Origin of the sequence: Fibrobacter sp. UWH1 (assembly GCF_002210365.1) — a bacterium.
Classification (GTDB): domain Bacteria; phylum Fibrobacterota; class Fibrobacteria; order Fibrobacterales; family Fibrobacteraceae; genus Fibrobacter.
Genome location: NZ_MWQG01000018.1, coordinates 1 through 56,453 on the forward strand (window position 1 = coordinate 1; position 56,453 = coordinate 56,453).

Annotated in this window: 62 protein-coding genes, 1 tRNA gene and 1 pseudogene (1 of these 64 running past the window's edge); 29 read left to right on the forward strand and 35 right to left on the reverse strand. The window is 50.9% G+C overall.

What is annotated here, in order from left to right; translation table 11 throughout:
* The 7 genes and pseudogenes from B7992_RS16660 to B7992_RS09425 all read left to right on the forward strand — a co-directional run.
* Positions 1-977, forward strand: a pseudogene (locus B7992_RS16660) (hypothetical protein); the annotation flags it as partial.
* Positions 977-1,597 (forward strand): DUF2612 domain-containing protein, encoded by a 621-nt coding sequence (locus B7992_RS09400; protein WP_088666127.1) that lies wholly within the window; start codon positions 977-979, stop codon positions 1,595-1,597. The pseudogene B7992_RS16660 and the gene B7992_RS09400, both read left to right, overlap by 1 nt.
* Positions 1,598-1,606: 9 nt before the next feature.
* Entirely contained in the window at positions 1,607-2,674 is a 1,068-nt protein-coding gene (locus tag B7992_RS09405; RefSeq protein ID WP_088666128.1) for a hypothetical protein, read from the forward strand.
* A 15-nt stretch (positions 2,675-2,689) separates the two neighbouring features.
* Positions 2,690-3,469, forward strand: coding sequence for a hypothetical protein (locus B7992_RS09410; protein WP_088666129.1), 780 nt, complete (start codon positions 2,690-2,692; stop codon positions 3,467-3,469).
* Positions 3,470-3,478: 9 nt separating this feature from the next.
* The gene (locus B7992_RS09415) at positions 3,479-3,739 is read left to right on the forward strand and encodes a hypothetical protein (protein WP_088666130.1); all 261 of its coding nucleotides are present in this window, start codon (positions 3,479-3,481) and stop codon (positions 3,737-3,739) included.
* Positions 3,736-4,191, forward strand: coding sequence for a DUF1353 domain-containing protein (locus B7992_RS09420; protein ID WP_176421900.1), 456 nt, complete (start codon positions 3,736-3,738; stop codon positions 4,189-4,191). Before B7992_RS09415 ends, B7992_RS09420 begins: the two co-directional genes overlap by 4 nt.
* Positions 4,188-4,586 (forward strand): D-Ala-D-Ala carboxypeptidase family metallohydrolase, encoded by a 399-nt coding sequence (locus tag B7992_RS09425; RefSeq protein ID WP_176421901.1) that lies wholly within the window; start codon positions 4,188-4,190, stop codon positions 4,584-4,586. The genes B7992_RS09420 and B7992_RS09425 overlap by 4 nt, the downstream gene beginning before the upstream one ends.
* 87 nt (positions 4,587-4,673) lie before the next feature.
* Here B7992_RS09425 and B7992_RS09430 read toward each other — a convergent pair whose 3' ends face one another.
* Both B7992_RS09430 and B7992_RS16665 read right to left on the reverse strand, forming a co-directional pair.
* Positions 4,674-5,651, reverse strand: a complete 978-nt coding sequence (locus tag B7992_RS09430) for a hypothetical protein (protein ID WP_141100425.1) — start codon at positions 5,649-5,651, stop codon at positions 4,674-4,676.
* Positions 5,652-5,910: 259 nt separating this feature from the next.
* Positions 5,911-6,075 (reverse strand): hypothetical protein, encoded by a 165-nt coding sequence (locus B7992_RS16665; RefSeq protein ID WP_176421902.1) that lies wholly within the window; start codon positions 6,073-6,075, stop codon positions 5,911-5,913.
* A gap of 211 nt (positions 6,076-6,286) precedes the next feature.
* Between B7992_RS16665 and B7992_RS09440 the strand changes: the two genes are divergently transcribed.
* The 6 genes from B7992_RS09440 to folE are packed head-to-tail and all read left to right on the forward strand — an operon-like array spanning position 6,287 to position 9,590.
* The gene (locus B7992_RS09440; RefSeq protein ID WP_073224970.1) at positions 6,287-6,757 is read left to right on the forward strand and encodes a ParB N-terminal domain-containing protein; all 471 of its coding nucleotides are present in this window, start codon (positions 6,287-6,289) and stop codon (positions 6,755-6,757) included.
* The gene (locus B7992_RS09445; RefSeq protein ID WP_073224980.1) at positions 6,757-7,497 is read left to right on the forward strand and encodes a hypothetical protein; all 741 of its coding nucleotides are present in this window, start codon (positions 6,757-6,759) and stop codon (positions 7,495-7,497) included. The genes B7992_RS09440 and B7992_RS09445 overlap by 1 nt, the downstream gene beginning before the upstream one ends.
* A complete protein-coding gene (gene queC, locus B7992_RS09450; RefSeq protein ID WP_088666135.1) occupies positions 7,478-8,146 on the forward strand; it encodes a 7-cyano-7-deazaguanine synthase QueC in 669 nt (222 codons plus the stop codon). Before B7992_RS09445 ends, queC begins: the two co-directional genes overlap by 20 nt.
* Entirely contained in the window at positions 8,139-8,708 is a 570-nt protein-coding gene (locus B7992_RS09455) for a 7-carboxy-7-deazaguanine synthase QueE (protein WP_088666136.1), read from the forward strand. Before queC ends, B7992_RS09455 begins: the two co-directional genes overlap by 8 nt.
* The gene (gene queD / locus B7992_RS09460) at positions 8,708-9,049 is read left to right on the forward strand and encodes a 6-carboxytetrahydropterin synthase QueD (RefSeq protein WP_073224988.1); all 342 of its coding nucleotides are present in this window, start codon (positions 8,708-8,710) and stop codon (positions 9,047-9,049) included. The genes B7992_RS09455 and queD overlap by 1 nt, the downstream gene beginning before the upstream one ends.
* Positions 9,030-9,590, forward strand: a complete 561-nt coding sequence (gene folE, locus B7992_RS09465) for a GTP cyclohydrolase I (RefSeq protein WP_088666173.1) — start codon at positions 9,030-9,032, stop codon at positions 9,588-9,590. The genes queD and folE overlap by 20 nt, the downstream gene beginning before the upstream one ends.
* Here the strand turns inward: folE and B7992_RS09470 are convergent.
* Positions 9,554-10,105, reverse strand: a complete 552-nt coding sequence (locus tag B7992_RS09470) for a hypothetical protein (RefSeq protein WP_073224989.1) — start codon at positions 10,103-10,105, stop codon at positions 9,554-9,556. The two genes, folE and B7992_RS09470, sit on opposite strands and share 37 nt — an antisense overlap.
* A gap of 39 nt (positions 10,106-10,144) precedes the next feature.
* Between B7992_RS09470 and B7992_RS09475 the strand changes: the two genes are divergently transcribed.
* The 5 genes from B7992_RS09475 to B7992_RS09495 are packed head-to-tail and all read left to right on the forward strand — an operon-like array spanning position 10,145 to position 16,095.
* Positions 10,145-10,348 carry a helix-turn-helix domain-containing protein gene (locus B7992_RS09475; RefSeq protein ID WP_073224990.1) on the forward strand — a complete coding sequence of 68 codons (204 nt, stop codon included), beginning with the start codon at positions 10,145-10,147 and terminating at the stop codon, positions 10,346-10,348.
* Between the two features lie 3 nt (positions 10,349-10,351).
* Positions 10,352-10,804, forward strand: a complete 453-nt coding sequence (locus B7992_RS09480; RefSeq protein WP_088666137.1) for a hypothetical protein — start codon at positions 10,352-10,354, stop codon at positions 10,802-10,804.
* A 43-nt stretch (positions 10,805-10,847) separates the two neighbouring features.
* Positions 10,848-12,182 (forward strand): phage terminase large subunit, encoded by a 1,335-nt coding sequence (gene terL, locus B7992_RS09485; protein ID WP_088666138.1) that lies wholly within the window; start codon positions 10,848-10,850, stop codon positions 12,180-12,182.
* A 15-nt stretch (positions 12,183-12,197) separates the two neighbouring features.
* Complete coding sequence (locus B7992_RS09490; protein ID WP_088666139.1) at positions 12,198-13,436, forward strand: phage portal protein; 1,239 nt, start codon at positions 12,198-12,200, stop codon at positions 13,434-13,436.
* 4 nt (positions 13,437-13,440) lie between these two features.
* Positions 13,441-16,095 (forward strand): phage minor head protein, encoded by a 2,655-nt coding sequence (locus tag B7992_RS09495; RefSeq protein WP_088666140.1) that lies wholly within the window; start codon positions 13,441-13,443, stop codon positions 16,093-16,095.
* Here B7992_RS09495 and B7992_RS09500 read toward each other — a convergent pair.
* The 19 genes from B7992_RS09500 to B7992_RS09575 form a co-directional block, all read right to left on the reverse strand.
* A complete protein-coding gene (locus tag B7992_RS09500) occupies positions 16,090-16,791 on the reverse strand; it encodes a hypothetical protein (protein ID WP_141100427.1) in 702 nt (233 codons plus the stop codon). The genes B7992_RS09495 and B7992_RS09500 overlap by 6 nt on opposite strands.
* 51 nt (positions 16,792-16,842) lie before the next feature.
* Positions 16,843-17,172, reverse strand: a complete 330-nt coding sequence (locus tag B7992_RS09505; RefSeq protein WP_088666142.1) for a hypothetical protein — start codon at positions 17,170-17,172, stop codon at positions 16,843-16,845.
* Between the two features lie 17 nt (positions 17,173-17,189).
* Entirely contained in the window at positions 17,190-17,450 is a 261-nt protein-coding gene (locus tag B7992_RS09510; protein WP_088666143.1) for a hypothetical protein, read from the reverse strand.
* Between the two features lie 10 nt (positions 17,451-17,460).
* Positions 17,461-17,616, reverse strand: coding sequence for a hypothetical protein (locus tag B7992_RS16670; protein ID WP_176421903.1), 156 nt, complete (start codon positions 17,614-17,616; stop codon positions 17,461-17,463).
* Between the two features lie 96 nt (positions 17,617-17,712).
* On the reverse strand, positions 17,713-17,868 hold the full coding sequence (locus B7992_RS16675; protein WP_159433303.1) for a hypothetical protein: 156 nt from the start codon (positions 17,866-17,868) through the stop codon (positions 17,713-17,715).
* A gap of 13 nt (positions 17,869-17,881) precedes the next feature.
* Complete coding sequence (locus tag B7992_RS09515; RefSeq protein ID WP_088666144.1) at positions 17,882-18,160, reverse strand: hypothetical protein; 279 nt, start codon at positions 18,158-18,160, stop codon at positions 17,882-17,884.
* Between the two features lie 30 nt (positions 18,161-18,190).
* The gene (locus B7992_RS09520; RefSeq protein WP_088666145.1) at positions 18,191-18,604 is read right to left on the reverse strand and encodes a hypothetical protein; all 414 of its coding nucleotides are present in this window, start codon (positions 18,602-18,604) and stop codon (positions 18,191-18,193) included.
* Positions 18,601-18,774, reverse strand: coding sequence for a DUF4314 domain-containing protein (locus tag B7992_RS16345; RefSeq protein WP_141100428.1), 174 nt, complete (start codon positions 18,772-18,774; stop codon positions 18,601-18,603). Before B7992_RS16345 ends, B7992_RS09520 begins: the two co-directional genes overlap by 4 nt.
* Positions 18,775-18,783: 9 nt before the next feature.
* Positions 18,784-19,161, reverse strand: coding sequence for a hypothetical protein (locus B7992_RS09525; protein WP_088666146.1), 378 nt, complete (start codon positions 19,159-19,161; stop codon positions 18,784-18,786).
* A 30-nt stretch (positions 19,162-19,191) separates the two neighbouring features.
* Positions 19,192-19,431, reverse strand: a complete 240-nt coding sequence (locus B7992_RS09530) for a hypothetical protein (protein ID WP_073225015.1) — start codon at positions 19,429-19,431, stop codon at positions 19,192-19,194.
* A gap of 73 nt (positions 19,432-19,504) precedes the next feature.
* On the reverse strand, positions 19,505-19,918 hold the full coding sequence (locus B7992_RS09535) for a hypothetical protein (protein WP_088666147.1): 414 nt from the start codon (positions 19,916-19,918) through the stop codon (positions 19,505-19,507).
* Between the two features lie 32 nt (positions 19,919-19,950).
* Positions 19,951-20,274: a SpoVG family protein gene (locus B7992_RS09540; protein WP_254917668.1), complete on the reverse strand. Its 324-nt coding sequence runs from the start codon at positions 20,272-20,274 to the stop codon at positions 19,951-19,953.
* 57 nt (positions 20,275-20,331) lie between these two features.
* Complete coding sequence (locus tag B7992_RS09545) at positions 20,332-20,517, reverse strand: hypothetical protein (protein WP_073225020.1); 186 nt, start codon at positions 20,515-20,517, stop codon at positions 20,332-20,334.
* Positions 20,518-20,700: 183 nt separating this feature from the next.
* A complete protein-coding gene (locus B7992_RS09550; protein ID WP_088666148.1) occupies positions 20,701-21,789 on the reverse strand; it encodes a site-specific integrase in 1,089 nt (362 codons plus the stop codon).
* Positions 21,790-21,947: 158 nt separating this feature from the next.
* A complete protein-coding gene (locus tag B7992_RS09555) occupies positions 21,948-22,265 on the reverse strand; it encodes a hypothetical protein (protein WP_254917669.1) in 318 nt (105 codons plus the stop codon).
* Positions 22,266-22,337: 72 nt separating this feature from the next.
* Positions 22,338-23,792, reverse strand: coding sequence for an Asp-tRNA(Asn)/Glu-tRNA(Gln) amidotransferase subunit GatB (gene gatB / locus B7992_RS09560; RefSeq protein WP_073161310.1), 1,455 nt, complete (start codon positions 23,790-23,792; stop codon positions 22,338-22,340).
* A gap of 72 nt (positions 23,793-23,864) precedes the next feature.
* Positions 23,865-24,422 carry a hypothetical protein gene (locus B7992_RS09565; protein ID WP_073161309.1) on the reverse strand — a complete coding sequence of 186 codons (558 nt, stop codon included), beginning with the start codon at positions 24,420-24,422 and terminating at the stop codon, positions 23,865-23,867.
* A gap of 33 nt (positions 24,423-24,455) precedes the next feature.
* Entirely contained in the window at positions 24,456-24,908 is a 453-nt protein-coding gene (locus tag B7992_RS09570; protein WP_073161308.1) for a PIN domain-containing protein, read from the reverse strand.
* Between the two features lie 27 nt (positions 24,909-24,935).
* Positions 24,936-26,012, reverse strand: coding sequence for a hypothetical protein (locus tag B7992_RS09575; RefSeq protein WP_073161307.1), 1,077 nt, complete (start codon positions 26,010-26,012; stop codon positions 24,936-24,938).
* Between the two features lie 141 nt (positions 26,013-26,153).
* Between B7992_RS09575 and B7992_RS09580 the strand changes: the two genes are divergently transcribed.
* Positions 26,154-27,737, forward strand: a complete 1,584-nt coding sequence (locus tag B7992_RS09580) for a hypothetical protein (RefSeq protein WP_088666149.1) — start codon at positions 26,154-26,156, stop codon at positions 27,735-27,737.
* Between the two features lie 150 nt (positions 27,738-27,887).
* On the opposite strand, the gene B7992_RS09585 is transcribed toward B7992_RS09580, so the two are convergent.
* On the reverse strand, positions 27,888-28,085 hold the full coding sequence (locus B7992_RS09585; RefSeq protein WP_073161305.1) for a hypothetical protein: 198 nt from the start codon (positions 28,083-28,085) through the stop codon (positions 27,888-27,890).
* Between the two features lie 137 nt (positions 28,086-28,222).
* Here B7992_RS09585 and B7992_RS09590 point away from each other — a divergent pair, with 137 nt between their 5' ends.
* The gene (locus tag B7992_RS09590; protein ID WP_088666150.1) at positions 28,223-29,044 is read left to right on the forward strand and encodes a TatD family hydrolase; all 822 of its coding nucleotides are present in this window, start codon (positions 28,223-28,225) and stop codon (positions 29,042-29,044) included.
* Positions 29,045-29,277: 233 nt separating this feature from the next.
* Here B7992_RS09590 and mfd read toward each other — a convergent pair whose 3' ends face one another.
* Positions 29,278-32,625 carry a transcription-repair coupling factor gene (gene mfd / locus B7992_RS09595; RefSeq protein WP_088666151.1) on the reverse strand — a complete coding sequence of 1,116 codons (3,348 nt, stop codon included), beginning with the start codon at positions 32,623-32,625 and terminating at the stop codon, positions 29,278-29,280.
* A 29-nt stretch (positions 32,626-32,654) separates the two neighbouring features.
* Positions 32,655-33,830 (reverse strand): MATE family efflux transporter, encoded by a 1,176-nt coding sequence (locus tag B7992_RS09600; protein WP_254917670.1) that lies wholly within the window; start codon positions 33,828-33,830, stop codon positions 32,655-32,657.
* A gap of 326 nt (positions 33,831-34,156) precedes the next feature.
* Here B7992_RS09600 and lexA point away from each other — a divergent pair, with 326 nt between their 5' ends.
* Complete coding sequence (gene lexA, locus B7992_RS09605; protein WP_199173986.1) at positions 34,157-34,831, forward strand: transcriptional repressor LexA; 675 nt, start codon at positions 34,157-34,159, stop codon at positions 34,829-34,831.
* Between the two features lie 126 nt (positions 34,832-34,957).
* Here lexA and B7992_RS16680 read toward each other — a convergent pair whose 3' ends face one another.
* Together B7992_RS16680 and B7992_RS09620 are read right to left on the reverse strand one after the other, a co-directional pair.
* Positions 34,958-35,974: a hypothetical protein gene (locus B7992_RS16680; protein WP_073236199.1), complete on the reverse strand. Its 1,017-nt coding sequence runs from the start codon at positions 35,972-35,974 to the stop codon at positions 34,958-34,960.
* Positions 35,975-35,977: 3 nt separating this feature from the next.
* Positions 35,978-36,412, reverse strand: coding sequence for a peptidylprolyl isomerase (locus tag B7992_RS09620; protein WP_249269370.1), 435 nt, complete (start codon positions 36,410-36,412; stop codon positions 35,978-35,980).
* 285 nt (positions 36,413-36,697) lie between these two features.
* Between B7992_RS09620 and lepA the strand changes: the two genes are divergently transcribed.
* A complete protein-coding gene (gene lepA / locus B7992_RS09625; protein WP_073161302.1) occupies positions 36,698-38,521 on the forward strand; it encodes a translation elongation factor 4 in 1,824 nt (607 codons plus the stop codon).
* Between the two features lie 48 nt (positions 38,522-38,569).
* Positions 38,570-39,793: a signal peptidase I gene (gene lepB / locus B7992_RS09630; RefSeq protein ID WP_158535504.1), complete on the forward strand. Its 1,224-nt coding sequence runs from the start codon at positions 38,570-38,572 to the stop codon at positions 39,791-39,793.
* Positions 39,794-39,936: 143 nt separating this feature from the next.
* Here lepB and B7992_RS09635 read toward each other — a convergent pair whose 3' ends face one another.
* Positions 39,937-41,790 carry a DUF1015 family protein gene (locus tag B7992_RS09635; protein ID WP_088666153.1) on the reverse strand — a complete coding sequence of 618 codons (1,854 nt, stop codon included), beginning with the start codon at positions 41,788-41,790 and terminating at the stop codon, positions 39,937-39,939.
* 39 nt (positions 41,791-41,829) lie between these two features.
* Between B7992_RS09635 and greA the strand changes: the two genes are divergently transcribed.
* Complete coding sequence (gene greA, locus B7992_RS09640; RefSeq protein ID WP_073161331.1) at positions 41,830-42,297, forward strand: transcription elongation factor GreA; 468 nt, start codon at positions 41,830-41,832, stop codon at positions 42,295-42,297.
* A gap of 121 nt (positions 42,298-42,418) precedes the next feature.
* Positions 42,419-43,309 (forward strand): TatD family hydrolase, encoded by an 891-nt coding sequence (locus B7992_RS09645; RefSeq protein ID WP_073161299.1) that lies wholly within the window; start codon positions 42,419-42,421, stop codon positions 43,307-43,309.
* 9 nt (positions 43,310-43,318) lie between these two features.
* On the opposite strand, the gene B7992_RS09650 is transcribed toward B7992_RS09645, so the two are convergent.
* The 3 genes from B7992_RS09650 to B7992_RS09660 form a co-directional block, all read right to left on the reverse strand.
* On the reverse strand, positions 43,319-45,286 hold the full coding sequence (locus B7992_RS09650; RefSeq protein ID WP_088666154.1) for a bifunctional diguanylate cyclase/phosphodiesterase: 1,968 nt from the start codon (positions 45,284-45,286) through the stop codon (positions 43,319-43,321).
* Between the two features lie 179 nt (positions 45,287-45,465).
* Positions 45,466-45,538: transfer RNA gene (locus B7992_RS09655), tRNA-Glu, on the reverse strand.
* A gap of 82 nt (positions 45,539-45,620) precedes the next feature.
* Positions 45,621-47,549, reverse strand: coding sequence for a peptidylprolyl isomerase (locus B7992_RS09660; protein ID WP_073285841.1), 1,929 nt, complete (start codon positions 47,547-47,549; stop codon positions 45,621-45,623).
* Between the two features lie 148 nt (positions 47,550-47,697).
* Between B7992_RS09660 and nadB the strand changes: the two genes are divergently transcribed.
* From nadB to B7992_RS09675, 3 genes are all read left to right on the forward strand, one after another.
* Positions 47,698-49,281, forward strand: a complete 1,584-nt coding sequence (nadB, locus tag B7992_RS09665; RefSeq protein WP_073236396.1) for an L-aspartate oxidase — start codon at positions 47,698-47,700, stop codon at positions 49,279-49,281.
* Positions 49,282-49,523: 242 nt separating this feature from the next.
* Positions 49,524-50,588 carry a serine/threonine-protein kinase gene (locus B7992_RS09670; protein ID WP_088666155.1) on the forward strand — a complete coding sequence of 355 codons (1,065 nt, stop codon included), beginning with the start codon at positions 49,524-49,526 and terminating at the stop codon, positions 50,586-50,588.
* Between the two features lie 23 nt (positions 50,589-50,611).
* A complete protein-coding gene (locus B7992_RS09675) occupies positions 50,612-51,280 on the forward strand; it encodes a CvpA family protein (protein ID WP_073236399.1) in 669 nt (222 codons plus the stop codon).
* A 27-nt stretch (positions 51,281-51,307) separates the two neighbouring features.
* Here B7992_RS09675 and B7992_RS09680 read toward each other — a convergent pair whose 3' ends face one another.
* Entirely contained in the window at positions 51,308-52,558 is a 1,251-nt protein-coding gene (locus B7992_RS09680; RefSeq protein WP_073236403.1) for an amidohydrolase, read from the reverse strand.
* A 123-nt stretch (positions 52,559-52,681) separates the two neighbouring features.
* Here B7992_RS09680 and B7992_RS09685 point away from each other — a divergent pair, with 123 nt between their 5' ends.
* On the forward strand, positions 52,682-53,677 hold the full coding sequence (locus B7992_RS09685; protein ID WP_073161292.1) for a GGDEF domain-containing protein: 996 nt from the start codon (positions 52,682-52,684) through the stop codon (positions 53,675-53,677).
* A gap of 9 nt (positions 53,678-53,686) precedes the next feature.
* Here B7992_RS09685 and B7992_RS09690 read toward each other — a convergent pair whose 3' ends face one another.
* The 3 genes from B7992_RS09690 to B7992_RS09700 all read right to left on the reverse strand — a co-directional run.
* On the reverse strand, positions 53,687-54,904 hold the full coding sequence (locus B7992_RS09690; RefSeq protein WP_073236406.1) for a VWA-like domain-containing protein: 1,218 nt from the start codon (positions 54,902-54,904) through the stop codon (positions 53,687-53,689).
* A gap of 8 nt (positions 54,905-54,912) precedes the next feature.
* Positions 54,913-56,211 carry a hypothetical protein gene (locus B7992_RS09695; RefSeq protein ID WP_088666156.1) on the reverse strand — a complete coding sequence of 433 codons (1,299 nt, stop codon included), beginning with the start codon at positions 56,209-56,211 and terminating at the stop codon, positions 54,913-54,915.
* Between the two features lie 124 nt (positions 56,212-56,335).
* Positions 56,336-56,453: the final stretch of a S8 family serine peptidase gene (locus B7992_RS09700; RefSeq protein WP_141100429.1), read on the reverse strand. 1,757 nt of this gene lie beyond the right edge of the window; only the last 118 of its 1,875 coding nucleotides appear in the window; its start codon lies beyond the right edge, outside the window; the stop codon is at positions 56,336-56,338.

A 56,453-nucleotide genomic window follows, 5' to 3' on the forward strand; every position in this document is an offset into this window, starting at 1 on the left:
CAATAGGCGCAGTCGCAATCGACAGCAATTCCGGAATTTCCATCAAGAGCTTTCGTGAAATCCGCCAGGCCATAGCCAAGGCGTTCATGGAAGTCTTTGGCGCAGGCATTAACCTTGACCCCAGCGCACCCGATGGGATGCTGGTGGACCTTCTCGCCTATATGTACACGGAACTCGCCCAGGCGATCCAGACTGTAGGTGCAAACATCGACGTTTCAACAGCCACAGGTGCATTCCTGGATATGCTTGCCTCCATCGCGGGACTTACGCGAAACGAAGGCGAAAGCGACGAATCGCTGCGTGAAAGAATTGAACAGGCGACCTTTGAGGGCTTGGCTACTCCAAACGGGATGCTGACCTACCTTCGCGAAAACATCACAGCCAGCGTCTCCCTCAAGGAAAACTGCGAGGACGTGGAAACCGAAGGTATTCCTCCCCACCATTTCGCCATCTATGTCCCTTCCAGCTTTTCAACCGACATGATTGATCAGACGGACAAGGACTGGATTTCCATTCTTGAGGATGCCACGCGCGAAAACAGCGTGGAAAGCTATATAGCCCAGAAGATTTGGAACTGTAAGCCTGCTGGAATCAAGGGAACAGGCGACCGCTTCGGCATTGCCAGGGATGCGGCAGGTTTCCTTCACAAGGTCTGTTTCCAGTTCATCAAGGGCATCGCCTACAAGGTCAAGGTTTCCATCACGCAATATGATGAGGAAGCCCTACCCACAGACTATGCTGAAAAAATCCAGCAGCTCATTTCAAACTGGGCTTCAAGTGAATTTACCAGCGGAAAGGATATCATCCCGCAGAGAATGTGCGTCCCGATCTACAGCGGAATCACAGGCGTGGATGCAATCACGGTCCAGGTCGCACAAGTCTATTCCGAGAACTGGTCCAGCAGCAGAATCCCCGTCAGCGACGACACGACGGTCACAATCGCTGCAGAGGACGTTTCCGTAACGCTGGAGGGATAATGGCTCTCCAACATATAGACAATCTCTGGAAAAAGCTGCAAAGCCTTGTAATCACCCAGTACAAGGAATCCACCAACCTTCTCTCCATGATAGAGAAGGTGACCGACTGTTTTCAGGACATCGAGGACAGCTCCTACAGACTTGCGAACTTCGCGAATATCGAAGAAGCGGACGGGAACTGGCTTGATATTATCGGAAAACTGCGAAACCTGCCGCGCGATGATGGCGAAAGTGACAAAAGCTACCGCGACAGGCTGAAAATCCTTTTCAAGCAGAGTACCGCGGGAACGCCCCAGAACATCATCCAGAATGCGGCAGACCTATCAAAGGACAGAAACCCGCAATACCTTGACGAGGTTGATGGCGTCTTTTTCGTCTATACACCCAAGGGAAAACAGTTAAGTCGCAAGACTGTCGCCTCGTTGGCGCCTGCAGGCGTCCTTGGCTTACCCGGAGCTTCATTCAGACTGACTTCCGGAAAGGCGCTCGCAACGGTGGAACAGCCCCACAAGCTCATTCTCGCTGTCGCACAGGACAAGAACATCATCGACAACGGATACCTCTCAAGCGAACAGGGATTGCCCCTGCTAACGGAAGATGGCAGGCACATCATCCTATAGGAACAGAAAATGACGGAAGAAAATGTCAAGATTTTAGAGCTGGAAGAAAGCACCCTCGCGGAGATCAAGGCGCAGGGCTACGTTCCCGTAAGCATTGACGGAAAGACTTTCAAGGTTCCGGTCGCACAGTTCGCCTCGCTGGCGACTTATTCCTCCAGCACCTACGCCCCCACCGTCCATGGGGACGTAAGCGTGAACACAGTCCGAACACCGACCGTTATCCAGCTGAATGTCGGCGGAGTTGTCGCTGGCTACCTAGTACCCAAAATTGACGTTCCCGGAATCCAGGACATGAAGGTTCTCAAGATTGGCGGTCCAAACGGCATCCATTGGGAAGATGATGTTTCTACTTCCGGCGACCATAAGGTTTCCATCGACGAGGATTCTGTCGCTGGCTTCCTGAAAGACATTCTCGTTTCCGACGCGGACGAAATCACGCTTACGCCCATGAACGGCACTTTACGCATCGGACTGAACTTGACGGGAGAAAGTGACCCGAAGCTCACCACAATGCCGGAAAGCGAGATTGACAGCAACACAAACAACTATGGCGCCTACGGGCTTCAAGATGGCTTCGAGGAACTGGAATGGGGCGATAACGAGTTCCGTTCCTACAGCTATTGCAACGCTAAAATTTACCAGTGCATGAGAATTTCGGACGCCCAGGGGTCAATCACCAAATGCACCATCGCTCTTGCTGGAAGCGTCCTTGACTGGGCCTGCCTCTGCATCGGGGTCTTTGACACAAGGGGTAATCTGCTAGGCCATACAGGTCTGCGCCACGTCGGCAAGGATTTTACCAGCGGGACGCAGCTCTGTTCTTTTGACATGAGAGAAACATCGCAGGGAACGCTCAAGATCAAGCGAAACACCCGCTACATAGTCCAAGTTTGGTCTATCGGCGTACAGCTCGCGGCAAAGGATCGCGAGAACGCGAACTACCTCTACGATTTTGACCTCCGTCAGAACCTGGAATCAACCCTCGGCAACAGCGTTGACTTCATGGACCCCATCAACGGTTCTTTCAACACAGCCGCAAAGATTCCATTCATTTCCTTTGGCGCTTCCGACGTGTAGCAAGGAGACTTCATAATGGCAGAAAATATTACAACCCTTTTGGAACTGTTGGACGCTGGCGAACTTTCCGAAAACGACCTCATCTACATCGTCCATGGAAGTGGAAGCGATCGCGACCGCAAGCTCAAACTTTCCAGACTGCAGCTGCATTGTGCCAAGGTAATCGTCAATTCCGAGGATGAATACCCAGCCCCCCTTGAACAGAAATTTTCCCTGTCGGACAGCCCGGAGCATCGTCATGGCGATATCTGGTTTTCTGTCATTGATACGCGAGGAGGCAAACAGCTTTCCACAACAATTCGCGACAATCGAATCACCACGGCAATGCTAAAGGACAACGCTGTCACGGGAGACAAGATTGCAAATAGCGCAATCACTTCTGACAAGATTTGGAACGTCAGCGGAGACAACATCGACTTTTCCGTAAACAAGGGAAGCAAGGGCGTCACCATCAGCGGTGGCGGAACCTCCGAAACCGTTCTTGCCGATATTACCACAATCAACCCAGTGACCTATCGAGGATTTTTTGATTTCACTGTTGGCTTCAAGAATATCTCCACCTACCCGCTTTCCCATGCGGTAATAAAACTGTTCGACAAGAACAACAATCTTGTGGATTCCTTCGACTTTTCGGGCTATACCGACCAGGAATGGCATTACGGAAGAATCGTCGGAAGGTATTCCTTTGGAAAGCCGGGTGAATACAGCAACCTCTATCTAAAGCTGGAGGGCGATACCAATTTCAGCGGTTCCAGAAGTCCACAGGTCAGCTGGCGTGGCTACGTCATTCCGTAGGGAGCAACCATGGAAATAACAGGACTTGACGTAGGCGCGGTAGCCACCGCCATAGGCGCTGTCGTGAAGGCGCTTCATTCCGACAGCAAGGTCGCCTCGGCAAAGAAAGGCATCGACGAAAGATTTGCTGTTCTCGAGGAACGCATGAAGCATAACGACAAACGCCTTGATGATGGGGATTCCAATTTCAAGAGTCTCGACAGCAAGATCGACAGGATGAACGAATCATTGAACCAGCTTATCGGAGAAATAAGGGCGGGTCACAAGTGAAACTGGAACTCCATGTAACGGCAATCGAGGCCCCTCCGACCTGCTGGCTAAAGAAACGTGATTGCTATTTGCTGCAAATCGCAACGAAAGTCTGCGTTTCGTACACGCTGGAAGGAAAGGAATACAAGGTCATATTCAAGTTCAAGCCAGACTATAAATGCGACGGTTTAAGTGTTCCCAAGATTTTCCAATGGTTCTTGCCTAGCTGGGACGATAACAACAGAATCTACAACTGGGCAGGCATCATTCACGATGCACTTTACGGAAACAAAGGCTTTGACGTTTTCACGCGGGAGCAATGCGACAGCATCTTCCGAGGCATCCTCCGTATTTCCGGAATAAGCCGATTCAAGGCTGGCTGTGCCGATAAGGCGCTGGAATGGTTCGCCTGTCTGCACTGGGGTGACGATAACCTCAAATGTTCAAAACTTGTCACGATGGAGAAAGTATGATCGCCAAGGAAATAAAGAACTTCACGCTGGCAGAAATGCTAGTCACAAATACAGGTCTCCCAAATTTTCCCTCAACCCTTGAGCAGCTGGAAAATGTTCTGGAAACAGCCAAGAGGCTTCAAACTGTAAGAAACCTGTTTGGACGTGCTATCCGCGTAAACAGCGTGTACCGTTCCAGGCTGGTAAATGAAGCTGTGGACGGATCAAAGACTTCGATGCACTTGCAGGCGCTTGCAGCGGATATTTGCGCCTATTCCGGAAACGAGGGCGACAATCGCGATCTTTATTCCCTTCTGGAAAGCAAGATAGAAGAAATGCAGATTGACCAGTTGATTATGTATAACAAAAAGGCCGGGGACAAATCCTCGACCATTAGGTTCATTCATGTCGGCTAGACTGTTGGAACACCCAGAGGACAGAAACTGTTCAAGTGATATAGAAAATCCACCAGAAATGGCGGATTTTTCATTTTTTTCAAAAAACTATAAACTACCCTTCATTGCAATTATATAAAGCAACTCTTTTAAGTCTTCACCCCATATGACTTTTACATTTTTAGACGCTGCATACTGCACAAATTCTAGGTTCAGATTTTTCTGACATTTGGTAAGGATTACCCACTTCTCCAACAATTTGTTTTGCTCGTTATGCCATTCTTGATAGTTATCTGCTTTTAAAACTTGATCAATAGGACCGAAACCTACAGAATTGCTGTAATCCTTGACTTGAATTGCTATGATATAATAAGATTCATCATAAGTGAGTGGTGATGGAATTTTAATAATTATGTCAGCGCCATGCTCTTTTTCCGCCTTACCACCAACACGAAGTACCTTGTAATGAGGGTATAACTTCTGCAATCCACGAACCAATGCAAATTCCCATTCTGATTCAGAAAACTGGGAGTTCATATTAACATACAGTTTATCCTTTATTTCATCAGAAAAAGCGTCAAAAACAGATTCTTCAACATCATCATAACGGTCGTAATAATCTTTTACGCTCAATAAAGATTCTTTGGGCGCTTCGATCATTCTTTCTATGACGTCCGCAAAATCATTGAGTCCCCAAAAACGCATGGGAGTTCGTAAAGAAGCCTTGAGTGAACCTACAAGAGGATTATGACGTCGAAATTCTGTGACAAACTCCGCAGGAAAAATATGACCATAGTCCCCCTCTTTAGGGTCAATTTCAAAACGATATCCCTTAGCAAAATCCTCAGTCGCCCGAACAATCGCCACAGTATCTGGAGAGCAAAGGCCTGGAACCAACAGAACATCGCCTTGTTTAACCTTAAACATGCTTTTATTACGAGCTGCCCCCTCGTTTACAGTCATACTTCTTAAATCTTGGCCAGGATCATAACCCCAACCTTGACGAAGGCGTTTATGCTCAATTAACTCTTTCTTAAAAAAGTCACGTCTTGAAGTATTGATTCTATATCCATAGTAATTTGTCATAAAAAACTCAAACTAAACAGGCTCGTGATAATCACCCCTGGCGCAGGGAGTATCCAGCAGGCTTCTAAGAGTGGGATATCCGCCCTGTCCACATTTCTTACAAATAAAACTCATATTTACTCCTCTTGCATTGAAGATAACTATATCTAACTAGGAGTAATATAAACAAAAAAAAACAAAGTCAAGTTTTTTTTGAATTTTTTAAGGAAAAACTAAAAATTGACAAAAAAATCCTCGCTCCACCTGGAACGAGGCTTTTTTATGCATTTCCCTTGGGCTTGTTCTTTGACCCCTTCGGTCTGCCGCCCTTCTTTCCGTTTTCTGCGGAGGATGGCTTTGGGCGGCTCCCTATCATCTGGGAATGAATGGATCGCACCTGTGCATCCGTCAAGATCGCTCCACAGCAGGGACATTTAGCAGGCATCTGTTTCTCCGATATTTTTCGATAGTCAAAGGATAGTCAATAGTCATTTGATTTATAAATGAGTTCTGCCCCATTCAAAAACCTAACTAAAGTTAGGTTTTCTTTTTTTGAGTGTAAACCCACAAAAATTTGACTTCTATGCAAATAATTTTATTTACAAACAATTATTATTGCATTATATTTAATTCAAATTGCATAGGATTCAATTTTTATGGATATAAAAGAAGTTCCAATTTCGGACATAAAGCCATACGAGAATAACCCCCGCAACAATGAGATGGCGATTGAAAAGGTTGTCGCCAGCATCAAGAATTTCGGCTTCAAGGTTCCCATCATCATCGACCGCGAAAATGTAATCGTCTGCGGTCATACCCGCTACCTCGCGGCCCAGCAGCTAGAAATGGAGAAAATCCCCTGCATCATGGCGGACGATCTCACCCCAAACCAGGTCAAGGCCTTCCGACTTGCCGACAATAAGGTGGCGGAAGCAAGCGGATGGGATTTCACGAAGCTCAACGAGGAACTTTCCTTTCTCAACGAGATCGCCTTTGACGTGGAACAGTTTGGCTTCAACCCCAGCGAGGACGTGGACTTTGACAGTTTCCTCACCAACGAGGAAAATCCGGAAAAGAAGCCAAAGACCATCACCTGCCCCCACTGCGGAAAGAGCTTCGAGAAATAATGCTTCTCCACATGGCAACAGATGGACTCGTAGGCGATTTCTACACAAAGTTCCCCAAGAAGGAACTCAATATCCTTACGTCCTTTGAATACAAGTCGTCGCTCATGGGCAACGACGTTCGTGAATTTAACCACTTCATCGCGGATAGTGGCGCCTTCACAGCCATGGCGAGTGGAAAGAAGATTGACGACAAGTACATCGACGCCTATATCGACTGGATCAAGTGCGAGCATATCGACAACTATATCGAAATGGATATCGACGAAATCGTGGGCTACGAGAAGGTCAAGGAAATCCGAAACCGCATAGAACGGGCCACAGGCAAGCAGAGCATCCCCGTCTGGCATCTTGGACGCAAGAAGGAAGGCTGGCTTGATATGGTCCAGAACTTTTCCTACGTCGCGCTCTCGCTCTCTGGATTCACGGATTCTAGCAAATGGCTAAAGGCCAATGACTGGAAGCCCCTCCACTTCTTCCTGGAAACTGCGGCGAAGTACAACACGAAGGTTCACGCGCTGGGCTGTACGAACTGGCCCCTTTTGCGCAAGTTCCACTTTTTCAGCAGCGATTCAAGCACCTGGAGCCTCGGCGAAAGGTACGGAAACTGCTTCCTCTTTCAGGATGGAGTCATGAAGAACATCCATCTGCCAAAGAAATTCAAGAAGGACAAGAAAACTCTTGGATTCCACAACAAACAACAATGGTTCAAGGCAATGCAATATGCAAAAATCAAAATGTGATGCGGTGCTGCTGCTATCCGGCGGGATTGACAGCACGACTGTTCTGGAACAGCTTACGAAACAGGGCAAGAAGGTTTTCTGCCTCATTTTCGACTACAAGCAGACATTATCCAAGGAAATCGCCTATGCCGCGCAGAACGCGAAGCGACTGAAACAGCCCTACAAGATTATCTCCATCGACCTGGGGTTTGCCGGAAGCAAGTGTTCTCTGATTTCCAAGACGAAGATCAGCGTAAACAGGGACTTCAAGCAGATAGATTCCTCCATACCCACAAGCTATGTGGAGTTCAGGAACGGAATCCTGCTCTCTTACGCGGTCATGTTCGCGGAAGTGAACGGCATAGGCGAAATCTACGGAGGCTTCAACGGGCTTGCAAGCGGTCAATACTATGACGACACCCTTCCCTTCATCAAGGCATTCGAGAAGGCTGCAAACCTTGGCACAAGCCCAGCCTTCAACGTCCGAATCCGCGCCCCCTTCTCCATGATGGAAAAGGCTGAAATCGTCAAGGCAGGGCGCAAGATCGGAATCGACTATGAAAAGAACACCTGGAGCTGCTACAACAATGGAGACCGCCATTGTGGAAAGTGCGACAGCTGCAAACAGCGCGAACGCGCTTTGAATCTGGGAGGCTGCGAAAATGGCTAGGACCTACAGGATAAACACAATCTTTTTCAGCATCCAGGGCGAAGGCAAGCGCGTAGGAACGCCACAGGTCTTTGTGCGTTTCAGCGGATGCAACATGAAATGTCCCTTCTGCGATACGGATCATGAAACGTTCACGGAAATGACCGCGGAACAGATTATCGCAAAGGCGAAGGAAGTTGGCGGAAATTGCCGAAGCGTCTCCTTCTGCGGAGGCGAGCCGACGCTCCAGCTTGACGCGGAACTTATCAAGGCCTTCGAAGGCTGGTACAAGTCCATCGAGACGAACGGCACAAAGCCCGTTCCCGCAGGGATTGACTACATCGTTTGCAGCCCCAAGACAAGCAGGATCGTGCCGGACAATATCGACGAGCTTCGTTTCGTCATAAAGGCTGGCGAACCGTTACCTACCCCATGCAAGACAGCGAGAAGAATGTGCCTTTCCCCCTGTTTTGAAGGCGACAATCTTGTTCGCGAGAATCTTGACCACTGTATTGAGCTGGTCAAGCAGAATCCGGGCTGGATTCTTTCACTTCAATGGCACAAGTTCATAGGAATCGAATAATGTTCAAGGTAAGCAAGCGTTTTGAAATCGCAGGCGCGCACCGTCTGGAATTACCCTACGAAAGCAAGTGCAACGGCCTCCACGGACACAACTGGATTATTACGGTCTGTTGCAAGAGCAAGACCCTGAACGCCCAGGGAATGGTCGTGGATTTCAAGCAGATCAAGCAGAGCATTTCCGAGAAGCTGGACCACGCCTACATCAATGATGTAGTCCCGTTCAATCCTACTGCGGAAAACATCGCAAGATGGATTTGCGAACAGGTGCCGTTCTGCTATCGCGTCGTCGTACAGGAAAGCGAAGGAAACATCGCGGAATATGATCGAGAAGAAGAAAATTGAGAGCCTGGTAAGACAGCTTCTCCAGGCGCTCAATGACAATCCTAATCGCGAGGGGCTTCGGGAGACGCCCCGCCGCGTTGCGGACTATTATGCGGAAATGTTCGAAGGCCAGAACTATACCAACGAACAGATTGCAAGGAAGTTCGGCAAGTGCTTCAAGCAAAAGACGGACGGGCAGATTGTCAAGGTTGACGATATAACGATTTTCAGCCACTGTGAGCATCATCTGGCGCTCATGTATGACATGAAGGTTTCCATCCGCTACATTCCCCATGGCAAGGTTCTCGGACTTTCCAAGTTCGCCCGTATCGCGGAAATGGTGGGAAAGCGTCTCCAGCTCCAGGAAAAGATAGGAAGCGACATTGCCGAGGTCATTCACCTCGCGACTGGTTCAGAGGACGTCGAAGTGAGCATCGAAGGAAAGCACGCCTGTGTCACAGCAAGAGGCGCAAAGAACGTCTCCATGGTGACTCGGACTGTTCATTCCAGCGGAGTTTTCCGCAATCACTTGACCTCGAACGTCACCGAATCAATCAGCTGATGAGTGTCGATGAGGGGCGTCGGACTGTCGTTCTTCTCCCTGCGTCGCGCGATAAGCGTAGCCTCATGCAACGCCTCGTATCTTGCGCTGTCGCGCATGGCGAGCGTGATGCAGTCCTTCAATCTTACGCCCAGCTCAAGGCATAGGGCATCAACATCGAACTTTCCAGCTATCACAAGGGGGATATACTTCTGTTCGATCTTTGGCATCAAGGCCCTGTACCTCTCCATGGCGAAGCGCAGGAACGGACGCGCGGGAATGGCGCTGTAATGGACGCCCTCAAGGGTCGTCCCGGCCTTTCTTCCGTAGTTGAGCGTTCTTGCTATAAGCGCATTGGAGGGAGGCTCGCGAAGCGCAGCAGTCCTCTTGCCCGTTTTCTTGCGGTAGTCCAGGTTCTGCTTCGCCTTTCTTGCCGTTCCATTGGAATCCAGCCATCCGGCGACAACCTTCCTCTCGTTCAGCGCCTTGAGTGTGTCGAACCTTTTCTTCAAATCTTCAAATGTGGTAATAGCCATGGAAACCGTATATAAAAAATCATTTCTTCCGGGGAGCCGATGGCTAACATAGACCAAACAAAACAAAAAAACGACTACCTCACAGTCAAGGAGGTCGCAAAGAAGATCGGCTTCAACCCTTTCACCGTCTATGACTGGATAAAGACGCGCGGGATGCCCGTACGCCGCAGCTGCAAGCGTGGACGCATTACAATCTACTGGCCCGATTTTCTGCGCTGGTGGAAGGACTTGAGAAACGACTAATGTATGAACGAGCCAGTAGATATGAGACAGCTCGGCAAGCTGGGAGGCCTTGCCGCGTCCAGGAGCAAGCAGAAGGCCAAGGAGGCTCGCGACGTCGCGAGAAATGTACTTGGCACAAAGTTTACGCTGGGTGAAGGGAAGCTCAAGGAATCGCTGCGGAACATCGGAATCCAGGTTGACAAGCCGATCCAGATACGTGCAGCAATTCTTTCAGTCATGAGCGGCATGGCCCTTTCCGGAAACATCAAGGCGGCTCGTTTTGTCTTTGACATAGCCGAGGAGACGGAGGCAACCAAGCTCACCCGCGCAAAGCGAAAAATGCTCGACAGGATGGTTGACTGTCCCGATGCGATAACGATAGACTCCAACGGGGAAATCCCCACGCCGGAGGAACTGGGAGAAATCAGAAGGCAGGCCAGGGAACTGGGCATCTACGAAAACGACTCCACAGATTGAAAGACTTGCAAGGAGCAATCTTCTCGCCTTCGTGAAGGCGACCATGCCGACGTACAGCATCGGCTGGGTACATAGGGAAATCTGCGCCCGTCTCATGGGGTTCTTCGTGGACGTCATGGAACGCAAGAGCCCTCGACTCATTCTAACCATGCCTCCGCGACATGGCAAGAGCCAGCTTGTCTCCAAGCACTTTCCAGCCTGGTGCTTTGGCGTAAATCCGAACATTTCCTTCATCGCCTGCAGCTATAGCGACAGCCTTTCAAAGCGAGTCAATAAGGACGTCCAGAGGATCATGGACTCAAGCGAGTTCCATAGAATCTTCCCAAACGTTTCCCTCCCCCCGCGCGGAAGCAGGTTCACCCGTTCCGCAAACCTGCTGGAAATACCGAACCACATCGGAAGTTTCCGAAGCACTGGTATCGGGGGCGGCATCACGGGCATGGGCTGTGACATTCTCGGCATTGACGACCCGTTGAAGGACAGACAGGAAGCGAACAGCATCACGATCCGCGACAGGGTCTGGGACTGGTACACATCTACAGCCTACACACGTCTTTCCCCGGGCGGTGGCGTTCTGGTGACGCTTACCAGATGGCATGAGGACGACTTGGCTGGACGCCTGCTCAACGCCATGAAGCGGGGCGATGGAGACCAGTGGACCATCATAAACTATCCCGCAATCGCTGAAATTGACGAGCCTCACCGTAGAATCGGAGAAGCCCTCCATCCGGAAAGATACCCCGTCGAAATGCTTGAGAAGATCAAGGCGAACGTGGGAAGCTATGACTGGAACGCCCTTTACCAGCAGCACCCCGCACCCGTCGGCGGAAGCATCATCAAGCGCGAATGGCTGCAGGAATACGAGATTCTGCCGAAGGTATTCGACAAGATTATCCAAAGCTGGGATTTCACGTTCACGGACAGCGCCTCAAGCGACAATGTAGCAGGAACCGTCTGGGGAAAGGTCGGCTCGCGCTTCTACCTCATCGACTGCGTCTGCGAGAAGATGGATTTCGTCTCCAGCATCCGCGCCCTGCAAAGAATCACGGTCAAGCATCCCAAGGCATTGAAAAAAATCATAGAGGACAAGGCCAACGGCCCCGCAATCATAAGCGCATTGAAAAACCAGATCAGCGGGATCGTCCCCTACACGCCGCAGGGGTCAAAGGAGGCGCGAGCCTTCGCTGTCAGCCCCCTTTTCGAGGCTGGGAACGTATTCATCCCCAAACAGGATGCGGAACACCCCTGGGTTCGCGACTACGTCGAGGAACTGGTCTCCTTCCCCACAGCCCCGCATGACGACCGCGTGGACTCTACCACGCAAGCCCTCAACTACCTATCGACCGGGACAGGCTCCGGCATGGTCAGCTTCATCTAAAAAGGAAATCAACTCATGGAAAAAAGCAAGATTCAGGACGGTGCCTACGGCAATTTCGTCACAGGAATGGGTCACGCCCAGATGGATAAGGGCGAAAACACCTTCGCAAAGCCCTACGGAGGAAGCGACCTCTACGAACTGGCGAAAATGAAGGTGCAGGACGGAATTGCAGCCCGGATCGTGGAATGTGTTCCGGAAACAGCCTTCAAGCATGACATTTCCATCATCGGAGACGAAGATGGAACAGTCCTCAAGGAATGTTTCTCCCTTGGCCTCATCGAAGCCCTGCAGGTCGCTGGCGAATATCAGCGTTTGACTGGAGGCGCAATCATCGTCACGGAATACGAGAATGACGATTTGCAGTCCCTGGCTGCACCCCCAACGTCCAGCGCCAAGGTGAGACAGTACCGCGTCTATAGCGCAGGGACAGTCGATCTTCAATCCAGCGACTTCGAGGGTGATTCCCCGAAAGTTTTCCGAGTCACCCTTCTGGACGGTGAAAGGCGCGAAATCCACCCCCAAAGATGTACTGTCATTTATGGCAAGAAGGCCCCGGACGTCCTTCGTGGAGTCTCCCTGCGGGAACGGTTCTTCGGAACACCCGCCTTGAAGGCCAGCGAACAGAGCCTAAAGAACCTCGCCAACGTCATGGCAAGCATCGTCAACATGGCGACGGAGACGGGCGTCATGCTTTTCAGCCTGGAGAACTTCAACGAAATGCTCTCCAAGCCGGACTGCGGCATCCGCGACGCACAGGAGCTTATTAGCCTCGTCAAGCTATCCATGAGTTCGTTCCGGGGCGTTTTCAGCGGCGCAAATGACAAGTTCGAGATTTTAAGCCACAACTTCACAGGTTTGCCCGAAGTCCTGCAGAAGGCGATGAACATGGTCAGCGCGGATTCAAGAATCCCCATGAGCATCCTTTTCGGACAGAGCGCCACTGGCCTCGCCCAGACCAACGAGGGCGACACAAAGGCCTATGGCGAACTGGTGGAAAGCTGGCGTTCCCGCTATATCTACCGTCCGTCAGCAAGGCTCATTTCTGAACTTGCCCACAGGAACTGCAACGCAAGCTGTAGCGAGTTCGAATGGGGACCAGTTTCTGTCATGAGCCTAAAGGAACAGCTGGAGGCAAAGAAGCTCCAGGCGGAAACCCTCAATATCTATTACCAGATGGGAGCCATAGACGCAGACAGCATCCGCGAGAGCATCTTTCACAACGGTCACTCCTGGGAAGTAACCGTAGAGGACTAGCAGAATGGCAAGCAGCTTTCTCAATTTCGTAAGGAACGTGGAACGCATCGGACAGAAGAAGCGTGGACGCAGGCCCGTCTTTAGCGCCCACCAGTTCTATCCCAGCGCCATCGAGGCCGACCTTCAAAAGGCTACCCGCGAGGAATTTGCAAGGGCGCTGGAACAGAATATCCAGCTCGCCCTCATGGGCTTCGTTGACGACCTTGACGATCTTGCGAAAGCGAAAGCTGAACTGTCCCCGGAATTTGTAAAGAAGGTGTCAAGCCTAGCCGATGCCGTCGGAGTAAAGACGGGCTGGAATTTCAGCGAATATTCCAAAATGCTTGTGGGCCAGCCCTACTTCCCCCCGGAAGCGGAAAAGTCCATCTTTGACGCATGGAAGGCAAATTTCCAACAGCTCTGCATAAGTGCCGAAACCGACGCCAAGGCAAAGATATCCAGGCTCGCCACCGACGCGAGGATGAAGGGCTGGAGCAAATCGCAACTTGAATCTGCAATTCGCAGGGAATTGCCGATGGAGACAAAGCATCGCGCGGAGCTGATCGCCAGAACGGAAATGGGAAAGCTCAATTCAGCAGCCAACCTTTCCACCTACAAGAAACTGGGCATCCGCTACTATATGTGGATGACAACGCTGGACGGGCGCGAGCGTGATTCCCACGCCCTCATGAACGGCTTGATCTGCAGCGTCGAAAATCCGGACGTCTATTATGAGGAAACTCCCGAAGGACTTGTGGAGCATCCAAGAACCTCGGAAATGTACCATGGAACCCCCGGAGAGGACTTCCAATGCCGTTGCAGCATGGTCGCCTGGGAGCCGGAAATCGACGGAAAATACCAGGTCAGACAGGCGGAACAGCCAGAGACTCCGCAGCAGGGCGCAAACGAGGCTACGAGCGCCCAGCTGGAAAAGATGGAACAGACTATCGCCCAGCAGGAAAAACAGCTGCAGGCGCTTAAAATGGAGCAGGAATCGCTGTTATCCAGGCAAAGGCTCATCCAGGCCGCAGAAAAACGCCACGAAAGGACACCACAGCAGATCGCGGATATCCAAAACCGCTGGGAGGAAAGACTCCGCAGGCGCAGAATTGCCGAAATTGCCCAGAAAAGGCATGAAAAAAGGACTATTTCACAGGAAAACGCCATCCGGAAGGAGCTGGAACGCAGAACATCCATCCGTACAGAGGCGCACAAGCTGTTACAGGAAGCAAACGGGCTTCATGGATTGTCCGGTAAGGACGAACTGGAAAAAGCCCTGCAGAAGGGCGGCAAAAGCGCCTACAGCGAAATGGAGGCCCAGAGCGCCAAACTGGAGGAATCCCTCAAGAAGCTCAAGGCCTGTACCTACCTTGAGGACCCGATCCAGGTCGCCAGGGATTTCGACTATGACACAGCCATTCTAGTCAATGATTCCGTCAAGAAGAAACTCGACGGGATGCCCCGTTCCCTTTCCAGCCGAAAGCATGACCTTGAATTTGAAATCAAGTGGGTGGAGGACCATAAGAAGTATTCCAGCTGGAAGGTCGCACAGGACGCCTATAAGAAGGCGCTTCGCGAGGTGGAACAGAAAATCCTATGGGAATCCGACATTCAACGCGTGGACGAAATCAAGGACTTTCTTGCCAAGCATCCGAAATCCGGGATCATCAAGAAGCTGGCGGAGGATATGGACGCCGCGATTGCAAAGGGTGACGCCGCAGCAAGAACGGAGCTTCAACAGCTGTTGAAGAAGGCCGAAACCAGAAAGGCGGAAATCGAAGCCAAGGAACTTCGCGAACGCTTGAAGAAGATCAAGAGTGGAACAGCTGGGGGCGTCCCGTTCGGGAATGTAACCCTGCCGGAACTCAAGGCAACCATGGGAGCAAACCTCCCCAAGACGCTTGAACATCTGGACGACGCCATCGCCAAGTATGAAAAATCCAGAAAGTACGGTTCGGACACAAAGAAGTACGCCAAGGAAATCGAAGCCAACATGAAGATGCTTTTCCAGCAGCATGACCTGGGAATGCATATCGACGACGACATCCTGGAAAAGGTTCTTACCAGCCATTTCAAGAACACTTTCGAAACAGGAAGCTCCGGCGGTTATTGTGGTCCAAGTCTAAACGCAGACGGTTCAATCAAACAGTCTCACGCGCGTTTGGGCGCCGCCCATAACCTTTTTGGCCTTGGTTCCACCGACAGGGCAAATCAGCTCAAGATCGGCCAGTACGAAAAATACGGAAACCTGCTGGACCACGACAAACTTCGCGAGTTCAAGTCCCACAATCCGGCCACGCAGTACGGAAATGTCACAGTTCGTTTCAAGAAGGATAAGGTCGTCTGCACCTGGACTGCTGGCGACAGCCTCGGCGAAACTTACCAGCCCAGCCTCGTCACCGATCCGAAGGCTGTATCCTATGACGATATGTACGAGAAAAAGTTACCCAAACTGGGAACTGACACCTCCAACATGGCAAAGTTCCGCAGCAACAACATTTCAAGCTACCTGGAACTCCAGTTCCATGGCGACGTCACCATTGACTGCGTGGAATCGCTTACCTATCCCTATGACTTGACTGATAAAAGTAGAGCCACCCATTTACAGGTGGCTAAGAAATGGCAGAGCATAGGTGCCGAGGTTTATTACGTCAAAAACGGAAAACTGGAAAAATTATAGTTTTTTCTTCCTAACGATTTTTCTTTTTGGAACATCATAACTATCGCCATTATTCACAATTTTTTCCTTTTTCAACAATCCTTCGATAATTGAATCATAATCTGGAGAATTTCCAAAATTTATAACAAACGCGGAATACAACACATCTTTCAATATACCAGTTTTCCCTTTTGCTAAATCAGGTTGATTCAGCTGTTTGCAAAAGTCCTTTATATAATTTTTAACTTGGAAAACAATCCACTTCTGCATTTCACCTTTACTGGCACTTTTTTGATTCCATGGTGCTTGCTTAACATCGGTCTTTCTCCTGATAAGTTCGTCTTCCAACGCAAGCCTAAAAGGTTCTGGTTCCACATGAATGAACGAAATGCTTATTTCATGACCATTTTGAGAAGCGTCCTTAACCAGTTCTAATTTAGACTGAGTTTTTTCATGACACTTTACTAAATGTTGTTTCAACCGACCTGTTAGCTTAAGGGTTTTCCCGGCTTCACCAATATACATTAGCTCATCATCCACCCAAATGGAATAAATTCCGCTTGTAGAAGGAACTTCCTTCGGAAGCTCACCTTTTTCATTGCCTATTACGCTTTTTTTCACTTTAATGCGCATAGTTGGATTGCATAATTTTTCTAAAGCATCATTAACAATATCGTTAAAAGTATTTTTGGGTAGTTCAACAGTTTCAAGAGTCATATTTATCCTTTTCTCAACAATAAACATATTCGCTATTTTGAATATATAAAATTATCGAATATTCTTATCTACAGTTTCCTTGCACTGTTTCAGCATTGCTTCCGCAGCCTTGTGGGCATCACCATGAATCTTTTCCAGGAAGGCTTTCGTCTTGTTGCGAAAGTTATCATTGAACTCACCCTGCAAGACATTAGGCCATTTCCCAATTTTCAAATCTTTGACAAAGGTTTTTGCCAAAACACGAATTTCACTTTTTCCAGGATATTTCTTTTCCCGGTAATAGTCGCGCGTCAAGTTCGAAAGGCGCGCCATCGCTGTTTCCAAATCAATGTCGGCGCCCGTTTTGGCAAAGATTTTTAGGGAATTTTCAAGGCATTGCATAAAAAGTCCAACAGCTTCTAAAGAATTATATCCAATGAAGCGGGTTTCACAGGTTCCAGAAAGCCAATCAAAGGATCGAGAGAACTGTTTCCCCTAACCTCCTGAACAACCTTGAAAATCTTTGCTGCGGTGGCGCCTGCCTTGGGCGTAAACTCCGATCCATCGGAATACCTGGTAAAGATGATGTTATCCAACCAGCGACACCATGTAATCGAATAATCATGGGTCATGCAGTATTCAGTCAATTCAACAGAGGCAGCAAGGTCTTTATAGTTCATAATTCGTCAATTAGTCATTATCCCAGATAGGAAAACCTGACGGATCAACGTAATCACAGTCCACGGGCTTCTTTCGTTGCGGATTCAAATCGACTTCCTTCTTTTCAGTCTTAACAACCTTGCAAGGAACTTCGTACTTTTCCATCAGTTTTTTCAAGTCATTCATAATCAGCTTCCCTATAGGATTCTATTTCAAGATAACAAAAACTCCAAGATTTGTGCAATCTTGGAGCCTTGAAGAACTGTCTATGGATTTAAATCTCTATTCCCTGTCGCCAGCGACAATCAGCAGATCGTCATAATTGTCGTCCTTTTCCAGTTTTTCGACCTGGCGATAATCGCCATTTCCATTCTGTGAAAGAACAACCCAGTCCGACGGAAACTTCTGCAGTTCCTTGATAAGTTCTCCAGCTGTCATTTGGGCCTCACCGTTAGAAATAGAGCTTGCTGACGTTCGAGCGAATTTCCTCGCTTGCCTTGGAGTTCTTGAGGTACTCACGAATCAGTTCTACAAACTGATAGGGCGCCCACTTCGCGATATAGGCGCAGACCATCCTAAAGAAGTCCAGCTCCGTCTGCTTTTCAACAGTCCGGGCATATTCCTTGCAGACGAAATTTTCAGCCACCCAGAACTTGCCTGCATGACCCTTCCCCGCCTCGAAGGGACAGTTTTCCTCGCCCTTGTAATAGGTACAGAAATCTTCAAACATTGATTTTTCCTTTTGTGTCAAGATAGCATTTTAAGACTGTTGCTGAATGTCCTTCAACATATCGGCAACCACAGACTTTATCCAGCCAGGTTTCAGCTCATAGCCGGAGGAACATTTCTCCAGATAGTCCGTCACCTTGGCCTCTATCTGATCCAGATTGTCGAACACCGTAAAGCAGCATTCCGGGTCCTGGGTCAAGGGAGAGCCACGTCCAGCCGTGCGGTTCTGCAAGCTGCAGGCGTAATAGACATAGGGATAGAGAAGCGCGCATTTAAGCTCCAAATAGGCCATGTAGCCCTCGCCCTTCGTATAGGTGTGAACATTCGTCACATAGACGCCCACATCGTTCGTAAGGGCGCAAAGCCACGATTTACACCATGGCTTTGCACTGTTGGGGATTTCTACGCGGTCAAGTATCGAAAAGAAATCCAGCTGGTCTGTCATTTGTGGCCTATAACCTCGAAGCGATCGTTCTCGGGCTGAACAGCCAGCCCACCCCAGCTTCCATGCAGCTGGCCCAGGCTGTCGATGTGTTCCACGACGCCTGTCTTTCCCGTATAACGCGGTTCGCCAAGCATTTCAATGATCTTGATAATGTCTCCAACTTTTACCATGGTCGCCTCCTAGCAGTATTCCACCTGGGTCAGCATTTCATAGCCTTCCGGAAAGTTACGGGTACAGAGCTTCTGGACTCGCTCGCGAACGTATTCGATTTCATCATCCTCAAGTCCGGTTTCTACGCCATCCTTGCAGTTCACCACAAGAAGGTTGCCCACAAACATAGGCGCGCCCAGGTTGTCGATGGCGCTGATCTTGTTATCTTCCTTCATCAGCCCCTCATCATCACAGATAATGTCGAATACCCTCTTGCCGACCTTGCGCGACTGGATGTCAATCAGTTCACAGTGAAGCTCGCGATAATAGTCCTCCAGCTTGTTCTCGATTTCAACGACGCGGCTGTTTCCGCCAATCACGTCAATAAGAAATGCCTTGATTTTCATAATTCGGTGTCCCTTAAATTTTGGTGGTGATTATTTGATGGTCCAGCAGGATTCTCGCGCCTGCCATTCAGCCTTGAGTCCAAATGCGGCCGCGATCTCGATTACAGTCTGTTTCTGGACCGCTACGGCACTCAAAAGCTCACGCTGGTACTTGCGATACTCCGCGCTGGAGCTGTTTTCGGCGGTCTTGCGAAGTTCCACCGATTTTTGCTCATAACCCCAGAGCGCCTTGAGCAGCACCTTCTTGACTTCTTCAATTTCCATTTTCATTCCCTGTTTAAAAATACCTAACTTGATTAGGTTTTTCAAGTAATAAAAAAGGAGGAATCTGAACAGCCTTGAACTAGGCCTCGGATTCCTCCGGTTCTTCTTCGGATTCCTCAATCGCGCTGTCGATCAGTTCCTCCAGTTCCTCCATGGCCTTTTCAATTCCCTCGTCCAGCAAATAGCAACGGATCGTCACGTCAGCCCATTCGGCGCCCTTCGCGATGGCGTCACACTCGCAACAGAACTCGCTCATGGCTTCGCCAAGCAGGTCCCAGTTACCAGCAAGATTCTGTTCCGCTTCATAGGAGGAAAAGGTATAGGAACCGGAAGCATTGCCTGTGACGGAATCGTCAATCCAGAACGCGTCATGGAACTTTTCAGTCAGCGTTTCCTTAGACATTCCCTTCACTTCATCCTTATGGTATTCCAGGTATTCCTTGATAGCGGTTTCACAATCTTCTTTGATGGCGTCGCGGTAATTGTAGCTCATGGTTCGGTGTCCTTTATATTCAATGGTGATTTTTAAGCGATTGCGGCCTGGTATTTTTCCAGTACACAGTTTTCGATGTGTTCGCGGAGCTGGCGGGTAACGGGCTGGGCAATATAACGGAAATCCTCACCCTTATAGAACGGGTCGTTCGGATAGCCGACAAACAAGCCGTTTTCGCCATCCATGATGCGCAAGCCGCGAAGCATGAGCTGGTCATTGAAAACAACAGTTGCAAGGCCCTTCATGTGGCCCATGCTGGGGCCTTCCTTGAAGGGGAAAACCTGCACGTTCGTGATTGCCAAACAGTCAAAGACGTTTGCGATCTGGGTTTCGGTGTTTTTGGTTTCGTTATTCATGATTTTTTCCTTTTTTAGGGTTTGTGGTTAAAAGAAAGGCCTGCCGATCAGCAGGTCCTAAATGATGTAGGCCGGGTGAGCCTTGTGGTCGGTTCCGCCAAGGTAGCGTTTGACCCATTCAATAGCAGCCTTCTTGCTGCTGGCTACGTCAACAGTCACGCTCCAGGTTCTGGGTTCCCCGTTAAACTTGTAGGCGACGTTATAGTACCTAAACTCGCCCTTATTTGTCTTTCTTGTATTCATTTGAACCAGCCTTGTTTGCTCATTTGTACACCACAAATCTACATAACCGCACAGCTGTGTCAAGACGTAAATCAAGAAAAATTCAAATATTTTTCATTTTCTTTCAATTTTTATTGTTCAATAGACAAAAAAAAAGAGCCATAGACGGATAGTCTATAGCCCTTTCACGATTTCCGCAAGGTTCTAAATCTTGGGAACCAGTTCGACAGCCTTGCGCTTGCCCTCATCCAGCACCTTTGTGTAAATTTGGGTCGTCTTGACGTTGGTATGGCCCAAAATCTTGCTGACGGTATAAAGGTCCGCCCCGTATGAAAGCATCAAGGTCGCACAGGTATGACGGGAACAGTGAAAGGTAATGTGTTTCTTTATGCCGGAAAGTTCTACCAGCTTTGCAAGTTTTATATCTGCATGGCACGATCTGCCAGGAATGGCATCAAATATTCGATCCTCGTCTCGAACGTTTTCGTTTCTTTGCGGAATAAATTGCAAAGCGTTTTGCGAAAGAGGAATACGAACTTCCTCCTTCGTTTTCATCTGTTCCGTAATCAAAATACCGTCTTGAATGTCGCCCCATTTTGCCTTATAAATATCGCTATAACGAAGCCCCGTAAAACAGCCAAACAGAAAAGCGTCCTTTATCATGAACCAGCGCCTTGCAGCAGATGCACCACATTTATCGACAGGAGGTTCAACAGCCATGAACTGCTTTATTTCATCCAAAGTCAAGAAAACCTTATTACCAGGTTTTGGCGATGGAACAACACCAGAAAAATCCGGGAGCTGAGGAACAAGACCTTCCTTGAAAGCTTGTCGCATGGCCAACTTAAGAAACGCACCGTTTGAGTTTTGTGCGTTTTGAGAACATTCTCCCCAAGCATCTCGAATGATCTTTGAAAGGCAGGCCCTATCAACAGAAGCGAGCATTATCTTATTCGGAATACGTTTCGCAGCCGACGTAAAAGAACGAACGGTATTTTTCACTTTATATCGACTTGCAACTTCCAAAGCATAATCTCTAAATGAGATGCTGGTTGCTTCAAATTTCTTGACAGCGATTCCTGCTTCTATGGCAATCAGCTCTTCCATTTTCTTGGCCTTGAGTTGTTGGGCCAAACGCATTGTAGTTGCATTTTGAACTTTATCTTTTCCAAGATAGAGTCCTAAAAATTCGCGTTCCCTTTTGCCATGAAAGAACCAATCCAGATATAGGGACTGGCCTCCATTTTTCATGGTACGCTTTCTCAAATTGACTGTTTCACGAACCTTACTCATAGACCTCCCCGGCGATCCTCGGGTGCCAGTCAAGTGACGCTCGAGTGACGGTTTCAGTCCAAAAGTAACACTACAAAAGCAAAATTGAAAGAGGTATTTTTACGAAAATTGCCGTTTTTAGCTCAATTTAGGCGTTTTTGAGTTTATGCAGGTTTCTGTCAGCGTGAAGGATTATAATTGTTCATCAGCACCATGGCTATAGCTACGCACAACATAACGACACTACCAACTATGACCTGCTGTTTATGGTCGTACTCGCGTTTGACATAGCTAGGGTTCTCTTCGTTCAGTTCCTGCAAGGTCGGACCTTCCGCCAGCTTTGTACTATCAATACCATAGAGTTCGGCAATTTCAGCATCCGTCATATTTAGGGTATTGACATAGGCGGAATCATACTGGTCCAGCTTGTCGGCGGCAGACGAAACCACCGGCGTCAGTGCGACGCAGGCGATTGCAAATGCGAATATTGCAAACACACGATTCAATGCCATAGCAACTTGCGAAGCAGAGCCTGCCCTGAGCATAGCGAAGGGTGGCGATTAGGCCGATTATTCCTGAGCCAGCTTGTCGAGAATTTCGTTCACCATACCCGGGTTAGCCTTGCCACCGGACTTACGCATGGTCATACCCACAAGGAAGCCCTTCAGAGCCACCTTACCGGCCTTGAATTCTGCGAACTGGGCAGCGTTGGCAGCGCAAACTTCGCGAACAATAGCTTCGATAGCGCCAGTGTCAGCCACCTGGACCAGGCCCTTTTCCTTAACGATATCTGCAGGATCCTTGCCAGTTTCGAACATGTCGGCGAAGACGGTCTTTGCAATCTTACCGTTGATGGTCTTGTCTTCGATCAGGTTCACCAGGGCGCAGAGCTGTTCCGGCTTGATCTTCAGGTCAGCGAGGCCACCTTCCAGATCCTTCATCTTTGCCAGGAGTTCGGTAATGACCCAGTTAGCGAGAACCTTGCCGTTCTTGCAGTTCTTGGAAGCGGTGTCGAACCAGTCGCTGATGTCGCGGTCGTCGGTCAAAACCTGTGCGTCGTATTCAGATACGCCAAGGTCATTCATGAAGCGGGCGCGACGTGCATCCGGCAGTTCCGGAAGGGTGCGACGGATTTCTTCCACGAAGGCAGGATCGGTCACGAGACGGACCATATCCGGTTCCGGGAAGTACTTATAGTCATGAGCGTCTTCCTTGGAGCGGATGACGATGGTCTTATCGGCGTTGGGATCGTAACGCTTGGTGCACTGTTCCACTTCCTTGCCTGCGTCGAGCGTTGCGGACTGCAAGTAGTATTCGGCGTTCAGAGCCTTTTCAAGGTTAGTGAAGCTGTTCAAGTTCTTGATTTCTGCACGGGTGCCGAAGGGAGCGTCTTCGGAAGCGCGGAGAGAGATGTTACCATCGCAGCGCATGTTGCCGTTTTCCATGTTAGCATTGGAAACGCGGGTGTATTCCAAAGTCTGCTTGATCTTCTTGAGGACCAGCACAGCTTCTTCCGGGCTACGGATGTCCGGTTCAGTCACGATTTCGCAAAGCGGAGTACCGCAGCGGTTTGCGTCGAAGTGAGAGTCGGTGGGGCTCATGTCGTGGATCAGCTTACCGGCATCTTCTTCCATATGGATACGGGTAATGCCCACGCGCTTCTTGGTACCGTCGGCCTTGATGATTTCCAGCCAGCCGTTCTTGCAAATCGGGTGGTCGTACACCGGAAGACCACCAGTCTGGGTAATCTGATAGCCCTTAGGAAGGTCCGGATAGAAGTAGTTCTTACGAGTCCACATGGCGTTCAGGTCGATTTCGCAGTTGAGAGCGAGACCCAGGCGGATAGCGTATTCCACAGCCTGCTTGTTGGGAACCGGCATGGCACCGGGCATACCCAGGCAAACCGGGCAAACGTGCTTATTAGGAGTAGTGTTCACTTCAATTTCGCAACCGCAGAACATCTTCGTCTTGGTAGCGAGCTGGCAATGGATTTCGAGACCGATAACGGTAGAGTAGTTAGGCATATTAACTCCAGTAAATTTACAAGAGAAAATGTAGAAAAAAGCCACACTAACAAAGTGCGGCTCAATTCAAAATTACTCAATGGTGAAGTATGTATCGTAGTAGATAAAGGGGCGCTTCTTCTTTTTCTTGAACTTGCCCTTTCCACCGCCTTCCAATTCAGAGACCAGATCCTGGAGGCCGCCCATTTCAACCTTGTTGGGATCGTCTTCTTCTTCGGCTTCCTTGACCTTGAAGTAAGGGATTACCAGATCGAAGTCATCCTTGTCTGCATCCTTTTCGAAGTTGAAGGAATATTCCGTTTCGGTGTTGCCATCCTTAACGCGCTTGGTAGAGATGTTGATGCTCATCAGGCGGGCATTGAGAGTCACTGCATCAAACTGAACAGTCATGTCCAGGGCGTATTCTTCCAGAGGCAAGGTGGTCTTAGAAAAGCAGAAGTCACCAACGCTGTTGAATGCACCATCAATTTCGACACCGTACTTGATCAGGTCGCGGAGCATGCCGTGGGTTGCGCCGTATTCCATAGCCTTGAGGGTGAACTTGGACTTCACCATGAGCTGCTGCAGCTTCAGGGAATACTTGTCCAGACGAGACGTCAGGTTCATTTGCATCTTATATTCATTTGCCATATCGAGTCCTTCTTTTGTCGGGCGCAAATATAATTATAAAACTTCTTCCAGCGTTACCACGGGTATATCCGTAGAGTTCGCAAAGTTCACATTCTCGGTAAGGATGCAATCCGCTCCGTTCACGAATGCCGTGGCCAGTCGCAGGGAATCTTCTTCGGAAAGCTTGTGGTTTGTACGATTGGCAGATGCAAAAAGTTCTGCAGCCTTCACCGCGATTTCGCCATTCACGTCACAGAGTTTAACGTTCTGGGAATGTTCAAAGAACTCACGGTACTGGCGGGCAAGAACGCCCTCCCCTGCCACACAGGCCTTGCGGGAAAGTTCAAACAGGGTGACGCTAGAAGTCAGAATCGTGATGTTCTTTTCGTAAGCATAGTCCAGCACCGACGAAACGACAGGATAGAAGTCCGGATGCATCTGGAGCAGGCGGACAACTGCGCTTGTATCCAGAAATAGAATGCGGGACTGTTCTATAACCTTGTTCATAAAGTTAGAGTGTCTGACCTGCTGTAATTACTCGTAGATTTCCATCTGGGCGATGTCTTCACGCATGCCGGCACGAACCATCCTGAATCGTTCAGCCTTGGGGTAGAAGTACCAGATCCACCATTCACCGCTAATATCGGTGCGCTTGGTCTTGATGGCCACGGGCTTTTCACCCTTGAAGTAGTCGCGCTTGTGGGGAATCACGTGTTCGAAGGGACGATAGGTATGGACTTCTTCGCCAGCCTTACGTTCGATAAAGCCGTTGCCGCCCTTACTCCAGGTGATGGTCACCTTTCCGTTTTCATCCTTTTCTTCCTTGCAGGAATCAAAGCCGCTGTCGCACCACTTGAAGTACTTGTAGGTGAAAGCCTGTTCGGGCATGTTGAAGGTTTCGACCACGCGACGGATGCCCCTGAAGTCGTTGTATTCGCCTTCGAGAGTGTAGTTGCCCACGTTGTATTCGGAGCAGCCACGCTGAGCCACCTTCACTCGACGGTTGGCGATTGCCAGGTCAACGGTGCAGCCTTCTTCGCTATAGGTCATGCGACCCTGGCCGCCGGCTTCGCGCATTTCCACATTGCTGGCTTCCAGTTCGGCACGACCAGATTCGGGGCCATTCTGGATGATAAAGGTAAACTGTCTGGGGTTCGTAGGAGACTTCTTGAGGACAACGCGACCGGTTGCGGAGGCGTACTCGCCACTCAGGTCCTGGGCTGCCTGCTGGAAACGGGCCAGGTCGGCGCGCTTGACCCAGAGGGCACCATACTTACAATCGATGGGTACGAAACGGGGCGGTTCAGAGGGAGTTACCTTTTCATAATAGACCACCTTCTTCTTGACGGTCTTCATCTTGGGGCGTCCCTTCTTGTCTTTCTTGACATTGCCCTTCTTGTCCTTGACTTCCACCTTTTCCTTGACAATCTTGGTCTTTTTTACGGAATCCTGGGGAATGGGCAGTTCCTTGATCCAGTCATTAAGCTGGAGGGTTGCTGCGGGGGTACTTTCGTCTACGGTACCGCCAACCTTTTTATAAACGGACAGAGTTTCTTGTGAAAAACCGAATGCAACGGCAAAAAACAATGCAAAAATGATAGATCTCTTCAAAATTCACCTCTTTTGAAGCGTAAAGTTAGCCATTTTAAATGATAAATGAAAGTAAAAACCCCTAAGGAAAGTTTTTTTTACCATACTGCCAAAATTTTTTACTAAAATTTGAACGTGGAATTAGTGAAAGGAGTTCCCTCTATGAAGAAAATGTTTTTAGCCTCTTGCATCATGGCTGCTGCTGTTTTTGCTGCACCTGAAGCATCTGCACCCGCTGCAGCACCTGCTGCCGCTCCCGCCGCCGCAGCTCCCGCCGCCGCAGCTCCCGCTGCCCAGCCTGCTGCCCCCGCTGCCGAAAAGGCCGCTCCTGCTGCTACCGAAGCAGCTGCTCCTGCCGCTGCTCCCGCTGCAGCTGAAGTAGCAGCCCCGGCCGCCGCTCCCGCTGCTCCCGCCGCCGAAAAGGCAGCACCTGCAGCCGAAGTCGCCGCCCCTGCCGAAGCAGCTCCTGCCGAAGCCGCTGCTGCCCCCGCTGAAGAAGTGAAGGCTGCCGAAGCTCCCGCCGAAGCCGCTGCCGAACAGGCACCCGCCGCCGAAGCCGCTGCCGCTGAAGCACCCGCAGCAGAAGCTGTTGCCGCAGAAGAAGCCAAGGCCGAAGAAGTAAAGGCCGCCGAAGCTCCTGCCGCAGAACCTGCCGTCGAAGCAGCACCTGCAGCCGAAGTTGCAGCCGCTCCCGCTGCTGAACAGGCTCAGCCCAAGAAGAAGAAGCGCAAAAAGAAAAAGATGATCGAAAACGCAGTGATGTCTGTTAACCAGATCAACTTCGACATCAACGCTGACTTCGAATTGGAAGCAGGCAAGGTATTCTGGTCTTCCGAAAACGACAAGTATAGCGACAACCTGGAAACCTGGAACGGAGAAGCTAACTTTGCAGTCCTCGCTGAAACCGAAGACTTCAAGGGCAAGATCGGCCTCGCATTCTACCCCGGCGACCTGAAGTCCTCCGACGACAACGTCGACAAGAAGGTCAAGAAGGAACAGATCCGTAACAGCTCCGCAGAAACTGCAGCAGCCGACTACTTCTCCCTGGACGAAGCATGGGCAATGCAGGGCACCGACTACTTCACCTTCAAGGTGGGTCGTTGGGACAACACTGACAAGAGCGGTGACTACTTCGGTGGCTACATCGATGGTTACGTAAACGGCTTCCTCTCCACTCAGGCTTCCGAAAACCAGTTGCAGTTCGGCTTCACCCCGAGCGACAACATGGACCTGTACCTGTCTCTCATCAGCAAGTCTGAAAATCTGGACAGAGGCGACATCCGTGCTGCATTCAACTTCCACGGCCTCGAAGGTCTTGAAAAGCTGAAGGTTCAGCTGGCTTACCGCAGCAACCTCTTCGACGCCATCTACGACGCCGATGCAGACATCAAGCACAACGTTTCCGCCAAGTTCAACCTGCCGGTTGTCTCCAACACCATGGACATCTTCGCTGAAGGCGCCCTCATGGACGTTTCCGACGACCTGGTTATCCCGGTTACCGGCGGTGTTACCTTCTACACCAAGGTTGTGGACCGCATCATCGTCGAAGCCGAATACGTTGCTGACCGTAACGAACACAAGGAATTCGGTGTTAGCGACAAGCAGAAGCATGTGAAGGACGTTCTCGGTGCAATCTACCTGGAAAAGGCATTCACCGACCGCTTCAGCCTCTCTGCTGGTTTCCACAGCTACGGTTCTACCAAGGACTACATGCTGTCTGGCAACCTGGTTGGCCGCATCAACTAATCACATTAGAGAATTTCTCTGAAAAAGTGTCTGGTTTAGCGCCAGGCACTTTTTTTATTCCCAAGGTTAAACGTTCCTTCCCACATATAAACCCAAACAAAAAAACGCCCGGCTTAAGCCGAGCGCTCGCAAAAAAAATTTGACTTTAAATTAGAGACCCTTGCGATCCAGATCCATCATGAGAGACTGGAGGGAATCTTCGACGCTGGTGCGGAAGTCTGCAACACCCAGGCTGCAGCTAGCAACAACTTCGCTACCCTTGGCAATGCGAATGATAGTGAAACCACCTTCATTAGAAAAAGAAACAGACAGACCCTTATTCAGTGCCTTTTCCAGCAAATCACGCATTAGAAACTCCTTTTTTGAGGATTGATAAAACTTATAGCCCTAAATTAGGCTTTTTCGTTTGGAAAAACAACCCTTTTTTACAGAATTTGAGCAAAAAAAAGGCATTTTTTAGACCAAGCAAGTCTATATTTTGACACATGTTCGATTTTCACCTCCATTTGTCACGACTCCCCCACTCCGCCGATGTGGCCAAAGCCCTCTTACAAGCCGATTGCGGATTCAACAACGTGGCTTGCGAGCCCTGGGAATGGGAAAAATCGATGGAACTGATGAAAATCACTGACGTTCAGCACGCCCGGTCCGCAACGAAATGGACACAAGCCTTCGGTGTACACCCCATGGCCGCCGCCCAAGTGAGCGAATCAGAAATGAACCGCCTAGAACAGATTCTCCGTAGCGGCGATTATGCCGTTGGCGAATGCGGGCTAGACAAGCGTTTTGAAGGATATGAGTCCGCAGGAGTTCAAGAGCTAATTTTTAAAAGACAGGTAATGTGGGCGCAGGAATTAAACCGCCCCATTCAGGTTCACTGCGTCGGAGATTACAGCAGGATATTGAAAATGATCGCAGACGTGGAATGCTGCCAACGGGAAACCGCCCCGGTCCCTCAGGTCATTTTCCACCGCTTCGGCGGGGACGCTGGCATTATCAAGGCGACACTGCAACAGCTGGGTACACGGGCCCTCTTTTCGCTGCACGCCGACTCCTTCCGCAAAAAATCAACGGCAGCCGCAATGGGTCTAATCCCTCGGGAACAAGTCCGCTTTGAAACCGACGCCGACGAAAGTTTCTCACCGAACGACGCAAACACTCCAAACGGCGCAGACGTGCCACCCCGAAATGGCACAGACACCCCCAAAGGCGAATCAGCGTCGGATTGTTCCACCTCAGCCGCCGTTGCCTCCCGAATTCAGGAGTGCTTGGAGCGAATTCATGGGCTGTTTTCGCAGGTTTACTAACCAAACGGGTGCCAAATGGCCAATCAGGCAGTAAAATTTTAATTTGTATGTGTCTTTTTTATGGGTAGCGAGTCTTGATTACGGACCAAACTCCTTTAAAATAGAGATTTAGTTAGTAAAATAAAACACAAATTATCCCGGAACGGATTTTTTTTATGAAAAACTACTAACCAATTACACCAAAAAACGGAGTTTGGTTAGTAAAAATCGCAATTTCGGGGGCTCTCACGCCGTTAAACCGAAATTTTATCAAAAGCCTTGAACTGCTTCAAGGCGTTTTCCGCCAGTTCCGACGCCTTGCCGCGGCCAAGTTCAATCACCACCTGCAAGGGTGAACCGCCCATAATGCGCATGGGGAACAACGCGTTGGCGTACATCTCGCTCAACACGCGGGGGCCAACCGGGGGCGATTCCACGAAGGTGGCCGCAAGCAGCCCCTTCTTCTGTTGCAAGCCCTGGATCTTCAGGCGGCCCGCATGCAGGCCAATTTCAGACACAAGCAAAAGCATCTTGGCCGCTTCGGGAACAGGGCCAAAACGGTCGTTCAGTTCCTGGCCAATGGCTTCCAGGTCGCTGGGCTTTGCCGCACGGGAAATCCTCTGGTACAGCGAAATTCGGGTAAGGCCATCCTGAATGTAGTCTTCGGGCAGGTAGGCGTCCACACCCAATTCCACGCGAGTCTGGATGGGCTTTTCCAGCGGACCGCCGCGGAGCATTTCTACCGCTTCCTTCACCAGGCGCACATAAGTTTCAAAGCCAACTTCGGCAATAAAGCCGTGCTGTTCCTGGCCTAGCAAGTTGCCCGCACCGCGGATTTCAAGGTCGCGCATAGCCAGCTGGTAGCCGCTGCCCAAGTCCGTAAACTGTTCCAGAGCCTTCAGGCGGCGCATGGATTCCGGAGAAATTTCATGTTTGGCGGGAATCACCAGCAAGGCCTTTGCAAGAACGCTACTGCGGCCCACTCGCCCACGCATCTGGTACAGCTGACTGATGCCAAAATGATGGGCGTTCATAATGATAATCGTATTGGCGTTAGGAACGTCCAGGCCCGACTCGATAATGCTTGTGCTTACGAGAACGTCAAACTTTCGAGACAGGAACGCGTCCATGGAATTTTCCAGATCGCGATCGTCCATCTGACCGTGAGCCACACCGATTACCGCATTAGGAACCAGTTCCTGAATTTCGTCGGCCAAATCGTAAATGTTCTGCACGCGGTCATTCACGATAAACACCTGACCGCCACGGGCCAGTTCGTCTACAATGGCGTTCTTGATGACTTCATCGTCACGCTTCAGCAACTTGGTTTCAACAGGCAGGCGATTTACCGGCGGCGTATTGATCAAGGAAATATCGCGGACGCCGGTCATGCTCAAATGCAGGGAACGGGGAATGGGCGTGGCACTCATGCTCAAGGTGTCCACCGCCAGACGCATCTCGCGGAGTTTTTCCTTCTGCTTTACGCCAAACTTCTGTTCTTCGTCAATAATCAAAAGTCCCAAGTCGTGGAACTGATTCTTTTCAGAAAGCAAGGCGTGTGTTCCGATCAGAATATCCACCTTCCCTTCGGCCACCTGCTTGAAAATTTCCTTCTTTTCCTTGGTGGTCTTGTAGCGGTTCACCAAAGCGATGTTGGCGCCGAAACCCGCAAAACGATCCATGAAATTTTCATAATGCTGGGCCGCCAAAATGGTGGTGGGAACAAGAACGGCAACCTGCTTCTTGCTGGCGATACTCTTGCAGGCGGCGCGCATGGCCACCTCAGTTTTTCCAAAGCCAACGTCACCGCAAATCAGGCGGTCCATAGGCTTATGGCTTTCCATATCCCTCTTGATATCGGCGGTAGCCTTCACCTGGTCGGGTGTGGGATCGTATTCAAAGGCGTCTTCAAATTCACGCTGCAGACTATCATCAGGCGGGAACTCAAAACCATCGATCAGTTCGCGCTTGGCGTAAAGTTCCACCAGTTCGCGGGCAATCTGGATGACCTTCTGCTTGACACGCTTCTTGACATTTTCCCAGCTCTTGCCGCCCAGCTTATCTAGCTTCGGTTCGTTTTCGCCGTTATCGAGACGTTCAATTTTTTGAAGGTCCGCCACAGGGAATTTCAGCTTGTCGCCGCCGGCATATTCCAGCAAGGCGCAGTCCACCATGCCGCCGTTCACTTCTACACGGACAAGGCCCAAATAACGGCCAACCCCATGATCTTCGTGGGCTACGAAATCCCCGCGGTTCAGGGATTCCACCATTAACGCACCCGAAACAGAGCCAGCGATTTTCCTTTTGCGGACCTTATTGGAATGACGATTGAAAATTCGAGTTTCCGTCAAGAAGGCGACCTTGTCTTCTTCAAGCCAGAAACCTTCGGTCATATTGCCCAGGATATATTCTTCGATGGGGTAATTGCCAAAAACAAGACGCAAACGGTTTAGGCCCCCCTGGGTGGGGGCCACAACATAAACGGTGCCGCCCGCCGCAGTGAATTCCTCAATTTCACGTTCCACCTGTTCGGTTCCGTGAGATGAAAAATCCTGAGGCTTACAATGAAGATCGAACCAGTTGCCGTCATCCACCTTGACGCGGGTCATGTCCATGGAGGCGCGCCCCACAAAGCCGCGGGAAAGTTCGCCGATCTTGTAAATCAAATCGCTGGGAGCGCAGGCTTCTTCATCCACCAGACGCACTTCATGGTAGGCAGCCTCGTAAGCATAATAGGTCTTGGATGCCTGTTCCGAAAGCAGGGAAAGTTCCTCGAAAACCAGGGAGGCTCCCGGCAAGTAATCCAGCAGACTTCTTTCCAGACGTTCATAGCGACTGCGGTGCCACCAGAGCCCTTCCTGTTCGCCATTATAGCGAGAAAGTTCCTTTTCGGGAACGGTAAATTCGCCCATGGGGTACAGCTGAACTTGTTTCATCTGCTCCACAGAACGCTGGCTGAAGATATCAAAACTTCTAATGGATTCGATTTCGTCGCCAAAGAATTCAATTCGGATCGGGTGCGGGTAAAGCAGGCAGTTTACGTCAACGATACAACCGCGAACCGAGAACTCCCCAACCCCGCTAACCACAGGCTGTTCCACAAAACCGTGGTCCATGAACCAGGGGCGAAGCGTAGACGGTTCAAGAACGTCACCCACCTTCAAATTCAGGCAGTTCTTCATCACGGCACCCGGACTGGGCAGGCGCATGATAAAGGAATCCAGGGGGCAAACCGTAATAAAGGGCGCCTCCCCATGATTGGAATTGTACTTATCTACGTCTCGAAAAAACTTTAGACGTTCTTCTAGGACACCCTCAAAAGGAACCTTCTTTTCGTAAGGCTTCAGGCCCACCGAAGGGAAGAATCGCACGAACTGCTCCCCCACCAGGCTTTCCAGATTTTCAACCCATGCCTCGGCACTTCGGTAATCCCTAGCCACCACAATAATGGGCTCCGGATTCTTCAAGTAACGAGTCGCCACCATCATGGCCGCAAGCGGAATCGTCGCTCCGTTTACGTGGATGGCCTCTCCCTTGACCTTGTGAAAAACGTTAAGGGTTTGCGAGTGGGCGAAGGTTAAAAATTCTGATAAGGATTCCATAATTCGGTGTAAAGATAGCTTTTTTAGCTTTACACCACAGCCTTGGATTTCCAGCGGCCGCTGCGCCAACGCCAAATGTTTGCAATGGAACGGTAGAATTCATCGCAGGCAATGCCGAGCCATAAACCCACCAGCCCAAGGTCCAGAACAAAAGCCAGGAACAGTGCAGTCGGAGCCGCCAGGACCCACATCATGCCGCTTCCCACAATGGCCGGGAACTTGGAATCGCCCGAAGCCCGCAAGGACGTGGTTACGATAAAGTTCACCGCCTTGAAAGGCTGCACCGCCACATCGCACCAAAGGCAAAGGCATCCAAGCTTAATGACGTCGGGATTATCCGTAAAGAATCCGATTAGATGCTCCCCCATCAGGGCCATGCAAATGGACAGCACCAGACCGCTGACCACGCCAATGGCAAGAGTCTGATAGACCCTCTTGTTGGCCTTTTCAAAATCGTGGGCCCCCACCAGATGGGCTACGAGAATCTGGTTTCCATGACCAAGGCCAATTCCAAGAATCACAGAAAGTGCGGCAAAGTTACCTGCGAAAACGCGGGCGGTCATGGCAGTCGTTCCCACATACACAACCATGGCGGTAATAAAAACCTGGAACAGCTGAAAGCTGATGGGTTCCGCAGCGGCAGGCAATCCAATTCGGATCCAGTCCGGCAAAATGGCGCGGGAACGTTTCAGGTCGCGACGGTGTGTCTGGTGTTCCACCTTGTAACGCAAGACGCACCATAGAATTCCAGAAGAAATCAACCAGGAAAGCGCGGTGGCCAGGGCGACGCCATACACGCCCATCTTCGGCAAGCCAAAGCAGCCTTCCAAAAAGACATAGTTCATGGCCGCATTGCTGATAATCGTGATCAAATTTCCGAAGAAATTCCAGATGGTAAGGCCGTGGGTAGCAATAAGGGCCGTCAACGTCGACTGCGCAGACCTGAAAGCAAAACCGGCAGCCACCACAGAAAGGAACTGCTTGGCAAACTGGGCGGGAGCCTCTTCCAACCCCATCCACTTGGGAATGTACCCCGAAATGGGCCAAATGATCAAGCTGAGGGCAAATCCAAGAATCAGACTGCCCACCAACACCATGGACTGCGTCGAACGGGCGTGACTTTTCTGATTGGCCCCGATAAACTGCGATGCGATACTGGCACCGGATTGGGCCAGGGCATTGAGGGCCGTAAAAAGGGGCGGCAAGAACAGGCATCATGGCACCGACCCCAGCCGCAGCCGTTTCCGACGTTCGGGAAAGGAACCAGCTATCCATCAGGGGCTGGAGCATTCCAATGGCAAAAGTCAAAATGAGAGGCCACGAGAGGCTTATAAGGGAACGATCCTTGACTTCAACCTTTTTCATGGCGCGGATTTTAGAAATAAAGACGGCCAAAAACTAGATGGACCTCAAAATAAATTGGTTCTACCAGTATACAGGAAAAAAACTCACTTTTGTGCAGTGTTCATATTGACAATTATCCATTTGAACACTATATTTATAAATGTAAAGTTCAAAAGCGAGGTTTATAATGGAAATGAACGATTCTATGCAGGGTAACGAAAGTTCCCGCAAGGAACTGACTTCCCGTCAGGAAGAAATCCTGGAATACATCAAGAAGTACTCCAAGGAAAACAAGATGCCGCCCACCGTGCGCGAAATCGGCAACCATTTTGAAATTTCTTCTACCAATGGCGTGCGTTCCATTCTCGCAGCCCTCATCAAGAAGGGTTACATCAGCCGTTCTCCCCGCCTGAGCCGCGGTATCGAAATCATCGGTTCCAACGATGACGAAAATAAGGAACTGGCACCCAGCAACACCATCGAAATTCCTATCGTGGGTCGAGTTGCAGCAGGTACCCCCATTCTCGCAGTGCAGAACCTGGAAGGTACTGTTACCATCGACCGCGATTTTCTGGCTTGCCGTACCGACGTCTTTGCACTCCGCGTCAAGGGCGATTCCATGATCAACGCAGGAATCTTTGATGGCGATTTGATCTTTGCACGTCAGCAGAAAACCGCAGACCGCGGCGAAATCATCGTAGCCCAGGTCGATAACGAAGCTACCGTCAAATATTACCACCCCAACGCAGACCACGTCGAGCTGCGCCCTGCAAACCCCAGCTATCGTCCCATCATCGTAAAGAAAGACAAGGACTTTGCCATTGCAGGCCGCGTCATCGGCGTTATGCGCAAGATTAGCTAACCTGCGATTTTTCAAACTCGCTTGCATTTATACAAAAAAAGGCGGACAAAAGTCCGTCTTTTTTTATACCCACACTTTTATAGCCATAAAGAAAGAACCACCGACGAAAGCCGGTGGATTCATTCATTAATCATCAAGATCGGCGAGATCGTCTTCGGCCGCCTTCAGATCGTCTGCGTCCGGTCCCATGATATCTTCATCTTCTTCATCAAGGGAGTCGCCCATGCCGCCCAGCTGGTATTCCACCTTGCGGGCTTCCTTGGACTGACCAAGCTTGAGGATGAATGCACATTCTTCGCAGTAACCGAGATGCTTATCGACCCAGAATTCCGGAGACACCAGGTTGCGGTTGCAACGGGTACACATCTGGGATGCAGCTTCGCGTTCGAAAGCCAGGTTCTGTTCTTCCAGTTCCTTAAGGATGCGTTCAGTCAGTTCTTCCTGAGTTTCTTCAGCAAGAGAAGCCTTGTGACGGATAGCTGCAGTGGGCTTCATTTCGAGACTCTTCATTTCAGAAGACATCTTCTTCTTGTTGGAACGGTCTTCCTGTTCATCAATTTCGACGAACATGACAGACTTAGACAACTTCTTGACGCCTTCCAGCAAAACAGCATAGTCGTACTTGGAGTCAACCTTGGATTCAGCCTTGGGCTCAACCTTCACTTCCACTTTTTCTTCCTTGACTTCAACCTTTGCAGTCTTTGCATGAGCCTTTTCTTCGGCCTTGGGAGCTTCCTTCACGGCGGCCTTTGCAGTCTTTGCAGGAGCCTTTTCAGCAACCTTTTCTTCGGCCTTCGGAGTTTCCTTCGCTGCAGCCTTAGAAGCCTTGGTTTCCTTGGCACTTGCCTTGGAAGCCTTTGCAGGAGCGGATTCAGCAGCCTTGGCTGCGGCCTTTGCCTTGGCGGGAGCAGCCTTTTCGACCTTTTCAACCTTTTCGGCAGCCTTGGCAGCCGGTTTGGCAGCAGACTTAGAAGCAGTCTTGGAGGCAGTTTCCTTGGCAGCAGACTTTGCGGCCTTGGTAACTTCCTTTTCTACAGGCTTAGTTGCCGGTTTCTTGGCTGCACTGGCAGTGGCAGTCTTTTTTGCAGCCGGTTTCTTTTCGGCGGCCTTGGTTTCCTTCGTTGCAACTTTCTTAGAACTCATAGATTACTTCTTTTCTTCGATTTTAATGTTTAAAATTGGGTCGTTCGGTTCAATGCGGCAAACAATATCTTGCCCCTGAAGAACGCGGCCAAACACAGTATGCTTGCCATCCAGGTGGTGCTGCGGTGTCTGAGTAATAAAGAACTGAGATCCGTTGGTGTTGGGGCCACGGTTCGCCATAGAAATCACACCGGCATCATGAACCAGGCTGCTGATTTCATCGTCAATGGTGTATCCAGGACCGCCGGTGCCATTTCCCTTAGGATCGCCACCCTGAATCATAAAACCGTTAATCACACGATGGAACAGAAGTCCATTGTAAAAACCGCTATTGGAAAGTTCAACAAAGTTTGCCACCGTATTCGGAGCAGCCTTAAAATCCAGTTCCACGACAATAGGACCTTCATGAGTAGAAATGGTCGCTACAATGGACTTGATTCCAGTATAATCCTTATTGAAGACCTTCCCTTTTTCGCCATCAGCAAATGTCAAGGAAAAAAGCCCACACAGACCAACACAAAAAACACATGCAAGTGCTAATTTCTTGAACAGTTTCATAGATTCCATCATGTAATCGTATACGAACGAGTTTTTGTCAATAAAAACTAATTGCCTGTAGAATATAGAATATATCGGTTCGGGGGAGGCTGAGCATTTTCTATATTTGGGCGAAATTAAGACGCTTTTAACGAAGTTCTCAACAACTGGAACCAATAGCTCACTATGGCTCATAACGACAATATCAGAAACTTCAGTATTATCGCCCACATCGACCACGGTAAATCCACCCTGGCCGACCGAATGATCGAACTGACCAAGACCGTTTCCAAGAACGAAATGATGAACCAGCTCCTGGACGACATGGACCTGGAACGCGAACGCGGTATCACCATCAAGGCCCACGCCATCCGCATGGTCTACGAACGTGACGGCAAGGAATACATTCTGAACATGATCGACACCCCGGGTCACGTGGACTTCACCTATGAAGTGAGCCGTTCCCTAGCCGCTTGCGAAGGAGCCATCCTGGTGGTGGACGCAAGCCAGGGCATCGAAGCCCAGACCCTCTCCAACCTGTACCTGGCCATCGAGAACAACCTGGAAGTGATTCCCGTCTTGAACAAGGTTGACTTGCCGGGTGCCCAGCCCGACCACTTCGCCCAGATGATCGGCGACCTGCTTGGCTATGACCCGGATAAGATTCCCCGCATTTCTGCAAAGACCGGCCTGAACGTAGAACAGGTCCTGGACAAGATCGTCGATGAAATTCCCGCCCCCACTGGCGAAAGCGATAAGCCCCTGAAGGCATTGATCTTTGACTCCGTGTACGATTCCTACCGCGGCGTGATCAACTACATCCGTATTGTAGAAGGCACCCTGAAGCCCGGCATGAAGATCCGCATGATGAAAACCGGCGGCGAATACATGGTGACCGAAGTAGGTACCTTCAGCATGCGTCGCGACCCCAAGCCGGAACTGACTGCAGGCATGGTAGGCTATGTGCTTGCCAACGTGAAGACCATCAGCGACGTGAAGATCGGCGACACCTTGACCGACGCAGCAAATCCTGCAACGGAGCCCCTGCCCGGCTACAAGGATATCCTCCCCATGATCTACTCCGGTATCTACCCCATCAATCCGGAAGATTACAAGGACCTGCGCGAAGCTCTTGAAAAGTTGCGCTTGAACGACTCCGCACTCACCTGGGAACCGGAAACTTCCGAAGCCTTGGGCTTTGGTTTCCGCACTGGCTTCCTGGGACTCTTGCACATGGAAATCGTGCAGGAACGCCTGGACCGCGAATTCAACGTGGACATCATTACCACCGTCCCCAACGTGGAGTACCACGTTTACATGAGCGATGGCGAAATGATCAAGATCGAAAGCCCCAGCAAGCTCCCCGACGCCAGCCGCTACGACCACATCGAGGAACCTTACGTAAAGGCCCAGATCTTTACCCCCAAGGAATTCGTGGGCGCCCTCATGACCCTCTGCGACGAAAAGCGCGGCGAGTTCGAGACCATGGAATACCTGGACGAAACCAAGTGTATCTTGAAGTACAACCTGCCCCTGGCAGAAATCATGTTCGACTTCTATGACCGTCTGAAGTCCGTGAGCCGCGGTTACGCCGGCCTGGATTACGCCCCCATGGGTTACCGCCAGAACAACCTGGTGAAGCTGGACATCCTCCTGAACGGTGATCCGGTGGACGCCTTCTCCGTGATTATCCATCGCGACAAGGCCCACACTTACGCCAACGCCATCTGCGTCAAGCTGAAGGACCTTATTCCCCGTCAGCAGTTCGACGTGGCTATCCAGGGTGCCATCGGCGGAAAGATCATCAGCCGCAGCACCGTGAAGGCAGTGCGTAAGGACGTGCTTGCCAAGTGCTATGGCGGTGACATTACCCGTAAGCGCAAGCTCCTTGAAAAGCAGAAGGAAGGTAAGAAGCGCATGAAGAGCATCGGCTCTGTGGAAGTACCTCAGAAGGCATTCCTCGCAGTTCTTTCCCTCTCCGACAATTCCTCCGGCGGCAGCGAAGACTAATCGAGGCGGGGTTAAGAGTTGTCTAGACTAGACCGAAAAGTTAGGCGTTTGCAGAGGCGTAACAGCCAAAGCCACGCCTTCTTTTTGTTTTTCGTCCTGATAGCCATATTCGCGGCATCCATTTTTGCCCGATACTATGTAATCGATCCGGTGCAGATTCCCGACTCTTCCATGTTCCCTAAGTTCAAGGAACGCTCGGTTGTCTGGGTATGCAAGCTCCCCCAATGCGCATCATCTGCCAAGGAGCAGGATTACGTCCTGGCAAAGTTCTATAGCAACGAGTATATGATCCGCAGGATTATCGCCATGCCGGGCGATACAATCAGCATCTCGGACAAGGGTAAAGTCATTACGCCCCACCGCCACTTCAAATGGAAAGGCGAAGACGCATTCATCCAGACCCAATCCATCTACATTCCCAAAATCGGCGACACCCTCAGATTCGAACAACTGAACGAAGTAGAACAGGATTACCTGATTTCATACCTCCATAGCCTAGGCGAAAAAGTATTCGTCAAGACCACCTTGTGGCAAGGCGAAAGAGAAATCAATATTGACCGTGTCGGTGCAACCAAAATCGCAAACAGACAGGTCAGCCTAAAGGAAATTGACTTTCTGCCCTGGCAAGACCGTTACCTGATTGAACTCCAGATTAGACGGAGTGAACCCGGTAATTCACCAATCAAGTTAAAACGCAAACTATATAGAATAAAGCAAAAGGAACTGCCTCCTACAAATATCGCGGAACAAGACTCCCTGCAAGACTCTGTAGACATCTCCTTGACCCCACCAGGCGAAGTTGCAGTCCCAGAAATTGCCAAGGTCGATACGGCAAGCGACGAACCGCAGCCACCTCCCCCACCCGAAGAGACTGCGGAACCACTAGACGAAGTAATCATTACAAAGGACTGTTACTTCCTAGCCTGCGAAAAAGGATCCAACTGCCCCGACTCCCGTGAACTAGGTTACTTCTCTGCCGACCACATTGTGGGGCTCCACCTAAAGACCCCCGACAAGATAAAGGCGAAGTTCGTAGACCCGGCCCTCACCTACGTCAAAGCAGCAGAAGTCGTAGCCAGGGACATCTGGAGGATCGTAAAGGACTCCGCAGAAAAAGCCTACAACTTCGTGGTTGAAATCTTCAAGAGCGACGAGGCTGCCGAAAGCGAAAAGGATGATGAAAGCGAAGACGCTCCCAGCAAGAAGGTCAAGAAACCTCAGCCGACTAAGCCCCGAAAGTCAGCCATCAGACGCGAAGACATGGAGCCCTAACACGAAATCCTAATCGTAGGTTCCAATCGCAAAACCAAACGCGAAACTTCAAACACTAAACTTCAAACGGAATCATTCCGATAAAAAAGAAAGGCGGCCGGTAAAACCAGCCGTCTTTCTTTATAGTCCATTCGCTTTCGGAATTAGTCCAGAGTGTGAACCAGCAGACCGTCGCGGAGCTTGGGTTCGAACCAGGTGCTCTTGGGCGGCATGATTTCGCCAGCGTCGGCGATGTTCATGAGCTGATCCAGAGTGGTCGGATACATGGCAAATGCGCAAGCGCATTCACCGCTATCGACACGCTTCACCAGTTCGCCGAGACCACGGATACCACCGACGAAGTCGATATTCTTGGAGGTACGAGGATCATCAACGTCGAAGAGGGGCTTCAGGATGAGCTTCTGGAGGAGAGCCACGTCAAGGCTATCTACGGGGCCAAGGTTCTGGAGGTATTCAGCCTTGAAGGTGCAAGCATACCACTTGCCGCCCATGTAGAAGTTGACCTGGTTCTGCTTTGCGGGGCTCTGCATTTCAGCCAGCGGAGCAATGTCAAAGACCTTTTCCATTTCAGCCATGAGCTGTTCCGGAGTACGGCCGTTCAGAGACTTGAGAACGCGGTTGTAGTCCAAGATCTTCAGCTGGGTGCTGGGGAACAGGATAGCGAGATAGCGGTTGAATTCTTCGTCACCGGTGTAGGTGCCGGCCTTCTTGGCTTCTTCGGCACGGTAGCTAGCGGCGCGAGCGCCTGCAGCACTACGGTGGTGACCGTCGGCGATGTAGCTCACGGGAACAGCTTCGAAAGCCTTGCGGATAGCGGCGATCTTGGCGTCGTCTTCGATAACCCACACAGTGTGGCCAAAGCCATCAGCTTCGGTAACGAAGTCATAGGTGGGAGCAGTCTTGATTACGTCAGCCAGCAAAGCGAACTGACCTTCGTCGCGGTAGGTCAGGAACACCGGACCAGTGTTGGCGTTGGTGCCGAGAACGTGGCGGAGACGGTCTTCTTCCTTGTCTGCGCGGGTCAGTTCGTGCTTCTTGATGGTACCATTGAAATAGTCTTCTGCAGGAACGCAGCAAACCAGACCGTACTGTTCACGGCCGTTCATGGTCTGGCGATAAATGTAAAGGCAGTCCTTCTTGTCGTGAGCGATAACGCCATCGGCAATCATCTTGTCCAGGTTTTCGCGAGCGTGGGCATAGACCTTAGGATCGTATGCATCCAGGCTGTCGTCCAGTTCCAGTTCGGAACGGGTAACGCGGAGGTAGGAGTGAGGAAGGCCCTGAGCCATTTCCTTGGCTTCAGCGCGGTTCATCACGTCGTACGGGAGAGCGGAGATGTTCTTGGCTTCGGCCGGATCAACGGGGCGCAGAGCCTTGAACGGGTAGATGTGCATCATAGGTTTCTTTCCTTTGTTGCGTGTTTCTTTGATTAAAACTTCATCTTCGGCAATCAGATTGTGAATATAGCCCGTCTTGGCAGCAAGCCACTTCTTTTTGCGGTAGCCCACCACGAAGTAGGCGATAAAGAAGAAAATAAAGCCAGTAATGGTGGCAATAATTTCGATACCCACCAGGAAGGCGAAAAGGTGACCGGAAGCGTTGTGCCACAGGTTACCCATGATCGTACCGAAATTGCTCCAGGAGACCTGTTCGAATTCCTTGAGGAAGTCAAAACTGATGGCTTCGGGCTGCACAATGGCACAGCCAAGAGCATAACCTGCCGGATAGAAAAAACCGAACTGAGTGACCGGGTTAGCCACAAAATCTGCGATGACACCGGGAACCTTGGGCAACTTGAACAAGGCGCAAGTAGCCACAGTCATAATGATGGCAACGCCAAAGGTGGGACTCACACCAATAAACACACCCACAAATACAGACCAGGCCACTTCCAGAGCATCGTGACGCCTCGGGAACATTCTATTGTAATAAATGCGGCTAAGGCGCTTATACTTGGATTCCTGACGTCTTTTGGGGATTCTATCTAAAACACTCATATGGTTTGCAAAGATAGCAATTTTTCTACATTTTCAATCATGAAACATCTGATATCGCAAGAAGGTTTTGACAAGTTCAAGGCGGAATGGGAACATTTGAAGTTCGTGGAACGCCCCGCCATGATCAACCAGGTCCAGGCAGCCGCTGCCGAAGGTGACCGCAGCGAAAATGCAGCCTACACTTATGGCCGTATGCGAGTCCGCGAAATCGACCGCCGCCTCCGCGAACTGGATCGAATCCTGGACGGTGCCCAGGTGGTTGCCGCCCCCGCCTCTGACGACGGCTCCATCAGATTCGGCGCTACCGTCAAGATGAAAGATATCAAGACCAAGCGCGAACGCATCTACAGCATCGTAGGCGAAAAGGAAATCAACCCGCTGGAAGGCAAGATCAGTATGAAGTCTCCCGTCGGCGAAGCCCTCATGGGAAAGAAGCAAGGCGAACAAGTGCAAGTACAGGCCCCCAAAGGCCTAATCACCTACGAAATCGTGGAAGTAAGTTATTAAGTATTGAAGCCGGTCGCTTCGCGCCCTCTGAGGTTCGATGCGGAAACCCCTCAAACCTCAAAGCATCCGAAGGATGCGCCCTCTCACCTCAAAGCGGCAACGCCGCGACCTCGTACCTGTTATGTTTATCGATTCTCATTGTCATTTGGATGCTTACGAGGAATATTCTGGCGAAACGCTGGATGCACTTTTTGCCCGCCTGCAGGCCGCAACGGATGCCGCACGCTTAAATTCAACCAGCACCGCCGCCTTCCCCATTCCCGACCTCAGTAGCCAAAAAAGCTGGAGCAGCTCCAAGTCCAACACGCCCGACCCTAACATACGCATGCCCGAAGCATTCATCCACGTGGCCTGCGACCCCAAGGATCTTGACAAAGGCGTCGAGCTTATCGAAAAATACAGTTTCGTATACGGCGCATTCGGAATCCACCCGGAATACGTCAGCGTCACCACTCCCGACGACGAAGCCCGCATTGCAGGCCTCCTGAAGCACCCCAAGTGCGTCGCCTGTGGCGAAATCGGCCTCGACTACCATTACGGCGCCGACAAAAAAATCGACCAGTGCAAACTCTTTGAACGTCAGCTGTCTATCGGCATAGACTCCGGCAAGCCCCTGGTATTCCACCTCCGCGAAGCCGACGAAGACGCCCTGGCCATTCTCCGTAACGCAAACCTGCACGACCGCAACATCCACGTACATTGCTTTACGGGTTCTCCCGAATTCGTCGAAGAACTTCTGTCCCTAGACGCAAACGTGTTCATCGGATTTACCGGGATCGTCACCTTCAAGAGTGCCCAGAACGTCCGTGACGCCGCCATGCTGGTCCCCTACAACCAGATCCTGCTAGAAACAGATTCCCCCTACATGGCCCCCGTGCCCCACCGCGGAAAAACCTGCCATTCCGGATTCATTCCCTACACCGCCCAGATGCTTTCGGACATCAAAAAAATACCTGTAGATGAACTCTACAGGCAATGTCGCGAAAATACTCGCCAGTGTTACGGAATCTAGGCTGAAAGTCTACGGCTTGTAGTGCTGTTCCAGATAAGCCAGGGCCTCACCCGTAGTCAAAGGTTTGCTGAAATAGAAACCTTGAATCAGGCGGCATCCCTCTTCCTTCAAGAAGTTCAGCTGTTCTTCTGTTTCGACACCTTCGGCCACCAGGTCCAAACCCAGCGACTTAGAAATACCGATTACCATTCGGGCGAACGTGGCGTCTTCCTCGTTTTCGGTCATATGATCGATAAAGGACTTATCCATCTTCAGCGTATGAATCGGATAGCGCTTTAAGTAAGAGAGGGAGCTGTAACCCGTACCAAAATCGTCAATGGAAATCTGCAACCCCATATTCGACAGGGCGCGCATGATCTCGATGGTCTTTTCGGCCTCGCACATGGCGGTATATTCGGTAATTTCCAGCTTCAGGTTACGGGGATGGAGCTGAGTCTCGATAAGCACTCGCTTGATGTCATCCACCATGTTATCAAGGGCAAACTGTTTAGCCGAGAAGTTAACAGCAACCTGAATGTCCTTGTAGCCCATGTCCACCCACTGCTTAGCCTGCTTGCAGGCCATGCGCAAAATCTGGGCGCCCATAGGAATAATCAAGCCCGTTTCTTCGGCAATGGGAATAAACTCGGCCGGCGAGACAATCCCCTTTTCTTCTTGCTGCCAGCGAACCAGAGCTTCAAAGGCCACCACCTTGTCCTTCGCACCGGTATCTACAATGGGCTGGTACATCAAGATAAATTCGCTATCCTGAATGGCACGGCGGATTTCAAATTCCAGCTTATAGAGCCTCATGGCCTTTTCGCGGATGCGGCCACTAAAGAACTGGATATCGCCGTGGTTAACGCCCTTCTTCATTTCGCGGAGGCTGGCCGTCGCATTGGCAAGAATATCTTCGACGCAATCCACGTCGCGGTTCAGGGCTACCGCCATAGACACGCTGATATAAAGTTCGCGGCCATCGATCTGAATAGGCATCTTTACCGCATTATGAATGCGACGTACAATCGGCAGAACATCATCATCGCTATCGGTACTGCGGATGCCGTGCAAAATAATAGCAAACACGTCGGGGCCAATACGGGCGATGGAATCGTTGCTGCGGCACTGGGCCTTAAGACGTTCCGACATGACACGCAAGACGTTGTCGCCTACGTTAATAGAGAACGACGTATTGATCGCACCAAAACTATCGATATCCAGGAGGGCCACCGCAAAAATATAATTGGGATTCTGGTGGGCCATGTCCACGTCTACCTTGAGCTTTTCCAAGAAGAACTTGCGGTTGTAGACACCCGTCAGAGCGTCCTGGTAGACATAATAATAGTTCTGCTTTTCTGCGGCAAAACGATCCAGTTCCTCGGTCAGGGAACCGATCACACGAATGGGCCTCCCCTCTTCGTTCTTCTGCACATGTCCAGAAATCTGCAGACGGTGCTCCCTGGAAACCGCATTCTGGAGTGAAATCTTGATATTGAAGTTTTCGCAGCGTTCCAGGGCGCCATTCAAGGCTTCGCGGAAATTTTCCCAGTCGTTTTCGACAATACGGGTTCGCATCACGTCGAAGGTATCGTCCACATTGACCATTTCGGCCATGAGCAGCTTAAGAGCCTTCTGGGACCAGTAAACCTTTCCGCTAACCACGTCGAACGTCCAAAAACCGTTGGCAGAAACGTCTACCATCATCTGGAACAGTTCGTCGCGTTCCAGCAAATCTCGCTGAAGATCTCGGGTCGGGTAAGAAGTTATGGTTGGCGGCGGCACGATATTCACATCGTTGCGCATCTTCTTGCGGTTACCCACAATGGGGAACTTATAAGTGAATGCCACCAGGAACAGGAAAAAGACCGACAGCACGTAAGGTACCACCATAAACACGTTATGGATACTGCGTACCAGCTCCGGTATAAACACAGCAAAGAAAATTCCTGCAAAAATCAGCAGGAAACGAACGATCTTCTTTTCATCGAAAAGCCGCATTTAAACCAAATCCCGTTTATCCAAATTCCAAAACCATATAACTGAACAAAAAATATAACTTTTCTTTTACAAAAATACATCTGACTTACAAAAAACATTCAACAAAGCCAGAATAAGGCCTCAAACAGGCCCATTATACGCAAAAAATCCGTAGCATTCCCGCTACGGATCTTTTTTTATAGTGCCAGAGGGACTCGAACCCTCGTTGCCGGCGTGAGAGGCCAGTGTCCTAGACCACTAGACGATGGCACCGAAAAATGTTTCTACTTAAGCCTTCGCAAAAGCGGTGCTAAATGTAGTAAACATTTTTGAACTTGTCATCAAAGACCGGATATTAGTCTCTGTAGTACAGGTCCAGGTTGTTCTTGACCGGAGTTGCAGCTTCCAGGTTGTTCACGAATTCGTTGAACAGGCTTGCAGCACCGTAGCTAGAAGCGTTCTGGACGTCGGACTTAACAGCGGACTTCAGAGCTTCTTCTTCAGGAGTCTTCTTGGAGGTGACCTTCAGCATCACGGCACCAATATCGGTTGCCATTGCAGCGGTCCATTCACCTTCCTTGGCGTTCTTGACAGCCTTGGCGAAGTTCACGTTGCCGTAGCCGAAGCCCGGAACGTAACCGTCAACAGAAGCGCTCTTGGTTTCTACGCGGACCTTTTCGATCTTGGTGGTAGAATCGTCGGCGTTGAAGGCCTTGACCTTGTCGGCAACAGAGTTCAGGTAAGCTTCAGCAGCGGAAGCAGCCTTGTTGCGGAGGAGAGTTGCCTTGATGTCGTTGAAGAACAGGTCGAGGCTACGTTCGCCAGCCTTGAGGTCGGCAGTCTTGATAGCGACAGCAACCCACTTGTTGTTCTTCATGACCGGAGAAACCTTGCTGGATTCTTCGGGCAGGATTTCGTTGGGCCATGCGTAGGCAGCCAGACCCTTCAGGTAACCGACACCGTCGATGTTGTCGCCACGAGAAATCCAGTTGGATTTCTGAACCATCAGGTTCTGATCCTTGGCAGCTTCTTCGAAGGACTTGCCTGCATCAACGCTAGCCTTAACCTGAGCAAGAACGTTTTCGAGGCTGTCGATAGTTTCAGAAGAAGCGTTCACGACCAGCAGGATGTGACCGACCTTGACCAGGTCAGCACCGGTAGAGTCCTTGGACTTGCCGTAAGACTTAATAATATGGTAGCCGAAGCGGGTCTTCACCGGTTCAGAGATAGCGCCGGAATCCAGGGCGAAAGCCTTGTCTTCGAATTCCTTGACATAGACACCACGACCAACGTAATCGTCGCTCAGGATGCCGCCCTTTTCTGCAGTACCCGGATCTTCGGAAGAAATGCGAGCCATGTCTTCGAAGGTGGTGGTAGAAGAGGAGTCGGTGAGCTGGTAGTAGAGAGTCATTGCATATTCGCGGATGCGTGCATCGTCACCGGCGGTAGCTTCGACCGGCAGGTAAGCATACTGGAACTGGGCCATGTCCTTCATCACGAAGAAGCTGTCCTTATGTGCATTGAAGTAACCGGCAACCATGACGCTGTCGACAGTGTTTTCGTCAACGGCAAAGTCAGAAGCAGAGGCGACTGCCACCTGCAGTTCGTAGTCAGTCATACGGCGACCGACGGTCCAGTTAGCTTCGAGAGAAGTAGCGTGGAAGGAAGCACCGACCAGAGCCTGCAGTTGGCGAACGGGGATGGTGTTGGTCTTCAGGTCTTCTTCGTACTGAAGCATGACACCCCACTTGAAAGCTTCGGGAGTCTTGAGCCAGGCGTCGTATTCATCCTTGTTGAAGGTAGAATCGGTGAGGAACTTGGGCAGACTTGCGATGTAGGCCTGAGAGCGCTGCATCAAGTCTTCCTGGGAGGTAGCCTGCTGCTGGATAGCATAGAGGCGACGCTGAGCTTCCTGCACCAGACGGCCGCGGACTGCATCCGGATTGCGGGTGAATTCAGATTCCAGTTCGGCGACCGAGGCCTGCAGTTCGGCCTTTTCGAATTCGCCATTCAGGAGAATCTGGCGAACGAAAGAGCGGAAGACTTCGGAACGGAGCTGGTTGTACTGTTCGTCTTCGAGGTGCTGACCCTGATACTGGTTCTGCACGATCATCTTGATACGGGCGTCGAATTCAGCATAGGTGATCTTGCTGTCGTTGACTTCACCAACCGGGTAGCTCTTGCCCTGGTTCGGTACACGGTCCATGGCCAGAAGGCCAACAGCGATACCTGCGGCAAAGATTACAATAATCCACTTGGCTTTTTCATTAATCCACGTTAACATAGAGTAGACTCCATTAAAATTTTGTCGGCGCAAAATGTAGTAAAAAAATCCATTTGGTTTTATTTTGTTGTCATATAATGCCGAAATACGGCTTTTTTTCTATCTATTACACATCCAAAAGTCAATAGATTCTGAACGGAGTTTGAACATGTACGATATTTTGGTCCTCGGTGCCGGCATTTCCGGATTAAGCGCAGCCCTTCATGCTGCAGAAAAAGGTCTCTCTGTAGTCATCCTCACCAAGGGAGCTAAACCGGACGGTTCATCAAACTACGCTCAGGGCGGTATCGCTACCGTTACCAAGAAGACAGACAAGTTCAAGTTCCATATTGACGATACCCTGGAAGCAGGCGCCGGCCTCTGCAAGAAGGAACCGGTAAACATCCTGACCAAGAGTGGCCCCGCCACCATCCAGCAGCTTGTAAAATGGGGAGTCCAGTTTACCCCCAATCCGGTGAACCGCGAAGAGTTCGACCTCCATCTGGAAGGCGGCCACAGCCATCACCGCATCCTCCACGCCGCAGACCTTACCGGAAAGGAAATCATGCGCGCCCTCCTCTGCGAACTTCACAAGCAGAAGAACATCGATTACCTTGAAAACTGCTACATCAAGGACCTGATCTGCCAGGGCGAAGGCAAGGAAAAGCGCTGCATCGGCGCAAAGATCATTCACCAGAAGACAGGCGAAGTCGAAAACATCTACGCCAAGTCCACAGTCCTTTCTACCGGTGGCGCCGGACGTATCTGGCAGTACACCGTATGCCCGCCCGACAGCTGCGGCGACGGCATGGCCATTGCAGCCCGTGCAGGTGCAGCACTGCAGGACATCGAATTCATGCAGTTCCACCCCACCAGCCTTTACGCCCCCAGCCTCAAGAAGCCCTTCCTCATTTCCGAAGCGGTCCGCGGCTTTGGCGGCATCCTCAAGAACGACAAGGGCGAAGAATTCATGAACCAGGTGCATCCGCTCCACTCCCTGGCACCCCGCGATATCGTGGCCCGCGCCATCCACAGCGAAATGCAGCGTCTGGGCAAGCCCCACATGTACATCGACCTGACCGGCCACACCCCCAAGGACATCCGCAGCCACTTCCCCAACATCTATGCCAAGTGCATGGAAGTGGGCGTCGACATGACCAAGGAATGGATCCCCGTCGTTCCCGCAGCACACTACATGTGCGGCGGTGTTCTGGTAGACACCTGGTCCCGTACAGAAATCAAAGGTCTCTATGCATGCGGCGAAGTCGCAGCAACAGGCGTTCACGGAGCAAACCGCCTGGCCTCCAACTCCCTCCTCGAAAGCGTCGTCTACGCCGTTCGCGCCATCGACAACATCGTGGAAAGCGGCCTCCTCAATGAAAAGATCTCCACACCTCGTTCCAACAAGAAGGAAAAGGTTTCTTACACCAAGTCCGCTTTCTGGCGCAAGCGCAAGAAGATCCTTCAGGACATGATGTGGACCCACTGCGGTATCGTACGTACCGTGGCCGGCCTGAACCAGGGCCTCAAGGTCATCGAAGGTCTAGAAAAGGAAGTGGACGCCGCAATCAAGAACAAGGAAACCGAAAACTTCTACTTCCTTGAATTCCTGAACGCCCTCCAGGTCTCCAAGATGATCCTGATCGCAGCTCTGCGCCGTAAGGAATCCCGCGGTCTCCATTACATTCTGGATTACCCCAATCCGAATCCCAAGACCAAGCACCAGAGCATTTACCTAAACGACAAGGAGTAAGGGGTTTGAGGGATGAGGGATGAGGTATGAGGTATGAGGTATGAGGTATGAGGGCGGAGCCTGCGGCTCCTTTCAGGTAAATAATCGCGCCGAAGGCGCCTAACTTTATAACTCATATCCCATAATTCATTATTAGACGTCTAGATCCCTCGACTTCGCTCGGGATGACACCCCTCTGTCCACTCTTCACTATCCACTATTCACTCTTCACTGTTCACTATTCACTGTTTTCGGGATTTTAATTGGCAGCAGGTAAGAACGACAAACCTTCTAAGATTGGCGGTTATAGACCGGTACAGGAACTGGGTGCCGGCGCCATGGGCAAACTGTGGCTTTGCCACGACCCTTCCCTAGACCGCATGGTGGTGGTCAAGCAGATGCAAACCACCCAAGAAGACAACCCCGATGCCCTCAAGCGCTTCATGCAAGAGGGTAACATCCTAGCCCACCTGAACCACCCCGCCATTACCAGACCCTACGGCCTCTGGAAAGAAAGCGACGGCAAGCTATCGCTTTCGATGGAATTCGTTCACGGCTACACCCTGCGCAACATCCTGGACAAGTGCAAGCAGCCTCCCCTGTGGGTCGTTATGCTGGTGCTCTACGAAGTGCTGAGCGCCCTGGGCCACGCCCACCGCCAGAACGTAGTCCACCGCGACATCAAGCCCGCCAACATCATGATCGATAACGACGGTCGTGTGCGTCTGCTGGACTTCGGCATCGCCTATACCGACAACAAGCTGGACTTCAACCGATTCTTCAAGGACGAAGAGGAACGCAGCCGCATCACCCAGACCGGCGCGATTCTCGGTACAGTCACCTACATGAGCCCCGAGCAGACTCATGGCGAAGACGCCTCCCCCGCTTCCGACCTGTTCGCCGTCGGCATCGTGGCCATCGAGATGCTCACCGGCCAGAATATATTCCGCGGGGCGAACTTCAGCGAGACCATCCAGCGCATCCAGAAACTGCGAATCACCCCCAAGGTATTCCCCAAGGAAGTCCCCATGGCCCTTCGCAAGTTCGTGCTGAAGCTGGTAGCCAAGAAGCCCAAGAACCGCCCCCTCACCGCAGCCGATGCCGCCGACCAGCTGGCCGCCATCATGAAGAACTACCCCCGCGACCTCACTCCCTATATGAGCGTCTGGTGTTCCGCCCTCAAGGAATCCAACGGCCCCCTGTCGGAATCCGATTATTCGACCCCGGCACTCTACAAGGATAGCCGCAAGAAAATGTTCCTGCTTGGACTATCAATTGGAGTAGTCATCAGCACCGCTGTGACCGTCCTCATCCATACCGCCCTGTAAAAAATTTTATTTTTGGCCTGAATATGAATACTATCGATATAGTCAGTCTCGTGTTGATGACCATCCTGCTGCTCATTGGCCTCTGGCACGGACTCCTGCGTGGTATTTTCAGACTCCTGGCCTGGATTGCCGCCATTACCGACGCCTACTTCATCAACAAGTTCTTTTCCGACACCGTAGCAGGATTCGGCTTTAGCGATTTTTCCGCTTCGATTATCTGTATTTGCATAGGATTCCTGGTTCCCTTCCTCGCCCTGCTCTTTACTGGCCACATGGTCAACCATTACGTATCCGACACAGTCGTTGGAAAGGTGGACCGCATCCTTGGAGCCTTCTTTGGACTGGTGAAGGGCGCCCTGGTCATGTTCGTCATACTGACCATCCTCCATGTAATGCCCTTCGGGGGCTTTGTGCAGGAGACCCGCGACAATTCCGTTTCTTATGCCGCCTACAAGACCGTCCTTGCGACTATGGGATACTCAACGGAGCCTGTAGACCTTGTAGGTGCCGCCGAACGAAAGGCCTCTGAAATCACAGAGAAGATGGCCAACAAGGCCTCCGAAAAAGTAGAAGAGGTGGCCAAGGAAACCGTAGAAAAGGCAACCGACGCCGCCAAGGAAGCAGCCAGGGAAGCCGCCGCCAAGGCCGTAAAGGAAGCCTCCGAAAAAATAGCCCCCACTTCAGAAAAGTAGGAGCCAGATCAAAAACCAGAAATGGTTTTACTGAGCAAGTCGCCGGGCAGTAAGCTCGGCTTCTTTCATTATATCCTCTTCGCCATCCACATGACGGTCCCTCATTACGAACTGGCCGTTACATATAACGTGCTTGATTGCGCTATTGTCTGCGGAATACACCCAGTTGCTAACCAGATTGTGGTTGGGGGTTAGACGTTCATTCCTGAGGTCCACCAAAAGGGCGTCAGCCAAAAGACCTTCAACAATGGCTCCGGCCGGAACGCCATAGGCAATGGCCACATTGGAAGAAGCCATTTTCAGAGCATCGGCGGCAGGCAACTTTTCGGCGCTGCTAGAAACCTTGGTCAAGAGAGAAGTCAGCTTCATCTCTTCGTGCATATCCAGGTTGTTGTTGGAGGAAGCACCGTCGGTCCCGACGCCTACCAGCATGCCGCTTTCCAGCATCTTGTGGATCTTGGGGATGCCACTACATAACTTCAAATTGGAACAGGGATTGACAATGGCCGCAGAACAGGATTCCGCCATGAGCGTCATGTCGTTTCCGCTAAGGTGGACGCAATGGGCCGCCACGAAATTTCCGCCAAGGGCGCCGAACTTGTCCATCAGTTCTACCGGCGTGCAGCCGTACTTCTTTTTGCAGTCCTTGACTTCGGTAGCAGTTTCGGCCAGATGGGTATGAAGAATATACTCCTCCTTGCGGGCCACTTCCACACAACGTTTGAAGGTCTTGTCGCTAACGGTATAGATGGCGTGGGGCATTACCGCCAGAGAAACACGGTCAGACTCCATGCGGTGTTCCTGCAGGAACTTGAAGCTGGCCTCGGTCAGTTCGGGCGTCTGGAGCGCATCGGCCACCGTCACGCCAATGGCCGCGCGAATCCCCATTTCCTTGACCGCCTTGATGGTCTCTTCGCGGTGCCAGTACATGTCGGCAAAGAACACCGTACCCGACTTGATCATCTCGAGAATGGCCAGGCGGGATCCCACCCGGATATCCTTGGGAGTAAGCTTCGCCTCGAAGGGCCAGATGTGCTGAGTCAGCCACTGCTGCAGGGGCATATCGTCGGCATAACCGCGAAGGAGGGTCATGGCCGCATGGGTATGGCCGTTATAGAACGGCGGGAGGATCGCCAGGCCGGAGCAGTCCACGATTTCGGCATTGTTGTAATCGGCTGCGGTCAGCGGGCGTTCCACCTTGGCGAACTTCTTGCCCGAAATAAGGATGTCCCTGACGGAGCCGTTAAAATAGACGGACTTCAATACCATTTTACCCATAAACGCCTCATTTTCGCGAAAAAAAGAACTTTTTTGTTCACAGAATATAGCTCTTTTTCGCCTTTTGCAACAAATTTTTAAGAAGAATCTCAACTTTCACTTAATTTATTGTATAATTAAGGTATGGCTATAAATGATCTAGAAACACTTCCTATTTCCCGTTCCGAATTTCAGCGTCTTGACATCTTCAAGAACGTCACCTTTGAAAGTTTGGCAGGATATTTGTTGAGCTGCCATACAGTAAATGTGGAACCGGGAACCCTTCTTATCGACCCTGAACACCCCAAGCGCCGCTTGCTGGTGTTGTTAGACGGAATGATGGAAGTCAAGATGGAAGTCGAAGGCGGCAACTTCAAGGATGTCATCGAACCGGGCCACTGTGCCGGTGAAATGTCCATCTTCGACAGCGTAAAGCCCAGCGCCTACGTATTCGCCAAGGACCCCTGCCGCATTCTGGTGATCGAACCCGAAGTCGCCCTGGCCATGATCAACGCCTCTCACGACTTGTGCCTGAACTTTTTGCATATGCTGAGCCAGCGCCTGCGCAACAACAACCGCGTTGTGTGCGAAGAAGAATACCACATCCGCTGCATCGAAGAAAATGCAAAGGTGGACTCCCTTACGGGCCTCCACAACCGCCGTTGGCTCGAAGAAATGTACACCCGCGAAATCAACCGCAGCAACGCCGGCAATTTCCGCCTGTCTGCCGTCATGATGGACATTGACCATTTCAAGCGGGTAAACGACACTTACGGCCATCTGGCCGGTGACCAGGTCCTGATCGCCGTGGCCGGAGCCATTACCGACAGCCTGCGCCCCTCCGACATGCCCGTACGCTACGGCGGCGAAGAATTCAGCGTGTTCCTGCCGGGAACCTCCACCGAAAACGCCCGCATAATCGCAGAACGCCTGCGCAAGGCCGTCGAAAAGCTGCGCATTCCCCTGCCCGACGGCCAGGTGATTCCCGTAACCATCAGCCTGGGCTTTACGGAACGCCAGGATGGCGACACAGTCCGCTCCATTATCGAACGTGCCGACCAGGCCCTTTATAACGCCAAGCAGAACGGCCGCAACAGAGCCTGCCTGAACCTTGGCGAAGGCGGCATGCTGCTGCTCTAGCCTCTACAACTAACGATCCATTTTTATGACGGTGCCAGGTTTATTATCTGTATCACCGTCTTTTGTTATGACCCAGACAACATCCATTCCCTTGGCCAGGTCAGGGTCTACCTTTTCGGCAACACCATCAGTCAGAATGACCACCTGCGAAAAGTGCCTCTCCTGGGCATGCTCGAAAATAGGTGTAAAGCTAGTCCCACCGCGCCCCTTGAACTCAATCTGGGCAATAGAGCGGCGGTTGAACAGTACCGTTTCATCGGGATCCTGAACCGCGATGTCAAAACTCCAGAGGTATACGCCGGTATAGTTGGCAATACGCTCGATTTCCACAATGAATCGCGACAAGTCCTGGGTGCCCACGCTGCCCGAGGTATCGGCATACACCGCCACCGGTTCGACGCACTTCGTGGTATACCCCAGAAAGGGTTTGCCGTAATGTTTATTCCAGCGCCTGCGGGACTGTTCCTTCTGGTAACTCAGGAAGGGCCCCAGCTTGAGCCTCAGAATATCACCCCAGTTCAAGGGCTGCTCCTGGGCCTTCATCACCATCTCGATACCAGTGCCATCGAGATGCCCCCAGCCGTGGTTTCGCCCGATGTTCTCCACCACGTTGCGCACATAGTCGTCGATATAGGCATCTTCCTCAAAACCTTCCCCATGCCGGTTGTCCAAGCGCCACCTTGTGATTTCGCCCAGGGGGCAATTCTCGTCGATTTCGCCATCCCCACCCACAAACTGGACGGTAACATCGGGGAAATCCTGATCTAGCAGAGTCAAGTACTGCTCGAAACTCAGGCAGTTCTTATAGCCAAACATCATGGGCAAAAGGCTCATGACATCGCCCTTTCTGCAGTTGCCCACATCCTCCTTGAAACGGGGAATCTTGATACCCGTCTCTTCATAAATCAGGCTGTTAATGGCCAGATCCATGGCCACGTTCTCTTTGTAGGCACGGCGACGGTCACTGGAACTGCGGTGGGTGCAGTGGTGCAGCAGCACATGCATCATCTCGTGGATCAAGACATAGGTGCGCTCCCCCTCTTCCAGCGAAACAAAGAACTGGGGATTGTACCGAAGGCTTATGCGGCCATTCTTGACGCACACCCCCATGGTTTCTACAGAATCCGTAGCCACCGTATTCATACCCACCAGCAAGTTGAAGCTGAACGGGCTGTACACAAGGAGACGGCATATGGTCCCCTGAAAACTCTTTTCAAAATCCGTCACGACACCCCCTAAGCCGCAATAATGATATCGTCTCGATCCAGGTCAGACACCGAAATATTGTTCATCTTGGTAAAGTTCAAGACCCAGGCGTCATAGGCAGAAGCTCCGCCGTTCTTGCCCTCCTTATTCATCAGGGCGGCGTTATAAATCTTGTAGCGCTTGGGAGTCTTGCGCCAGGCCAGGAACTGGTCCTTCTTCTCCTTCATCCAGCCCTTTACAAAGGCTACAATGGCCTCGTTGGGGCAGCATTCCAGGAACGCCAGGATGTTTTTCTCGTGCTTTTCGTTAAGTCTGGTAGACTTTACCAGTTCCAGCAAGGAATGGCAGGTCGGAACAGCCAACTTGATGTTATTCTTGAAGGCCTCCCTGACAACCTTAACCATGACCTTGTCCATGGACTGCAGGATCTTCTTGACGTCAATCTCGTGAACGCGATCCACCTCGCAGAATTCCGCAAACTTCATGGCATAGCTGAAACCCACATAGGCCGACGCAATCTCCGTCAAGAAGTTGACGTTACCCGTGGTAATGTCATCGTTATTATTGCTGAAATTCATCAGACATTCCCCCAGGTGGGTCCAGTCGCGGGGCGAAGGCCCCTTCTTGCCCTGAATGGCAAGCTCCTCGATGGTCTTGGTGGGGAGAACGATGAACTCCGGATACTTTCTCAAGAAATCGGGAACGGCCTCGTGAATCTGGCCGGCCTCCACGCGGCGGCTGAAATCCTCGAGGTACTCCTTGTCGGTGGGCGCGAAAGTGAAGTTCTTGATTCGGCTTTCCTGGGCCGGGTCGCGACGGGTGCCGTTATAAATCGTGGCGTTGTCGTTGTCGGCACAAACCACGTAAGTGTTCTCCTTGAGATCCACCCCGAACAGGCGGTGCTCCAGGAGCAGTTCCATAATACCGTCCTGGATAACCGCATTGCCGCGCTTACATTCGTCCAGGAACAGAATATAAATATCGTCGTACTGGGTCAGACGACTGTAATGCATGCCGTTTTCTTCGTACAGCTGGGCCATCTTGTCGTCGTAGGCCTTGCAAGTGGGAATCCAGCTGGGCGGGCAGCTATAAGTTCGACCGCCGAATTCCTGGAAGTTACCGATCAGGTCGGCCGGATCCATAATAGACACGCAGCGGCTAATCACATGCACCCGATCCAGGGGCAAGCCGTGCTTCTTGGCGATAATCTCGCGGACAGTGTTGTGAACGTAGCTGGTCTTGCCGATACCATGGTTACCCATGAGCCCCAGAGTGTGAGACGGCAGAAGACCATTTTCAATGAAACGATTAATCGAATTGATATCCATATTTTTACACCTCACCTATATTATCGTTTGATCGCCTCAAATTGTATAATCAAAAAAAAAATGACCCGCCATCTAATGGCAGGTCAAGTTTTATTCGTCAGAACCTTACGAAACGGAACCGCATCTATTCCTTATATTCAAGGAAGTTGAAGCCAAGCTTAATCTTGTGATGACGGGGATGACCTTCACCATTGATATCTTCGTAAAGAAGAATCTTGACCTTGACGGTCTGTTCCTGGGTA

Bases quoted from the DNA above. Each gene is read 5' to 3' on its own strand.
- B7992_RS09400 (WP_088666127.1), top strand. From the start codon at position 977: ATGGCTCTCCAACATATAGACAATCTCTGGAAAAAGCTGCAAAGCCTT.
- B7992_RS09405 (WP_088666128.1), top strand. From the start codon at position 1,607: ATGACGGAAGAAAATGTCAAGATTTTAGAGCTGGAAGAAAGCACCCTC.
- B7992_RS09410 (WP_088666129.1), top strand. From the start codon at position 2,690: ATGGCAGAAAATATTACAACCCTTTTGGAACTGTTGGACGCTGGCGAA.
- B7992_RS09415 (WP_088666130.1), top strand. From the start codon at position 3,479: ATGGAAATAACAGGACTTGACGTAGGCGCGGTAGCCACCGCCATAGGC.
- B7992_RS09425 (WP_176421901.1), top strand. From the start codon at position 4,188: ATGATCGCCAAGGAAATAAAGAACTTCACGCTGGCAGAAATGCTAGTC.
- B7992_RS09430 (WP_141100425.1), bottom strand. From the start codon at position 5,651: ATGACAAATTACTATGGATATAGAATCAATACTTCAAGACGTGACTTT.
- B7992_RS16665 (WP_176421902.1), bottom strand. From the start codon at position 6,075: ATGCCTGCTAAATGTCCCTGCTGTGGAGCGATCTTGACGGATGCACAG.
- B7992_RS09440 (WP_073224970.1), top strand. From the start codon at position 6,287: ATGGATATAAAAGAAGTTCCAATTTCGGACATAAAGCCATACGAGAAT.
- B7992_RS09445 (WP_073224980.1), top strand. From the start codon at position 6,757: ATGCTTCTCCACATGGCAACAGATGGACTCGTAGGCGATTTCTACACA.
- queC (WP_088666135.1), top strand. From the start codon at position 7,478: ATGCAAAAATCAAAATGTGATGCGGTGCTGCTGCTATCCGGCGGGATT.
- B7992_RS09455 (WP_088666136.1), top strand. From the start codon at position 8,139: ATGGCTAGGACCTACAGGATAAACACAATCTTTTTCAGCATCCAGGGC.
- queD (WP_073224988.1), top strand. From the start codon at position 8,708: ATGTTCAAGGTAAGCAAGCGTTTTGAAATCGCAGGCGCGCACCGTCTG.
- B7992_RS09470 (WP_073224989.1), bottom strand. From the start codon at position 10,105: ATGGCTATTACCACATTTGAAGATTTGAAGAAAAGGTTCGACACACTC.
- B7992_RS09475 (WP_073224990.1), top strand. From the start codon at position 10,145: ATGGCTAACATAGACCAAACAAAACAAAAAAACGACTACCTCACAGTC.
- B7992_RS09480 (WP_088666137.1), top strand. From the start codon at position 10,352: ATGAACGAGCCAGTAGATATGAGACAGCTCGGCAAGCTGGGAGGCCTT.
- terL (WP_088666138.1), top strand. From the start codon at position 10,848: ATGCCGACGTACAGCATCGGCTGGGTACATAGGGAAATCTGCGCCCGT.
- B7992_RS09490 (WP_088666139.1), top strand. From the start codon at position 12,198: ATGGAAAAAAGCAAGATTCAGGACGGTGCCTACGGCAATTTCGTCACA.
- B7992_RS09495 (WP_088666140.1), top strand. From the start codon at position 13,441: ATGGCAAGCAGCTTTCTCAATTTCGTAAGGAACGTGGAACGCATCGGA.
- B7992_RS09500 (WP_141100427.1), bottom strand. From the start codon at position 16,791: ATGACTCTTGAAACTGTTGAACTACCCAAAAATACTTTTAACGATATT.
- B7992_RS09505 (WP_088666142.1), bottom strand. From the start codon at position 17,172: ATGCAATGCCTTGAAAATTCCCTAAAAATCTTTGCCAAAACGGGCGCC.
- B7992_RS09510 (WP_088666143.1), bottom strand. From the start codon at position 17,450: ATGAACTATAAAGACCTTGCTGCCTCTGTTGAATTGACTGAATACTGC.
- B7992_RS16670 (WP_176421903.1), bottom strand. From the start codon at position 17,616: ATGAATGACTTGAAAAAACTGATGGAAAAGTACGAAGTTCCTTGCAAG.
- B7992_RS16675 (WP_159433303.1), bottom strand. From the start codon at position 17,868: ATGACAGCTGGAGAACTTATCAAGGAACTGCAGAAGTTTCCGTCGGAC.
- B7992_RS09515 (WP_088666144.1), bottom strand. From the start codon at position 18,160: ATGTTTGAAGATTTCTGTACCTATTACAAGGGCGAGGAAAACTGTCCC.
- B7992_RS09520 (WP_088666145.1), bottom strand. From the start codon at position 18,604: ATGACAGACCAGCTGGATTTCTTTTCGATACTTGACCGCGTAGAAATC.
- B7992_RS16345 (WP_141100428.1), bottom strand. From the start codon at position 18,774: ATGGTAAAAGTTGGAGACATTATCAAGATCATTGAAATGCTTGGCGAA.
- B7992_RS09525 (WP_088666146.1), bottom strand. From the start codon at position 19,161: ATGAAAATCAAGGCATTTCTTATTGACGTGATTGGCGGAAACAGCCGC.
- B7992_RS09530 (WP_073225015.1), bottom strand. From the start codon at position 19,431: ATGAAAATGGAAATTGAAGAAGTCAAGAAGGTGCTGCTCAAGGCGCTC.
- B7992_RS09535 (WP_088666147.1), bottom strand. From the start codon at position 19,918: ATGAGCTACAATTACCGCGACGCCATCAAAGAAGATTGTGAAACCGCT.
- B7992_RS09540 (WP_254917668.1), bottom strand. From the start codon at position 20,274: ATGAATAACGAAACCAAAAACACCGAAACCCAGATCGCAAACGTCTTT.
- B7992_RS09545 (WP_073225020.1), bottom strand. From the start codon at position 20,517: ATGAATACAAGAAAGACAAATAAGGGCGAGTTTAGGTACTATAACGTC.
- B7992_RS09550 (WP_088666148.1), bottom strand. From the start codon at position 21,789: ATGAGTAAGGTTCGTGAAACAGTCAATTTGAGAAAGCGTACCATGAAA.
- gatB (WP_073161310.1), bottom strand. From the start codon at position 23,792: ATGCCTAACTACTCTACCGTTATCGGTCTCGAAATCCATTGCCAGCTC.
- B7992_RS09565 (WP_073161309.1), bottom strand. From the start codon at position 24,422: ATGGCAAATGAATATAAGATGCAAATGAACCTGACGTCTCGTCTGGAC.
- B7992_RS09570 (WP_073161308.1), bottom strand. From the start codon at position 24,908: ATGAACAAGGTTATAGAACAGTCCCGCATTCTATTTCTGGATACAAGC.
- B7992_RS09580 (WP_088666149.1), top strand. From the start codon at position 26,154: ATGAAGAAAATGTTTTTAGCCTCTTGCATCATGGCTGCTGCTGTTTTT.
- B7992_RS09585 (WP_073161305.1), bottom strand. From the start codon at position 28,085: ATGCGTGATTTGCTGGAAAAGGCACTGAATAAGGGTCTGTCTGTTTCT.
- B7992_RS09590 (WP_088666150.1), top strand. From the start codon at position 28,223: ATGTTCGATTTTCACCTCCATTTGTCACGACTCCCCCACTCCGCCGAT.
- mfd (WP_088666151.1), bottom strand. From the start codon at position 32,625: ATGGAATCCTTATCAGAATTTTTAACCTTCGCCCACTCGCAAACCCTT.
- lexA (WP_199173986.1), top strand. From the start codon at position 34,157: ATGGAAATGAACGATTCTATGCAGGGTAACGAAAGTTCCCGCAAGGAA.
- B7992_RS16680 (WP_073236199.1), bottom strand. From the start codon at position 35,974: ATGAGTTCTAAGAAAGTTGCAACGAAGGAAACCAAGGCCGCCGAAAAG.
- lepA (WP_073161302.1), top strand. From the start codon at position 36,698: ATGGCTCATAACGACAATATCAGAAACTTCAGTATTATCGCCCACATC.
- B7992_RS09635 (WP_088666153.1), bottom strand. From the start codon at position 41,790: ATGAGTGTTTTAGATAGAATCCCCAAAAGACGTCAGGAATCCAAGTAT.
- greA (WP_073161331.1), top strand. From the start codon at position 41,830: ATGAAACATCTGATATCGCAAGAAGGTTTTGACAAGTTCAAGGCGGAA.
- B7992_RS09645 (WP_073161299.1), top strand. From the start codon at position 42,419: ATGTTTATCGATTCTCATTGTCATTTGGATGCTTACGAGGAATATTCT.
- B7992_RS09650 (WP_088666154.1), bottom strand. From the start codon at position 45,286: ATGCGGCTTTTCGATGAAAAGAAGATCGTTCGTTTCCTGCTGATTTTT.
- B7992_RS09660 (WP_073285841.1), bottom strand. From the start codon at position 47,549: ATGTTAACGTGGATTAATGAAAAAGCCAAGTGGATTATTGTAATCTTT.
- nadB (WP_073236396.1), top strand. From the start codon at position 47,698: ATGTACGATATTTTGGTCCTCGGTGCCGGCATTTCCGGATTAAGCGCA.
- B7992_RS09675 (WP_073236399.1), top strand. From the start codon at position 50,612: ATGAATACTATCGATATAGTCAGTCTCGTGTTGATGACCATCCTGCTG.
- B7992_RS09680 (WP_073236403.1), bottom strand. From the start codon at position 52,558: ATGGGTAAAATGGTATTGAAGTCCGTCTATTTTAACGGCTCCGTCAGG.
- B7992_RS09685 (WP_073161292.1), top strand. From the start codon at position 52,682: ATGGCTATAAATGATCTAGAAACACTTCCTATTTCCCGTTCCGAATTT.
- B7992_RS09695 (WP_088666156.1), bottom strand. From the start codon at position 56,211: ATGGATATCAATTCGATTAATCGTTTCATTGAAAATGGTCTTCTGCCG.